This is a genomic window from Bradyrhizobium elkanii WSM2783, assembly GCF_000472865.1.
Classification (GTDB): domain Bacteria; phylum Pseudomonadota; class Alphaproteobacteria; order Rhizobiales; family Xanthobacteraceae; genus Bradyrhizobium; species Bradyrhizobium elkanii_A.
Window position 1 is genome coordinate 1 of the sequence record NZ_AXAP01000056.1, and the last position, 54176, is coordinate 54176.

44 protein-coding genes and 8 pseudogenes are annotated in these 54176 nt (G+C 60.9%); 34 read left to right on the forward strand and 18 right to left on the reverse strand.

Annotated elements, in window-relative coordinates:
- Nucleotides 1-278, forward strand: a pseudogene (locus YY7_RS53695) (IS630 family transposase); the annotation flags it as partial.
- A gap of 191 nt (nucleotides 279-469) precedes the next feature.
- Here YY7_RS53695 and YY7_RS0134150 read toward each other — a convergent pair.
- The 3 genes and pseudogenes from YY7_RS0134150 to YY7_RS64835 all read right to left on the reverse strand — a co-directional run.
- A complete protein-coding gene (locus YY7_RS0134150) occupies nucleotides 470-874 on the reverse strand; it encodes a host attachment protein (protein ID WP_028167118.1) in 405 nt (134 codons plus the stop codon).
- 41 nt (nucleotides 875-915) lie between these two features.
- Nucleotides 916-1278: a Na+/H+ antiporter NhaA gene (locus tag YY7_RS58805; RefSeq protein ID WP_155255430.1), complete on the reverse strand. Its 363-nt coding sequence runs from the start codon at nucleotides 1276-1278 to the stop codon at nucleotides 916-918.
- Nucleotides 1184-2059 (reverse strand): annotated as a pseudogene (locus YY7_RS64835) (thioredoxin domain-containing protein); the annotation flags it as partial. The gene YY7_RS58805 and the pseudogene YY7_RS64835, both read right to left, overlap by 95 nt.
- A 280-nt stretch (nucleotides 2060-2339) precedes the next feature.
- Between YY7_RS64835 and YY7_RS0134160 the strand changes: the two are divergent.
- The 12 genes and pseudogenes from YY7_RS0134160 (at nucleotide 2340) to YY7_RS0134210 (ending at nucleotide 11565) form a co-directional block, all read left to right on the forward strand.
- Nucleotides 2340-2753 (forward strand): cupin domain-containing protein, encoded by a 414-nt coding sequence (locus tag YY7_RS0134160; RefSeq protein WP_028167120.1) that lies wholly within the window; start codon nucleotides 2340-2342, stop codon nucleotides 2751-2753.
- Nucleotides 2754-3184: 431 nt separating this feature from the next.
- Entirely contained in the window at nucleotides 3185-3790 is a 606-nt protein-coding gene (locus YY7_RS0134165) for a sulfite oxidase-like oxidoreductase (protein WP_028167121.1), read from the forward strand.
- Nucleotides 3783-4529, forward strand: a complete 747-nt coding sequence (locus YY7_RS0134170; RefSeq protein ID WP_028167122.1) for a ferredoxin reductase — start codon at nucleotides 3783-3785, stop codon at nucleotides 4527-4529. Before YY7_RS0134165 ends, YY7_RS0134170 begins: the two co-directional genes overlap by 8 nt.
- A 208-nt stretch (nucleotides 4530-4737) precedes the next feature.
- Nucleotides 4738-5424 (forward strand): antibiotic biosynthesis monooxygenase family protein, encoded by a 687-nt coding sequence (locus YY7_RS0134175; RefSeq protein ID WP_028167123.1) that lies wholly within the window; start codon nucleotides 4738-4740, stop codon nucleotides 5422-5424.
- A gap of 415 nt (nucleotides 5425-5839) precedes the next feature.
- On the forward strand, nucleotides 5840-6775 hold the full coding sequence (locus YY7_RS0134180) for a LysR family transcriptional regulator (RefSeq protein ID WP_028167124.1): 936 nt from the start codon (nucleotides 5840-5842) through the stop codon (nucleotides 6773-6775).
- On the forward strand, nucleotides 6772-7509 hold the full coding sequence (locus YY7_RS0134185) for a peroxiredoxin-like family protein (RefSeq protein WP_028167125.1): 738 nt from the start codon (nucleotides 6772-6774) through the stop codon (nucleotides 7507-7509). Before YY7_RS0134180 ends, YY7_RS0134185 begins: the two co-directional genes overlap by 4 nt.
- Nucleotides 7510-7521: 12 nt before the next feature.
- The gene (locus tag YY7_RS53715) at nucleotides 7522-7833 is read left to right on the forward strand and encodes a GNAT family N-acetyltransferase (protein WP_245287504.1); all 312 of its coding nucleotides are present in this window, start codon (nucleotides 7522-7524) and stop codon (nucleotides 7831-7833) included.
- 181 nt (nucleotides 7834-8014) lie between these two features.
- Complete coding sequence (locus YY7_RS0134195; protein WP_028167126.1) at nucleotides 8015-8590, forward strand: cytochrome P460 family protein; 576 nt, start codon at nucleotides 8015-8017, stop codon at nucleotides 8588-8590.
- 156 nt (nucleotides 8591-8746) lie between these two features.
- Nucleotides 8747-9031 (forward strand): annotated as a pseudogene (locus tag YY7_RS65260) (DUF1993 family protein); the annotation flags it as partial.
- A gap of 28 nt (nucleotides 9032-9059) precedes the next feature.
- A pseudogene (locus YY7_RS64540) lies at nucleotides 9060-9299 on the forward strand (DUF1993 family protein); the annotation flags it as partial.
- A 70-nt stretch (nucleotides 9300-9369) separates the two neighbouring features.
- Nucleotides 9370-10173: a sensor histidine kinase gene (locus YY7_RS53725; RefSeq protein WP_155255427.1), complete on the forward strand. Its 804-nt coding sequence runs from the start codon at nucleotides 9370-9372 to the stop codon at nucleotides 10171-10173.
- Nucleotides 10174-10269: 96 nt separating this feature from the next.
- On the forward strand, nucleotides 10270-11565 hold the full coding sequence (locus YY7_RS0134210) for an MFS transporter (RefSeq protein ID WP_283807032.1): 1296 nt from the start codon (nucleotides 10270-10272) through the stop codon (nucleotides 11563-11565).
- A gap of 172 nt (nucleotides 11566-11737) precedes the next feature.
- Here YY7_RS0134210 and YY7_RS0134215 read toward each other — a convergent pair whose 3' ends face one another.
- Together YY7_RS0134215 and YY7_RS53730 are read right to left on the reverse strand one after the other, a co-directional pair.
- Nucleotides 11738-12439, reverse strand: a complete 702-nt coding sequence (locus YY7_RS0134215; RefSeq protein WP_028167129.1) for an alpha/beta fold hydrolase — start codon at nucleotides 12437-12439, stop codon at nucleotides 11738-11740.
- Nucleotide 12440: 1 nt separating this feature from the next.
- The gene (locus tag YY7_RS53730) at nucleotides 12441-13805 is read right to left on the reverse strand and encodes an MFS transporter (RefSeq protein ID WP_035691630.1); all 1365 of its coding nucleotides are present in this window, start codon (nucleotides 13803-13805) and stop codon (nucleotides 12441-12443) included.
- Between the two features lie 480 nt (nucleotides 13806-14285).
- Between YY7_RS53730 and YY7_RS63690 the strand changes: the two genes are divergently transcribed.
- The 3 genes and pseudogenes from YY7_RS63690 to YY7_RS62630 form a co-directional block, all read left to right on the forward strand.
- Nucleotides 14286-14474, forward strand: a complete 189-nt coding sequence (locus tag YY7_RS63690) for a hypothetical protein (RefSeq protein WP_245287507.1) — start codon at nucleotides 14286-14288, stop codon at nucleotides 14472-14474.
- Nucleotides 14475-14903 carry a cytochrome P460 family protein gene (locus YY7_RS53735; protein ID WP_245287508.1) on the forward strand — a complete coding sequence of 143 codons (429 nt, stop codon included), beginning with the start codon at nucleotides 14475-14477 and terminating at the stop codon, nucleotides 14901-14903.
- Between the two features lie 121 nt (nucleotides 14904-15024).
- Nucleotides 15025-15210: pseudogene (locus YY7_RS62630) on the forward strand (NADP-dependent oxidoreductase); the annotation flags it as partial.
- 2 nt (nucleotides 15211-15212) lie between these two features.
- Here the strand turns inward: YY7_RS62630 and YY7_RS53740 are convergent.
- Nucleotides 15213-15593 (reverse strand): annotated as a pseudogene (locus YY7_RS53740) (lipo-like protein); the annotation flags it as partial.
- A 711-nt stretch (nucleotides 15594-16304) separates the two neighbouring features.
- Between YY7_RS53740 and YY7_RS53745 the strand changes: the two are divergent.
- Nucleotides 16305-17716: pseudogene (locus tag YY7_RS53745) on the forward strand (DUF1254 domain-containing protein).
- A 581-nt stretch (nucleotides 17717-18297) separates the two neighbouring features.
- Entirely contained in the window at nucleotides 18298-20706 is a 2409-nt protein-coding gene (locus YY7_RS0134240; protein ID WP_155255429.1) for a hypothetical protein, read from the forward strand.
- Between the two features lie 127 nt (nucleotides 20707-20833).
- On the opposite strand, the gene YY7_RS63695 is transcribed toward YY7_RS0134240, so the two are convergent.
- The gene (locus YY7_RS63695) at nucleotides 20834-21250 is read right to left on the reverse strand and encodes a hypothetical protein (RefSeq protein ID WP_028167131.1); all 417 of its coding nucleotides are present in this window, start codon (nucleotides 21248-21250) and stop codon (nucleotides 20834-20836) included.
- The gene (locus YY7_RS63700; RefSeq protein ID WP_349642698.1) at nucleotides 21169-21567 is read right to left on the reverse strand and encodes an MFS transporter; all 399 of its coding nucleotides are present in this window, start codon (nucleotides 21565-21567) and stop codon (nucleotides 21169-21171) included. The genes YY7_RS63695 and YY7_RS63700 overlap by 82 nt, the downstream gene beginning before the upstream one ends.
- A 506-nt stretch (nucleotides 21568-22073) precedes the next feature.
- Here YY7_RS63700 and YY7_RS53755 point away from each other — a divergent pair.
- The 5 genes and pseudogenes from YY7_RS53755 (at nucleotide 22074) to YY7_RS65270 (ending at nucleotide 24981) form a co-directional block, all read left to right on the forward strand.
- The gene (locus YY7_RS53755; RefSeq protein ID WP_080663970.1) at nucleotides 22074-22478 is read left to right on the forward strand and encodes a YybH family protein; all 405 of its coding nucleotides are present in this window, start codon (nucleotides 22074-22076) and stop codon (nucleotides 22476-22478) included.
- A 274-nt stretch (nucleotides 22479-22752) separates the two neighbouring features.
- Nucleotides 22753-23670, forward strand: coding sequence for an NADP-dependent oxidoreductase (locus YY7_RS0134260; RefSeq protein ID WP_028167133.1), 918 nt, complete (start codon nucleotides 22753-22755; stop codon nucleotides 23668-23670).
- A gap of 206 nt (nucleotides 23671-23876) precedes the next feature.
- Nucleotides 23877-23963, forward strand: a pseudogene (locus tag YY7_RS65265) (class I SAM-dependent methyltransferase); the annotation flags it as partial.
- 34 nt (nucleotides 23964-23997) lie between these two features.
- Nucleotides 23998-24567, forward strand: coding sequence for a hypothetical protein (locus tag YY7_RS63705; RefSeq protein WP_051397080.1), 570 nt, complete (start codon nucleotides 23998-24000; stop codon nucleotides 24565-24567).
- Nucleotides 24568-24648: 81 nt separating this feature from the next.
- A complete protein-coding gene (locus YY7_RS65270) occupies nucleotides 24649-24981 on the forward strand; it encodes an MFS transporter (RefSeq protein ID WP_196237368.1) in 333 nt (110 codons plus the stop codon).
- Nucleotides 24982-25209: 228 nt separating this feature from the next.
- Here the strand turns inward: YY7_RS65270 and YY7_RS0134270 are convergent, their stop codons facing one another.
- The 4 genes from YY7_RS0134270 to YY7_RS58840 all read right to left on the reverse strand — a co-directional run bounded on the left by YY7_RS0134270 (nucleotide 25210) and on the right by YY7_RS58840 (nucleotide 28567).
- Complete coding sequence (locus YY7_RS0134270; RefSeq protein ID WP_028167134.1) at nucleotides 25210-25755, reverse strand: carboxymuconolactone decarboxylase family protein; 546 nt, start codon at nucleotides 25753-25755, stop codon at nucleotides 25210-25212.
- Nucleotides 25756-25788: 33 nt separating this feature from the next.
- Nucleotides 25789-26406, reverse strand: a complete 618-nt coding sequence (locus YY7_RS0134275) for a nitroreductase family protein (RefSeq protein ID WP_210164719.1) — start codon at nucleotides 26404-26406, stop codon at nucleotides 25789-25791.
- Nucleotides 26407-26604: 198 nt separating this feature from the next.
- Nucleotides 26605-27522: an NADP-dependent oxidoreductase gene (locus YY7_RS0134280; protein ID WP_028167136.1), complete on the reverse strand. Its 918-nt coding sequence runs from the start codon at nucleotides 27520-27522 to the stop codon at nucleotides 26605-26607.
- A 553-nt stretch (nucleotides 27523-28075) separates the two neighbouring features.
- Nucleotides 28076-28567: an OsmC family protein gene (locus YY7_RS58840; protein WP_080663974.1), complete on the reverse strand. Its 492-nt coding sequence runs from the start codon at nucleotides 28565-28567 to the stop codon at nucleotides 28076-28078.
- A gap of 977 nt (nucleotides 28568-29544) precedes the next feature.
- On the opposite strand from YY7_RS58840, the gene YY7_RS0134295 reads away from it, so the two are divergent.
- The 3 genes from YY7_RS0134295 (at nucleotide 29545) to YY7_RS0134310 (ending at nucleotide 40175) form a co-directional block, all read left to right on the forward strand.
- Nucleotides 29545-30720 (forward strand): efflux RND transporter periplasmic adaptor subunit, encoded by a 1176-nt coding sequence (locus YY7_RS0134295; RefSeq protein ID WP_245287511.1) that lies wholly within the window; start codon nucleotides 29545-29547, stop codon nucleotides 30718-30720.
- On the forward strand, nucleotides 30717-33890 hold the full coding sequence (locus YY7_RS0134300; protein ID WP_028167140.1) for an efflux RND transporter permease subunit: 3174 nt from the start codon (nucleotides 30717-30719) through the stop codon (nucleotides 33888-33890). Before YY7_RS0134295 ends, YY7_RS0134300 begins: the two co-directional genes overlap by 4 nt.
- A gap of 399 nt (nucleotides 33891-34289) precedes the next feature.
- The gene (locus YY7_RS0134310) at nucleotides 34290-40175 is read left to right on the forward strand and encodes an AAA family ATPase (protein WP_035691634.1); all 5886 of its coding nucleotides are present in this window, start codon (nucleotides 34290-34292) and stop codon (nucleotides 40173-40175) included.
- Here YY7_RS0134310 and YY7_RS0134315 read toward each other — a convergent pair.
- Nucleotides 40170-40562 carry a response regulator transcription factor gene (locus YY7_RS0134315; protein WP_028167143.1) on the reverse strand — a complete coding sequence of 131 codons (393 nt, stop codon included), beginning with the start codon at nucleotides 40560-40562 and terminating at the stop codon, nucleotides 40170-40172. The two genes, YY7_RS0134310 and YY7_RS0134315, sit on opposite strands and share 6 nt — an antisense overlap.
- A 226-nt stretch (nucleotides 40563-40788) precedes the next feature.
- Between YY7_RS0134315 and YY7_RS0134320 the strand changes: the two genes are divergently transcribed.
- From YY7_RS0134320 to YY7_RS53770, 8 genes are all read left to right on the forward strand, one after another.
- Entirely contained in the window at nucleotides 40789-41424 is a 636-nt protein-coding gene (locus YY7_RS0134320; RefSeq protein ID WP_028167144.1) for a response regulator transcription factor, read from the forward strand.
- A gap of 291 nt (nucleotides 41425-41715) precedes the next feature.
- On the forward strand, nucleotides 41716-42090 hold the full coding sequence (locus tag YY7_RS58850; RefSeq protein WP_196237369.1) for a winged helix-turn-helix domain-containing protein: 375 nt from the start codon (nucleotides 41716-41718) through the stop codon (nucleotides 42088-42090).
- A gap of 13 nt (nucleotides 42091-42103) precedes the next feature.
- Complete coding sequence (locus YY7_RS0134330; RefSeq protein WP_028167146.1) at nucleotides 42104-43033, forward strand: LysR family transcriptional regulator; 930 nt, start codon at nucleotides 42104-42106, stop codon at nucleotides 43031-43033.
- Nucleotides 43034-43245: 212 nt separating this feature from the next.
- Nucleotides 43246-43647 carry an SPW repeat domain-containing protein gene (locus YY7_RS0134335; RefSeq protein WP_028167147.1) on the forward strand — a complete coding sequence of 134 codons (402 nt, stop codon included), beginning with the start codon at nucleotides 43246-43248 and terminating at the stop codon, nucleotides 43645-43647.
- Nucleotides 43648-43994: 347 nt separating this feature from the next.
- Nucleotides 43995-44843: a hypothetical protein gene (locus YY7_RS0134340; RefSeq protein ID WP_245287509.1), complete on the forward strand. Its 849-nt coding sequence runs from the start codon at nucleotides 43995-43997 to the stop codon at nucleotides 44841-44843.
- A gap of 348 nt (nucleotides 44844-45191) precedes the next feature.
- Entirely contained in the window at nucleotides 45192-46829 is a 1638-nt protein-coding gene (locus YY7_RS53765) for a GMC family oxidoreductase (RefSeq protein WP_035691637.1), read from the forward strand.
- A gap of 13 nt (nucleotides 46830-46842) precedes the next feature.
- Complete coding sequence (locus tag YY7_RS0134350) at nucleotides 46843-47358, forward strand: Dps family protein (protein ID WP_028167149.1); 516 nt, start codon at nucleotides 46843-46845, stop codon at nucleotides 47356-47358.
- A gap of 168 nt (nucleotides 47359-47526) precedes the next feature.
- The gene (locus YY7_RS53770) at nucleotides 47527-48765 is read left to right on the forward strand and encodes a DUF3095 domain-containing protein (protein ID WP_051397081.1); all 1239 of its coding nucleotides are present in this window, start codon (nucleotides 47527-47529) and stop codon (nucleotides 48763-48765) included.
- 59 nt (nucleotides 48766-48824) lie between these two features.
- Here YY7_RS53770 and YY7_RS0134360 read toward each other — a convergent pair whose 3' ends face one another.
- From YY7_RS0134360 to YY7_RS0134380, 5 genes are all read right to left on the reverse strand, one after another.
- On the reverse strand, nucleotides 48825-49841 hold the full coding sequence (locus YY7_RS0134360; protein WP_028167150.1) for an AraC family transcriptional regulator: 1017 nt from the start codon (nucleotides 49839-49841) through the stop codon (nucleotides 48825-48827).
- Nucleotides 49842-50073: 232 nt separating this feature from the next.
- Nucleotides 50074-52281 (reverse strand): xanthine dehydrogenase family protein molybdopterin-binding subunit, encoded by a 2208-nt coding sequence (locus YY7_RS0134365; RefSeq protein WP_028167151.1) that lies wholly within the window; start codon nucleotides 52279-52281, stop codon nucleotides 50074-50076.
- Between the two features lie 3 nt (nucleotides 52282-52284).
- Entirely contained in the window at nucleotides 52285-52740 is a 456-nt protein-coding gene (locus tag YY7_RS0134370) for a (2Fe-2S)-binding protein (RefSeq protein ID WP_028167152.1), read from the reverse strand.
- A gap of 354 nt (nucleotides 52741-53094) precedes the next feature.
- Nucleotides 53095-53550, reverse strand: coding sequence for a DUF3788 domain-containing protein (locus YY7_RS0134375; protein WP_028167153.1), 456 nt, complete (start codon nucleotides 53548-53550; stop codon nucleotides 53095-53097).
- Between the two features lie 349 nt (nucleotides 53551-53899).
- Nucleotides 53900-54176: transposase (locus YY7_RS0134380; protein WP_028167154.1), on the reverse strand; the 277-nt coding region annotated here is incomplete at its 5' end.

Genomic DNA, 54176 nt, shown 5'->3' on the forward strand with positions numbered 1-54176 from the left:
GGCTCGCTCGCCGGCTGCACTATCATGTTCACTTCACGCCGACTTCTGCGTCATGGATCAATCAGATCGAGCGCTGGTTCGCTGAGCTCACCAGAAAGCAAATCCAGCGAGGTGTTCACACCTCCGTCAGACAGCTCGAGGCCGACATCCGTACCTTCATCGAACGGCACAACAACAACCCGAAGCCCTTCAAATGGACCAAGTCCGCAGACCAGATCTTGGCTTCTGTCAAACGCTTCTGTCACAAAGCTCAGCAGACTTTATGTGGCGAACTTTAGATTCACGTGACTAGATTCTTGTTTTGACGCGTTTTCTTCACGCGAACCGGTGTCCACTTCGCTCGAAAACGATAACGGTCGGTTTTTCCTGAACGCTCTAACGGGGCTGTCTTCAGTGTCGGTAGCAGCCGCTATTCGTGCAGGCTATGACTAGACAGGCTTGCCCCGGCAGCCGTTTCCAGAGGCGCGCGTCAGGCATTGGCGATCAGTGAAGCGATGTCCTCGAGTGGACGCCGGCTGAAGTCCTTCGCGAACTCGCCTATGATCTTGCCTCTCAGGTCGCGGTGGAAGTGCTTGCGCATCTCGCCCAGGGTCCTGGGATCGGAGACAACGACCAGGTGTTCTATGGTCCCGTCCAGGCTTAGCTTGTTCAGAAACGCGGCCGTCGCTGCCGCGAAGTCGTCTTCGACAAGCCGCCTGCCATCGGGGTTGGCAGAGCCGGTGTGATGGCGCGCACCCGAGCCTGAGCGGGCGGGCGCAGGCGGAGCCGCCGTGATCTCGACCAAGTGCATCCCAGGTTTCACGCCTGTATTGTGGAACAGGCGGATCGTCTCGCCGTCAGCGACTGCGACTGTCGTACCGATAGGTAGAATCATCGAAAGACCTCCCGTTCACGATCCCGCATAACGCCGGCCGGTTATGATACTTGCATGCCGGCGCTCTGCGGCGCCTTTTCGATAAGCTCCAGGCGCGAAGCTCCCCAGAGCGGGGCAGTCCCAACGACGGCCGAAAGAATCGACGCGGCGAACACGGCGATCTTGGCGGCTGAGAAGTCGGTGGCTCTTGGAAACGCCTGCCCGGTGATGAAGAGCGACATCGTGAAACCGATGCCAGCGAGGGCTCCTGCCCCGGCCAACTGCCGCCACGTGTACTCCGCCGGCTTGCGCGGACCAGAACGCCTCGGGCGTCTGGGCAAGCTTAGCGAACTCGGCGGCCCGAAACGCAAGGCTGTTGTCCGTGAGCGGCCTGTGGCGGAAGGCGTAGCAGACGCGGTCGCCAAGTTGGTCGCGCGCTTGCGCGATGGGCTCGTCGGCAGCCCTGCAGTGCGGGCAAGCGTAGCTGCTGTACTCGACGAGCGTGATCTCGGCATCGGTGGGGCCAAGCACGTGGTCCGTCTCGTGGTCGACCGGACGGTCGAGGCGGCCGGGCGGGATTATGAGCTCCATCGCTGAGTCTCGGCGCGTGGCCGTGCAGCGTCGAGGAACTGACGGCTGAGCAACGCTGCTTGCGTGATCGCGTGCTGCATCTTGCTGACTGGCCTTGCGGTATGCGGCGTCGCTCGGGCGCTCGAGCAGCCGCAGGCCGCTGCCGATCACAGCGGGAAGGTTGTTGACGTCGTGGACCACGAACTGCGCTACGTCCCCGATCGCCCCCGCCTCCTCCGGCCTGCGGGAGGAGAACACGCCGCGTGTGTCGGACCGCGGGGCGGTCCGGCACAGGACCCCGGAGATCTCGCCGCCACGCCCGACGAGCGGAATCTCCACGAACCTGGACGCGATGAGGCCGCTGCCGTCGTGGCGGACGCTCCGCACCCTCGCACCGAATGTGCGCTGTACTCCAAGCGCGACGCCGGCGCTGTCCGCGAGCACGATGACATCCTCCAGCGGAGGGCTCTCGACGCGGGGGAAGGCAACGTGAGGTGTCTCTTTGATCTGCATGTCGGACCTCCTGGCTTGCGATCGTTCAATGGAACGCCGACTTCGGCCCGCAAAACGAGGGCGGGCGACTACAGCCCGAAGATTGAGTCTATGACGGTCTAAAGGAAAATCATCTCTCGCCATGGAGTCGATAGCCGACAGTTATCGGGAATGGCTGAGAGACGCTTGGCGCCGCTGCGGAGGGAGTGCGGCGCTTCCGTCTGCGAGCACTCGCCCGAGCGGAACTGTGGCCGACCGCGAAGAGATGTTCACGTGCCTACGGCCATCATAACGCGCGGCTATCGACTTCATGGCGTGACGTCATTTCCCATTCGCCGCGCGCAATCCCATGCTTACGAGCGTGAGCGAACCTTTCGCCGCCACTCCGACACCCGAACAAGGGTCCACAATCAGGAGGCTACAAATGTCAGTGAAGAAGCCGGTTCTCACGCCGCCCCAGGGCGGCGAGACGGTGACCTCGAGCGGGGGCTCAAGCGTCGAGATGAAAGTGGAGAGCAGCCAGACCGGAAGCGAATATGGCGCTGTCCTGTGGACGGTGCGGGCCGGGGAGGAGCCGCCGCTGCACACCCACTCGCGCGAGGACGAACTGGTCTACGTGGTGCAGGGGCAGCTAATCGCGCGGGTCGGCGATGCGCGCGTCGAGGTCGGGCCGGGCGCCTACGCGGCTCTTCCCCGCGGTGTGCCGCATACGATCGAGGTCGTCGGCGACCAGGCGACCCTGCTGCTCAGCTTCGTGCCGGGTGGGCTGGAGCGCTTCTTGGTCCCCCGGAAAGGCGAGAAGCCCGATCCGGCTGCTTTCGGCCTGACGTTCCCCTAGGCGGGACCGCGGCGCGGCGTTCGCGACCGTGCGCCCGCTCGGGCCCGGGTGCCGGCCGCGCGCGACCGCGCCAAATGATTGATTCCACGCGCCGGCCTAGGCGAGCGACAATGGCTCGAAGATTGGGTCTATGACGGCCTAAAGGAAAATCATCTCTCGCCATGAAGTCGATAGCCGACCGTTATCGGAATGGCAGAAAGACGCTTGGCATGCTGTGGTGCGAGTGCGGCGCTTCCCATCGGCGACTGCGAAGCGGTGTTCACGTGCCTACGGGCATCATAACGCGCGGCTATCGACTTCATGGCGTGACGTCATTTCCCATTCCCCGAGCGGAATTCCATGCTTCGCCGGTACCTTGCTCATCTAGCGCACAGCAGCTTAGCTTGTTGTGCGGGACTAAGCTCCTTTCACCCGCCGAGAGGAAATCCGCTATGGTCACTCGTGGTTTCACAGGCCGCCAATCCGGATCAGAACCATCGGACCGGATTCCCCCGGGACAGCACCTCGTCGACAATTTCCCGGTGCTTACGGCCGGCCCCACGCCGCGAATCGAGCCCGCGGACTGGACTTTCACGCTCAAGGTCGGACCTCGTCCGGTCAAAGCGTGGAACTGGTCGGAGTTCAACGCGCTCCCACGAACCAAGATGACGCGGGACATCCACTGCGTGACCTCGTGGTCGAAGCTCAACACCGCCTGGGAAGGTGTGGCCGTCGACGACATCCTCGCTGACGCCGGCCTTAGCGCACCCACTCCGTTTGCACTCGCACATTGCTATGACGGATACTCGACCAACGTGCCGCTTGCCGACCTCGCAACGGGGAAGGCGATGGTCGCGCTCAAGTACGAAGGCCAGCCGCTGCCGCGCGACCATGGGGGGCCGGCGCGCCTGCTCGTGCCGCATCTCTACTTCTGGAAGTCGGCGAAGTGGGTGAACGGGCTTCAGTTCACGGAGCGCGACGAGGCCGGCTTCTGGGAGCTGCGCGGGTACCACATGTACGGCGATCCGTGGAATGAGCAGCGATACACGAATGACTGAGGCGATTGCCGCAACCGCGCGATGGCAGAGCTGTGCGATTGTCGAGGTCGCGACGAGAACGCCGGCTATCAAGAGCTTCTTTCTCCGCCTCTCCGAACCGTTCGACTATACGGCCGGACAGCACGTTGACGTGCGGCTGACTGCGCCCAACGGCTACAGTGCCATGCGCAGCTACTCGATCGCCTCGGCCCCGAGCGATTCCAAGGTGATCGAGCTGGCGATCGAGCGCCTCCCGGACGGTGAGGTCTCCCCGTTCTTCCACGAGGTCGCCCAAGTAGGCGACACGATCGAGCTTCGCGGGCCGCTTGGCGGCCACTTTCTCTGGCCGGGGCCTTCCAACAAGCCAGTGCTCTTGATCGGCGCCGGCTCCGGAGTCGTGCCGCTCATGGCGATGATCCGGTATCGGAAGGCCAGCGGAGAGCCAGTGCCTGTCGCGCTGTTGCTCTCCTCCAGGACGTGGGATGACGTGCTGTTCAGGGACGAACTCCTCGAGCTCGAGAGGTCGCTTCCCGATTTCGTGCTGGCCTTCGCTCTGACACGCGAGCCTGCGATGCGCCGCACCGACTTCAGCAGGCGGATCGACGGCAGGATGGTCACTGACGTCGCGGAGCGGCTGCCTGTGTCCCCCGGCTGCGCCTTCGTGTGCGGGGCGAACGCCTTCGTCGAGATCGCGGCGGACGCCGCGCTCACTTTGGGACTGGAACCCAGCGCGATCAAGACCGAACGCTACGGCGCTTGAGAGACGATCCCTCTCGCGCCGCGGGAGGATGATTTTCGCTGAATGGAAGGATACGCAACAGTGAACAAAACGGGGGCTATGCGGATCCTGTCCAAGACGATCGATCTCGACGGCTCAAAGGTCTTCTGCTGCGAAGTCGGCGCGCATGGCGCGGGTACTCCGACATCGAGATCGACTTCTCGCAGCACTCTAGAAGCGGAATAAGACCATGTTTTCAGTGATTTTCGAAGTCCTCCCCAACAAAGAGAACTGGGATGACTACCTCGACAACGCCAAGATGCTGCGCCCTGAGTTGGAGCAGGTCGAGGGCTTCGTCGACAACATCCGCTACAAGAGCCTGACCCGCGAGGGCTGGATCCTTTCGCTTTCGAACTGGCGCGACGAGAAGTCGCTCGTCCGCTGGCGCACCCGCATGAGCCATCACGAGGTTCAGCAGAAGGGCCGCGACAAAATCCTCGCAGACTACCACCTGCGTGTCGGCCAGATCACAGCTGACAATCAGATACCCGCGGGGTACGCCCTCAACGAGCAGCGGCTCGACGAGACCGAGGTCGGGGAGGGAACGACGGTCACGCTGATCAACGCGACGCGCCCCGCGGAGTGGAAGCAGACCAACAACCCATACGACTGCGCCGAGTGGCTCGGACTGAACCCTTGGGCCGCCGACTGCACGTCCTGGGACATCTTCGACGCCGTGCTCGCGCCCGGCGACCTGATTCTGCTCATATCCTGGAAGGACGCCGCTGCAGCGCAGGCCTATGAGGACGCTTTCGCGCCGAATGACAAGGCAAGAATCCGGAGGGTGAGGATCGTCCGCCACTACGGGAAATACGACCGTCGCGAGGCGCCTCAATACTACGCAGATGCCAAGGGCGGCGAGACCCTCCGCGCCTGACACGGCTCCGTCGGGAAAGGCCAGCCTGCCGCGAGTTCGAGTCTGCGTTCGCCCTGCCACCCAGTCCCGCACTTCGCCAAACTTCGTGGGAAACAGACGTATTGGCGGTTGACGAATTGTCGTTGAGGCTTGCTGCGGCTTGTTGCCGAACGATTGATCTCAGCGCTGACGATCATGCCATGGGATCGCGTACACTTGGCGTGGCGGCCCGTCCGACTCTCGCACACCTCGCAGCGCACTGGCCGGCTCTCAGAAGTTCCGGAAAGCGTGTCCGTGCGTCCAAATCAATGGACCGAGCCGTTCCAACGTGTGCATGCAAGTAGCATCTACGCCCCATGATTGCGACGTGCCCATCACGTCGTCGAGTGCAAAGGCTCGTCAGTATCGACAGCCGCACCTTGACGGAGAACAACCCATGGAGCTTCATCAGGTTCGCTACTTCCTCGCCGTCGCGTCCACACTCAACTTCACCCGCGCGGCCGAGCAGTGCAATGTCACGCAGCCCGCCCTGACCAAGGGGGTGCAGAAGCTCGAGCAGGAACTCGGCGGCCAGTTGATCTACCGCGAACGCCAGCTGACCCAACTCACCGATCTTGGAAAGGAAGTCCTTCCGATGCTGGAGCGCACACTGGCCTCGGCAGAGGCGGTGCGTCGGAGGGCACAGGAGTTCCAACGCAAGGACGTCGCGCCACTGAAGATCGGCCTCGCCCCATCCATCTCGGCGTCGCTCGTCCTCGATCCGATCGCGGAGATCGCAAAGTTCGTCCCTGGGCTTCACGTCGAGCTGCGCGAGGGCGCAGCGGAGAAGCTCGTCGATCTCTTGCTTGAGGGGGAGATCAACGCCGCAATGGTCGGCGACGTGCAGGACGTGCCCGCCCGCATCGACGACTGGTCGCTGTTCGAGGAGCGCTACGTCGCGGTTCTCGCGCCGACACACCGGCTCGCAAATCGTCGGTCGATCGGCATCGACGACCTCCGTGAGACCATCCTGCTGGAACGCGCCGACTGCGACGTCGCCGCGAAGATCCAGCAATCATATTTCCCCGAGGAACCGCCCCAACTCGGTCACTGCAGCGGTCACGACTTGCACCTGCAGCACATGGCCGCCGCTGGCTTCGGCGTGATACTCGCGCCCGAGCATATGCCGCGCCTTCCGACGCTCAAGACCATTCCGCTCGAAGGCGATCCGGTTTCGCGCGAGGTGCGGCTACTGGCCGTGCAGGGGCGTCGCTACTCTCCGGCGCTGGACGCTTTCGTCAAGGTCGCGCGGCTTCGCGACTGGTCGTTCGAAGGCTCCGACCGGCGTGTACCGCACGCAGCGGTCCCAGAGGTGGCGAGGGCGCCCGCATGACCACGACACGCGCTGCGGCGGCCGACCGCTTCCAGCCAATCGATCCTCAGTCTGATGACTCTTCACCGATGCTAAACCAGACCGACAAGACACTCGCCCGGATTCGCACCGAGCTGTTGACGACGTTCAGCGCCGCGGACTGGGAGTCATACAACCACCTCGTGGGCTGGCTCCGGGATACAGATGTGGCATCGCACGCGTTGAAGGTCGGAGACGACGCGCCGGACTTCCTCCTGCCGGACGTCGACGGCCGTCTCCACTCCTCCGAACAGCTGCGCCGCAACGGAGCCCTCGTCGTGAGTTTCTTCCGAGGCGGCTGGTGTCCGTTCTGCACGGCTGAGCTCTGCGCCCTCCAGGCCGCGAAGGATGAGTTCGAGAGCATCGGCGCGACCCTCGCAGTCGTGACACCCGAGACGAGGGACTTCCCGCGGCAGCTCAAGCGGAGTCTCGGCTTGGACCTGAAGGTACTCTCCGACGTCGACTACGGCGTTGCCATGTCGTACGGCGTGCTGTTCCGGGTGCCCGACGAGATCAAGGCGCACTATTCCGGGCTAGGGTTCGACTTCGGCGCCCGGCACGGGTCACCGGTGTGGATGTTGCCCATTCCCGCGACCTACGTGATCGACGCAGAAGGCCGGATCCGCAGCGCGTTCGTCGAGCCCGACTTCACGATACGGGAGGAGCCGGCGCAAATCTTGGCCTCGCTGCGCCAGGCCGCTTTCACGTTCAAGTGAGGGAGGCAGAAGGTGGAAAGCGACGTCCGGGACAATCCGGCAATGACCCGGTTTGAAATGTTCCTCGGCGACGGCGCGCTCGCAGTCGCCTACTACAAGATCGAAGACGGTCGCGTCGTCCTGCTCCACACGGAGGTGCCACAAGAGCTATCCGGCCTGGGGTACGGATCGAGGCTGGCGCATGGCGTTTTCGAAGCGTTGCGACGCGACGGGAAAAGAGTAATCGCGAAGTGCCCCTTGATGTCCTCCTACGCCGCCCGGCACCCTCCTCGACGGCTGATCGCGGACGGACGGGACGCCAGCGTGTACAGCGATTTTGGATGACGATACCTCGCGCCTATAAAATGCATGTCCAAAGGGAATTTCTAATTTCGTCGTCGGCGTCCGATTGTTGGGCCTGCTAGGCCGGCCGAGCAAACGCGGTCGCCTCCACAGCGATTGAAACAGTGATTGAAGCCGTTGCGCCGAGTCATCGTGCCGCGCGCGAGTAGCAAAGGAGATCCCCATGAAATTATCGAGGACCGTCGGCTTGGCCGTCGCCGTCTCGCTGGTCGTCGGCACCGTGGTAGCACTCGCGCAGATCAGCGGAACTGCTCCGGCCGGCCCGACCGCGAACGTGGTGGACGCCGCCGGGCACCTGCGCGTGCCGGCGGACTACCGAACCCTCTACCAAGCGCTCGGGAGCTGGGCGATTGCCGCCGACAACGTCCAGGGCTCGAAAGAAATCCACGCCGTCTACGCATCCCCGGGGGCGATCGACGCCTACCGGAAGACCGGGCACTTCCCGGATGGCGCTGTGCTGGTGAAAGAGGTCTTCGAGACTTCGACGAACGAGATGACCACCGGCACGGTAAGCCACGCCGACAAGCTCAAGGGTTGGTTCGTCATGGTGAGAGACAGCAAGGGAACGCACCCCGGCAACTCCTTGTGGGGCGACGGGTGGGGATGGTCGTGGTTCGACGCGGACAAGCCGCTCAAGACCACCTCGACGGACTACCGTTCCGATTGCCAGGGGTGCCACGTGCCGGCCCAGGCCACGGACTGGATTTATGTGAATGGATATCCCGTCCTGCGTCACTAGGCGACCGTATGCGTGGACGCTCTCCTCTTGCTGCGGTTTCGCGCGGGTCATGCCGACAAGCTGGTGCGGCAAGAAGATTGGAGAGCCTATTGTGACTATTCGTTTCAGTTATCGACCTTTCCGGTCCGACCCGACGTTCAGAGTACAAACGAGCGCATGGAGTTCGACGTGTCTTTCTCGGTCTATGACATCACGGTCCCTGTCATGGTGCACGGACTGAACGTGATGGACGACGACGACTATCTCGACTACGCCCAAGCGCTCGAGCGAACCAAGGGGATTGAGCCTGGAAGGATCCTTGGCGAGCGGCTTGCGTCCGACATGCTGACTTTCCGAGAAAAGTTTTCCGTAAGCTGCAATAAGGTCGATGCGCACATGGCGAAGCTGATGCAGCGCGACGCGCCAGGACCCCACAACACCGTCATGATGTACCCGGCATTGAGGGAGCGGCTCCTTCGAGACCCTAGGCTTCCTGCAAAACGTGCAGCCGGACGAGATTGCCGGCGCGCGGTCGCACACGTACGAGCTGACGCCGCCTATCGTGCGCGGGTGGTTCGGCGGCGACGACTACATCCGGCACTTGGTGCTACCCGACTTCTTCTTCCACATCTCGATTGCGCACGCGATCCTTCGGCACCTCGGAGCGAAGATCGGAAAACGCGACTACCTCGGCAACCACACTCAGCAGAGCGGCGGCGACTACTCGTGAGAGGCGCTTGAGGCGCCGGGCATGGCCCGAGGCCTTCAAGACAAGAAAGCAAGTTCAGGGGACGCCGATAGTGAGCGAGTTGCAAGAGGTCATTGGCGCGCTGCAAAGCGAAGCGGACTTCGGGGCTGGAGGCGCGAATTGCATGAGTTTCCATGAGACGTTTCGGCGAGACAACGCCATGCATATGATCGACCTGCTCGCAAGCGGGGTTGCTCACGACTTTAATAATAGATTGCAGAGCATGGCCAGCGCCCTCAGCATGATACGCGTGCGCGTTGCCGCCGGGTGCACGTCTGACCTCGGTTCTCTCATAGAAGTTGCAGAACGGTCACTCGTTAGCGCCAGCGACCTCGCGCATCGTCTTATGACTGTTGCGCGTAAAACGGTTCGTCAATCAGACAATCTATTTCACCTTAACGATGCCCTCCTTTCAATGAGTGATCTGCTGCGCTGCGTCATCGGAGAAGGAATCGTGCTACGCTTGGCTTTATCGGATTCAGCAACTCGGATCCGATGTGATTCTCACCTGCTCGAATGCGCGATTATAAACCTTGTGATAAACAGTCGAGACGCAATGCCCGAGGGAGGTATCATTACAATCGAGACCAGGAAGACTTACTCGCCCAAAGGCGACGATGGCCAAGAGTATGTTTCCCTATGCGTCACTGATTCTGGATGTGGCATTACCTCCGACGTCCTGGAAAAGGTATTTGAACCATTCTTTACGACGAAGCCACAAGGCGTCGGAACCGGGCTTGGACTTCCAATGATACGCCATTTTGTTGATCAGGCGCGCGGCCACATTGAAGTTCACAGCATGCCGCAACAGGGCACATGCATAAAGCTCTACTTACCGACTGCCGCCGAAAGCTGAGAGTATGCGCAAAGTCGGCGGCCGAAAGGCCGCGTCAGAGATTGCATTCTGATGGGCGGCGTCGAATGTTTAACGGCATCTCAGCGCCGCTGGGCAATGCTCTGCATCTTGCTTGGACTTGGCCTAAGTTCCCTCGGAAGCGCGATCGTGAATATCGCCTTACCCAATATCTCGCGTTCATTCGCTAGTAGTGACGCGGCGACCGTTTGGGTCGTGAATGCCTATCAGCTTTCGGCAACAGTCTGCTTGTTGCCCGTCGCAAGTCTGGTCGAGTCACTCGGTCTGAAGCGCGTTTATGCCGCGGGTCTAGCTATTTTTGTTCTCGCGTCGTTAGGTTGCGCTTTCGCTCCAACATTACCGATGCTGGTGAGTGCGCGCTTGATTCAGGGTATCGGAGCGGCCGGGGTTTCTGTGGCCGGCGTTGCATTTGTACGCGTGATCTATCCGCACCGCATGGTCAGTAAGGGCCTCGCGATGGTCGCATTAGCGGTGGCGATACCTGGAGCATTAGGGCCTACCATCGCGGCGACAATACTTGCCGTGGCAAAATGGCCCTGGTTGTTTCTGGTGAATGTGCCATTCGGCCTCGCGGTACCGCTATTTATTGCCGCTGCACCATCAGACGTTCGGGTTCGTCGCCCTCTCGATCTGATCGGGGCCGCTCTCAATGCGCTGGCGTTCGGGCTTTTCGTCGTCGGTGTCGGTACGCTGGGTATTGGCGATGGGCGCATTGCGATGGGAGAGATCGTCGCAGGTCTTTTCTGCTTCAGCCTCTTCGTTCGACAACAGCTCCAGCACCCTATGCCGATGCTGCCATTCGATCTTTTCCGTATACCTCTGTTTACACTATCGGCGTGGACATCTGTCTGCTCCTATGCCGCACAAATCCTGGCTTACGTCTCCTTGCCGTTTCTATTTCAGGCGGGGATGCATCTCTCGGCCGTGGAAACAGGCTTTCTCTTGACGCCCTGGCCGGTCATGACTGCCATCACGGCTCCAATCGCCGGCCGCTTGACAATCCGCTACCCCGCCTCGGTGATTTGCAGCATTGGCTTGGCATTGTTGGCGGCCGGTTTGCTTCTGACGGTCTTCTTGCCGACAACTCCGGCGAAGTGGGATGTCGTTTGGCGCCTCGCCCTTTGCGGTATCGGCTTTGGCCTTTTCCAGACCCCGAACAACACTGCGATGATGACGGCTGGACCCATAGGGCGCAGCGGGGCAGCGAGTGGGATGAATGCCGCGGCTCGCTACGTCGGATGGTCACTTGGTTCCGCCTTGGTCTCGCTGATCTTCGGCTTGGGCGGAGATCATGGCGCGGTCTTTTGTCTGGTCGCCGGAATGGCCTTCGCTCTGATGGGAGCCGCTACCAGCAGCGCCCGTCGGTTCAGATAGCGTCAAAATGCGGGACGCCAGCACCTCGTCGAAAGTTGCGTGGCCATGTCCGGACATGGGATTTCGGTACATAGAGCATACAACACCTATCCCTTAGCGGCCGAGATCACCAACACCCCGCCCCATGGCGAATGTTTCCCTCCGTTAGAATGGGATCGAATACGGCCTCTCCCTACCCCCGCTGCAGCACCAGGGCCGTCAGCTCGTTTGGCATGTCGAGCATCACATCATGCCCGCACGCAAACTCCTCTCGCCACCAGCGGCGTTCTCCTGCGAGGTCGTAAAAGCTGTCGAAATAAGGGCTGTCATAGCTCCGCGCCCGGATGTATCCGATGTTTGGAATCGCGTCACAAGCGCCGCTGATCTGCGCCGGCGCTTCGAAAGTGGACAATGGCTGCGCCGTGCACTGTCGGTCAACCCAATCGGCGTCTGCCGCGTTCACTGCCAATAACGATGCCGGAGGCGGCGGAACCTTCCAGCCATCGCCGTTCGCCGCGGCGAGTTCTCGGAAATTCTTGCCCTTATCGGGTACGTAGTCGAAAAGAGTTTTGCCGTTGTTTGGCACAAAGGCATCGAGGTAGATCAACGAGCGAATCCGGTCCGACATCCGGTCGGCGACGTGACGCACGACAAATCCAGCATAGGAATGTCCGACCAGGACGATGTCGCGCAGTTCTTCCCAAGCCATGAGGTTGGTGACATCCGCGATGTGTGTGCCGAGGCTGACCTCACGGCTCAGGAGATGCGACCGTTCTCCAAGACCGGTCAGCGTCGGCGTGAACACCCGGTGGCCTTTTGAGGCCAGGAGGCGGCGCACGCGAGTCCAGCACCAACTGCCGTGGAACGCGCCGTGGATCAGAACGTAATCTGTCATTCTAAGCTTCTCCCGAGCCGCCCGCTATGGCCACGGCTGGCGTCGGTGTTGTTGCAGCAATAATGGCACCGCAGATCGAAGTCGCAGCGGCTACGACGAGACCGACCTTGTAACCGGACTCGAAAGACGCGACACCGGCGGCCAGCGCCGCGCCGACAAGTTGCGCAATCCGGCTCGCGGCATTGTTGACGCCGGAGGCGAGCCCTTCGTCCGTCTGGTCAACACTCGACATGACGGACGCGGTAAGCGGCGCCACGAGCACGGCGAAGGACAGGCCAAGCAGCGCCATCGGTACGATCACGCCGAGCATCAAGGCTTCTTTCTGACCAAGCGCCATCCAGACGTAGGCCAGTGCGGCACCTGCCGGTCCCGCGATGAGCATGGTCCGCGCGCCAATCTTGTCCGCCAAGCCACCGAAGACATTCGACAAGAGCCCTACGCCGAGCGTGAAGGGCAGGAATGCCAGCCCGGCATCGGTCGACGACAGGGCGCGGCGATCGACGAGGTCAAAAGGCAGCAGGAAGAACATGATCGAAATCCCCGTATAGACCATCAGGGTCGCGACGTTCAGTCCGAGGAAAGCGCGGTTCTCTACCAGACGGGGCGGCGTCATCGGGTGTGCGCTTCCGCGCTCCCAGATCGCGTAGACGGCGAGCCCGACAATGCCGAGCCCGGCGACGATCGTGAGCGCCGTGGTCGTCCGGGCGGAAGCGCCCGCGGCCGCCCAAGCTTCACTGGGTCCGATTTGGCTGAGCGCCCAGGCAAGCGCGCCGAGTGCCGAAGCTAGGATCGCGGCACCAATCACGTCGAACTGGCGCTGGATGCGGCCATCTTTGGGCGCGAAGACCAGCAGTACTCCCACTGCTAAGAGCGCGAGCGGAGGGTTGATCCAGAACAGGGATGGCCAGCCAAAGGTCTCAGTCAGCCAGCCGCCCAAGACAGGACCTCCGGCGGTGGTGAGAGCCGATGCGGCGGCCCATACGCCGATCGCCCGGTTCCGCTCAGCGCGCGGATAGGTGGCGCCGATCAGGGCGAGGCTGGCGGGGGTGACAATCGCCGCGGCCGCTCCCTGCGCGACGCGGGCAGCGATCAGCCAGGCCGGCGAAGGGGCCAGTGCGCAAGCCGCGGAGGCCAGACCAAACAGGACGCAACCGAGCCCGAGCATGCGCGCCTTGCCATAAACATCCGCGAGCGCGCCGCCGATCAATGTCAGCGAGGCGAGCGCCAGCATGTAGCCGTTGAGAACCCATTGAACGGAGGCGAGGTCCGCTCCGAAGTCAGCGCGCAATCTCGGTAACGCAACGGGCAGCGCTGTCGCATCGATGAACGCCATCGAGGACGCGATTACACAGGCCGCGAGCACCATGCGCCGGCGCCGAGGCCGCGCTTCCCGCCCAAGCTCTCGCGGGCGGGGTTCTGCATCGATAACGCCGCGGCCGCACTGCTCTACAAACGGCGCCTCGTGGTGACAAGCTCGCGATCTCTGGTTTGCAGGAGTGGTCATTCGCAGTCTCGCTTTGGGTTGTAAGTACTTCTGACAGCGGCCTTACATCGTGGCGGTCGCCCCCCGGCGAGGGAAATCGCCTCTTGCCATGGAATCGATAGACGATCGTTATTGCCTCGCCGCGCGGCGTGAGGCCGCCGCGGCCTGCGCAACTTGCCTTGATTTGCGAATGGCAGAGAGGACCGCCGCAGCAGCATTCTCCGCTGCTATGGAAACTATACATGCCGGCTATTGGAAAATTTCGTGCCGCGCTGCGATCAATGCTTAGCACTGTCGCAGATTTCATCGAGTAACGCCCAGGGTAGTCTCGGACGGATATTACTCAATTGCGTGGGAAAAAGTATGGTCGTGGAGAAAAAAGGTAGGCGCCTTACCCTACTGGTCGCCGGAGCGGTTTCCAGCGCAGTTGCCATAACAGCTGTATTCGCGCAGTTCGAATCCAATCACGCCAACGCACCGACGAGCAAGCGCTATCTCCCGGAATATACCGCGTCCGGTGACTTGATCCTGCCGAAGGACTTCAATGAGTGAGTGTTCGTCGGCTCACCGCTCACTCCCAACGCGCTGAACGGCGGGAAGGCCAACTTTCCTGAATTTCACAACGTTTATATCGAGCCGGGCTCATACGAGATCTACAAGAAGACAGGTGAGTTTCCGGAGGGAACGATCTTCTTCAAGGAGCTGCAGCTGACGCTCCCAGCCGAGAACCCGGATGGATCGCGCACCGAAGCCTCCGGGCGAGGCTTCTTCCCCGGAAAACTGAACGGCGCAGACGTTACGGTCAAGGATAGCAAGCGCTACGCCGACACTGGAGGCTGGGGTTACTACAACTTCAATCACCACGAGCCGAAGGCGCCGACAGCCGAGCTGCAGCCAAAGTCCGAATGCGCGTTCTGCCACATGGCAAGCGCTAAGAAAGACGACGTCTGGACCCAATTCTATCCGCTGCTGGACAAATGAAATGGTCAACAAACGCTACCGGTTCACCAACGCAGGGATGCCGCTGGCATGAGATGTCGAACGGGCTCTTATCGCTGGAACATATCCAGCAAAGAGGCAAACAACCGAGGAGACAATTCACATGAAAGCGATTGTGGTAACGGACCAGGCTGCGGGAACGGCGGGGATGAAGCTGGTGGAGCAGCCCGAGCCGCAGGCAGCGATAAACGACGTCGTCGTTCAGGTTCATGCGTCGGGATTCACCTGGGATGAGCTGACGTGGCCCTCGACCTGGACCGATCGCCTCGGCCGTGACCGGGCNCGTTCAGAGGCGTAGCGGCAAACCTTTTCGCAGTCGGTTTCGCTCAGGCCAACCGGCCGGCAGATGCGGGTTCGACAATGCAGATATTTCGACAGGGGCGCCGACACGACACCTTCGTCGAGATTGGCTTCGATCAGGACGTGGGGCTCGCCCTCGGTTGCGGCGCCCGCTATCGGCCCGACGTACAACGCCGAATGCGACCAGGTCGATTGAGTCAGATATTTGATGCCGCCGGAAATACGACCTTTGCCTTCGACCAGCAAAACGTCACCGGGTCGAAGAGTGTCGCGTAAGGCGGTCGAATCCTTCGAGGTGAGCGGCTCACGGTGGTTGGCCGACTTCTGCAGCCAAGCAATCAAACGTCCCACGTTCTCGAACATCCAGCCCATCACTCGTCGCTCGAATTTTTGGTGTTTTCCCGTATGGCAGTTCCAAGTCAGCTTTGTCGTTCGGTTACCCAAGTCACGCTCCAAGCGTAATCATAGAGAGATGGACTGGACAATTGCACGAGAGGGTTGATCCGTGCGTACGTTTGTCTGAGACGGGTATACCGAGGTTTAGGATCGACCACCCTTGCGATTGATGGGAACGTCGCACCTCGCTCGGCGGCTACCGAGCGACATCGGTCCATCAGGCGGGTGACGCTGTTGTTCACCCAGTGCGTTCGCGAGGTCGGCGCCGCCAAGCGACAAATCGAATCGTCAGCGCCGCCCAGAAGACGCACGGCGCGTCTACCGGCTCGGCGTTGGGGCTGATTTCGGATTTTGGCCCGCAACCGACCTTCCGACCGTCGTGTCGAGTGCCGGTTATCGGGGATAAAGCGCAAGTCGCCGGATGATGTCGTGAAGTCGCAGTTTGATGGACAAGCGGAAGTATCGCGAGGAGTCAGAGTATTACCGCTTGTGACCCGGAGCGGACACCGGCAGTCCTGGTTTTGGACAGAGAAGTCCTTCTCGCTGGTTCAGGTTCATTCTCTGATAGCGCGTGTCAGAAGCACATCCTATGATGGCTACGCGGCGATGCCGCCGCAAAGCCAATATCTTACTTGCTATGCGGAAGCACAATCTTGCCGTACCCAACAACAGACGCACGAGGGCATCATGAAGCACGCATGTTTGGCCGGCTTGCTTGGCGCCAGCTTGTTGGCCGGTTTGGCAGCTCCTGCCGGAGCTCAGACCGCAGTCACAGAACAAGAGGCTCGGTCAATCGCGGTCGATGCTTATCTCTATTTCTATCCGCCCATCTCAATGGATGTCACGCGGAAGGTGTTCACCAACATCGAGCCCAGTAAAATTCCAGGCAGAGGGCCGATGAACACTTTTTAGAGTATGCATGCATATCCATCAGCCAGTGCTACAACTTCGACACCCTATACTCCGCTGCATGGCTCGACATGACGAAGGCGCCGATGGTCGTATCGGTACCTGACACGAATGGGCGCTACTACCTGCTTCCGATGTTGGACATGTGGAGCAACGTGTTTGCTTCGCCCGGATGGCGAACCACTGGCACCCAGGCAGGCAATTTCCTGCTGACGCAACCCGGCTGGAGCGGCACCATTCCGCAAGGCATGACGCGTATCGAAGCACCGACGCCTATCGTTTGGATCATCGGCCGCACCAAGACTGACGGCCCACCGGACTACGAGGCGGTCAATAAACTTCAGGCAGGGTATAAGGCCTCGCCGCTCTCGGAGTGGGGCAAGCCCCCTGTGCCGGCCAAAGTGACAATCGACCCCACGGTAGACATGAAGACGCCGCCCAAGGTTCAAGTGGACACGATGTCTGCGGAAAAATACTTTGCCCACGCCGCCGAGCTTCTCAAGACGATCCCGCCGCACATCACCGATCAGCCAATCATCGCCCAATTGAAGAAGGTCGGCTTCGAGCGCGGCAAAAGCTTTGATGTTCAGAAACTCGACCCCGCGATCCGGAAAGCTTTCGCGGGCGTTCCCGAGGAAGCGCAGAAACTGATGGCATGGAAGATACCGACGCTCGCTCGCGTCGTTAACGGTTGGTCGATGAACACCGACACGATGGGCGTCTACGGCAACTACTATTTGAAACGCGCCATTGTCACCCAAGTCGGTCTCGGCGCGAACCTCCCCGAGGATGCCATATACCCGATCAACCTTGCCGACGACACCGGAAGGCCGCTCGACGGAGCGAACAGGTACACGCTTAGCTTTGACAAGGGGAATATCCCGCCAGCGTATGCGTTCTGGTCCATTACGCTGTATGATGCCGAAGGGTTTCAGGTCGCGAACCCCCTCAATCGGTTCAACCTCAGCAGTTGGATGCCGCTGAAATACAACGCGGATGGATCGCTCGACCTGTATTTCCAGAACGAAAGTCCTGGGCCTGACAAGGACGCCAACTGGCTTCCCGCCCCGAAAGGCGCGTTCAACTTGCTGATGCGTTTATATGCCCCGAAGTCGGAGGCGCTGACTGGCAAGTGGAACCCGCCCCCGGTCACGCGGGTGCAGGCACTGCAGAGCTTGAGCGCTCAATAAAATAACACGACCCAAGAGCGCAGCGACGTGCAAATGCCGCTGCGCATACCCGAGATTGGACGCATGCCGGCTTCTGGCCTAATGCGAAATCCGCGCGGGGTTCTGAAATGGTCTGCTTGTCGGGTTAGACCGGAAGTGACCGGTCGCCCTTCCAAGCAGCACTCGTGACCCCAAGCGGAGGTCATGCGCAACAGTTTCGCAGATACGGCGCATCACTCTGGCGCGTGCCTTGATAGCATTCGCGCGTGCTGAATGGGGGACGCCGCCACCGCGACTTGGAGCCGCGTGTTTTGCGCGTTGAACCTGAACTGTTCAGGCGCACTTTTGCTCTAATTGCCGCGCTAAATGGCCTTCCGTTCTGTCTTGGGTAACATTCGTTGTGAAGTGACGGGCGACATTTATTGTGGGCCGCCGCAAGGCCGTACGGAAGATTACTAGCCCAGGTCACCCTGGAGCCCAGCTCGGCAGCCGCATATCGGCGGGGAGAGCGCGTGCATCTAACGAAAGCGAAATCGCGGGACGAAACCGGTCGAAGAGTCCGATTCTATCTGGCTCTTGGCTTGGTGACGGCGGCGACGCTGATGCTGCAGATCATCGAGACTAGAATCATTTCCGTTATCTCATGGTACCACCTGGCCTTCTTCGTCATCAGTATTGCCATGTTCGGCCTGACGGCTGGCGCGGTTTTTGTCTATTTGCGCAAGGAGAAGTTCAGACCGGAGCAACTGTCCTACGACCTGGCTGTGGCGGCGCTGGCCTTCGCCTTAACGGCCGATCTTGCCATGCTCGTGCAATTGACGTTGGTGACAGGTGCTTCGCCGTCACTCACCTCCCTGGTGGCTTGGGCAGAATTGGCACTCTGTCTCGCCGTTCCATTTTTCTTTTCGGGCATTGTTGTGAGTCTTGCCCTGACGCGCAGCCCCTATGCAATCGGAAATGTCTACGGAGCGGATCTGATCGGCGCGTCCGCTGGGTGCATCGGCGCCCTCGTGCTCCTGAATGTGATGAGCGGGCCATCAGCGGTGTTGTGGGTCGGTGCGCTCATCGGGCTCGCGGCACTTGGCTTCGCCAGCTCCGGACTCGGTACCCTGTCCGAACCCACCTCGCTCGGGTCCAAGCTCTTTCGCTTCCGCCGAAGCATTGTCATCGGCTGCCTACTCTTTGCGATTGCGAACATGCTCACGACCTATGGCGTTCGACCGACGATCATCAAAGATCACGTGGAAACGCAGGCCCACCTTGCGTACGATCGCTGGAATTCGTTTTCCCGCATCACCGTCAGTCGGAGCGAAACCGTCCCGCCGGCGATGTTCGGTGCCTCGCCACGTTTGCCGCATTCGACCATTGAGCAGCGAGCGCTGAATATCGACGGCGGCGCCGGCACCGCCCTGTACCGCTTCGGCGGAGACCTCGCGAGTCTAGGGTTCCTGCGCTATGACGTGACCAACCTTGCCTACGCCATTCCGGACCTAAAAACCGGTGCCGTGATCGGCGTGGGTGGTGGTCGGGACGTTCTGTCGCAACGCCTCTTCGGCCTGAGTGACGTGACGGGGGTCGAGATCAATCCGATCATCATCGACGTCCTGGAGCGCCAGTTTTCCGACTATACGGCGATCACGACGTTGGATGGGGTGAAGTTCGAGGTCGACGAGGCGCGCAGCTGGTTTGCCCGCACACCGCGCTCCTTCGATGTCATCCAGATGAGCCTGATCGATACCTGGGCGGCGACGGGCGCGGGCGCCTTCACGCTCACAGAGAACGGTCTTTACACCGTCGAGGCCTGGCAACGTTTTCTCGGTCGGCTTAATCCAAGTGGCCTGTTCACGGTGAGCCGCTGGTACGCGCCCGGCGAAGTGAACGAGACCGGGCGATTGGTCAGCCTCGGTGTCGCAACTCTTCTTGCAAGCGGCGCCGCCGAGCCCCGCCGCCACCTCTTCCTCGCCGCAGCCGGGAAGGTAGCGACCCTGATCGTGACGAAGTCGCCGCTCTCGCCGGCGGCGCTCAGGGCGCTCGAGGATGCCGCCAATGCCAATGAATTCACGGTGCTGTTAAGCCCGGACACGTCCGCGCCATCCGCCGTGCTTGGGCAGATCGTCAGTGCTACGGACCGTCGCATGCTCGACCGGGCGACCACCGGCTTCTATCTCGACCTCACGCCGCCGACCGATGCGCGCCCTTTCTTCTTCAACCAGTTGTGGTTCGCTACGCTGTTTGACGCGGACGTGTTCTCGCACTTCACCCACATCGGCGTGTTCGCGGGCAACCTGATCGCGACGCTGACCCTTGCCATGCTCGTTCTGATCTCGGTCGCGCTGGTCGCCGCTACGATCATTGTTCCGCTGCGGCCGACGGTCAGAGAAGCCGGCTGGCAGCTGGCCGTGGGCGGCTCCATTTATTTCGTTCTGATCGGAAGCGGGTTCATGATGGTCGAGATCGCTTTGCTGCAGCGAATGAGCGTCTTCCTCGGTCATCCCGTCTACGCGTTGAGTGTCGTCCTGTTCAGCCTGATCCTGTGGACAGGCTTCGGCAGCCTGGCATCCGAGCGCATCCGCCTTGTCGGAACAGGCAAGCTCTTGGCCTGGAGCGTGGCGAGTGCCGCTTACTTGTTCGCGTTGCCGTTCTGGCTGCCTCCGCTCTTGGTTGATCTTGATGGCGCGGGCCTGCTCATTCGCGCCGGCCTGTGTGTTCTTGTCCTGGCGCCGGCAGGGTTCCTGATGGGCTTTGGATTTCCCACCGGCATGCGACTGGTCTCAACAATCAGCACGGGCCCCACGCCATGGTTCTGGGGCATCAACGGTGCTGCGGGCGTGCTCGCCGCAAGTGTCGCCGTTGCCACCAGCATTGCCTTCAGTATCGATACGACGCTCAGGATCGGGGCCGCCTGCTATCTCCTGGTCGCCGCTCCTGCAGTGATGTTGATGTCCGCTGGCGCCCGATCCAGCCACGCCACTCTCCGATCCCTGCACCCGAGCGAGCGTACGAATGTATAGGATATCGGGTGGGCCGCGCCGACGAGGTCATCGAGTGCGAGAGCTTCCGGTGTTGGCCCAAATGCGAAGTTCGGCTTAACTTCGAAATGGTCCGATTTATCGGGGGAGAGCGGAAGTGATCGACCGATCAGCCAAATGGCGCTGTTGACCCACAACGGACCTCGTGCGGTGAACAGCGTTCGGCTCTCAACACTAAGAGAGCTTCCCCCAGCGCGTTCTGTGGCCCACCACATCGGCCCGTGCCACCGAGGGTGATCACGCCCAAACAAACCCATCCAAGTATGCCGATGGTGACGACCCCCGCACCGAGCACCATCACGGGTACGGTCATGGCGAGGTAGTAAGGTCCGTCGACGAGCTCAAAGGGTAGCAGAAAGAACATGATCGAAGCCGCCGCATAGACCAGCAGGGTGGCGACGTTCAGCCCGAGGAAGGCGCGGTTCTCCACGAGGCGAGGCGGCGTCATCGGGTGTTTGCTTCTGAGCTCCCAGAACGCATAGACGGCGAGCCCGACAATGCCAAGCCCGGCGACGATCGTGAGCACCGTGCCCGATCGGCTGGAGCGTCCGCGGCGGCCTGAGCTTCACCGGGGCCGATCTGGCTGAGCGCCCAGGCGACCGCCCCGATCGCTGAAGCGAGGATCGCGGTGCCAATCACGAATTTGCGCTGGATGCGGCCATCTTTCGGCGCGAAGACCAGCAGAACCCCCGCTGCAATGAGCGCGAGCGGCGGGTTGATCCAGAACACGGAGGGCCAACCAAAGGTCTCGGTCAGCCAGCCGCCCAGGACAGGACCTCCGGCGGTGGTGAGAGCCGATGCCGCGGCCCATATGCCGATCGCCGGGTTCCGCTCCGCGCGGATAGGTGGCCCCGATCAGGGCGAGGCTGGCGGGGGTGACGATCGCTGCGGCCGCTTCCTGCGCGACGCGGGCAGCGATCAGCCAGACGGGCGAAGGCGCCAGCGCGCAAGCCGCGGCCGCAAGGCTCTACAAACGGCTGCATCTCGTGGCGATGAACTCGCCGTCTCTGGTTTGTAGGAGTGGTCATTTGCAGTCTCGTTTCAGGTTGTAGGCGCTTCTGACAGCGATCTCACACTGTGACGGTCGAATCCCGGCGAGGGAAATTACCTCTCGCCTTGGAATCGATAGGCGATCGTCCTTGCCGCTCGCCGCGCGGCGTAATGCCGTCGCGGCCTGCGCAACTTGCCATGATTTACGAATGGCGATGAGGACCGTCGCGGCACAATTCCCGGCCGCTATGAAAACTATACGCGCCGGCTATTGGAAAAATTCGTCCGGCACTGCGATCAATAACTGCGACGTTCGCAAATTTGACCGAATAGCGCCCAGCAGAAAACGGAGCCCCCTGATGTCCGAGAGCTTTCCACTCCCAACTGAGCCCGAAGGCGTTATCCCGTCTCTGGTCAAGCGATTTAACTCCGGAAAGATCGAGGCAATGATGGCCTTGTACGCCCCGGAGGCGGTATTCGTCGCGAACGACGGGCGAACCATCACTGATCGCGCCGAGTTCACGGCCATACTCGAGCGCGATATCAAGCTCGGCCTGCCGCTGAAGGCAAATGTGCGCCATGTGTTCGTCGGCGGCGACACCGCCCAGATCGTGCTGGACTGGTCAATTGACGGAACAGGTCCTGACGGCAAGATCGTGCACATGCACGGCACAGCGAGCGACATCATGCGGCGCGGCGCGGATGGGTTCTGGCGGTACATTATCGACAATAATCAAGGCACCGCGGTGCGACATCCCGCCTGACGGATGTGCGCCACGGCAGCTCTCAGCGATGGAGCCGCTCTTCAGGTTGGCGTCGACGATCACCGTGGTACCGGCCTGGCGCAGCTGCTTGATACTGGTCAAGCGACTGCCCTGCACCGAGCGGCTCGGGAAGCGAGGTCACATCGCCACTCGCAAAAACAATCTTGCACCTTCGCTTTCGGAAGCTACCCATGCCGCGGGCATAGGACGTCGAACGGGCTTTTATCGCCGCAAATATCCAGCAAAGGGACAAGCAACCGAGGAGACAATTCAGATGAAGGCGATCGTCGTAACGGACCAGGCTGCGGGAACGGCCGGGATGAAGCTGGTGGAGCGGCCTGAGCCGCAGGCAGCGATTAACGACGTCGTCGTTCAGGTTCATGCGTCGGGATTCACCTGGGATGAGCTGACGTGGCCCTCGACCTGGACCGATCGCCTCGGCCGTGACCGGGCGCCGGTGATTCCCGGGCAAGAGCTGGCCGGAGTGGTCACCGCCCTTGGCTATGGCACGAGGGGGCTGTCCGTGGGACAGCGGGTGTTCGGCCTCGCGGACTCGTATCGCGGCGGCACGCTGGCCGAGTATGTGGCAGTCGAGGCACGCAACCTCGCGCCGCTGCCGAGCGATGTCGACTTCACAGTGGCCGCGAGCGTGGCGATGCCGGGCCTGACGGCGTGGCAGGGACTGTTCGAGCACGGCCACCTTCAGGCGGGGCAGAGCGTCCTCGTGCACGGCGCGGCCGGCGCAGTCGGTTCGATGGTGACCCAGCTCGCACGAGAGGCGGGCGCCTACGTCATCGGCACCGGACGCGCCGCCCACCGTCAGACGGCGCTCGACTTCGGCGCGCAGGAGTTCGTCGCTCTCGAGAACGACGCCCTCGAAGACGCCGGTCCAGTCGATCTGGTTTTCGATCTCATCGGCGGAGACATCGCGAAGCGGTCCGCAGGCTTGATTCGAGCTGGAGGAACGCTGGTGACCATCGCCGGCCCGACCGAGGCACGGCCCGCCGACGGCCTGACGATCGACTTTGTTCTCGTGTCCCATCGCGCCCAACTGGGTGAGATCGTTCAGCGGGTGCGGGACGGACGACTGTGGACGAACATCGGCAACATCGCGACCCTCGACGATGCCGTCGCCGCTTTCAATCCGACCAAGCGGATCAGCGGGAAAACGATCATCCGCGTTCGTCCGTGAGGACTCGGGCACGGCGAGCGGTTCTGCGCTCCTCGTGGATCATCGCCGCCTTTTGGATCGTGGCGTAGCAGCACAAGGAGACTGGTTTGATGCAAAATTATGTCTTGGGGCATTCGAACCGGGAACTTCGCAGGCTGATGCTGCAGGCGGACAACCTCCGCCCGATCACGACGCGCCTCCTGCGCGAGATCGGGCTCGCACGAGGCATGCGCGTCGTCGACCTCGGTTGTGGAGCGGGCGACGTGGCAATGCTCGCGGCGGAAATGGTCGGACCGACCGGGGCCGTCGTCGGGATCGACCGCAGCGCTGCCGCGATCGCCACGGCCCGTGAGCGCGCGCGCCGCTGGTCACGCCAATATCGAATTCGTGGAAGGCAAGGCCTCCGAAATGACCGGCTCCGGAAACTGCGATCTGGCTATTGGTCGCTATGTCTTGGTCCACCAGAGCGACACTGTTGCACTGATCCGCGCAGCGGCCACTCACGTCCAGACAGGCGGCGCAGTTGCCTTCCATGAGGTATTGCTCCTCGGAACATGGTGGTCCTTTCCGCTGGTCTCTCTTTGGGAGGATACCTCCGACCTCATCAATACGACGTTTCGCTCGGTCGTCACGTGCCCTGATGTCGGAGCGCGGATGGTGGAGCATTTCTACAACGCGGGGGTGGAGTTGCCTCGCCTGTTTTCGGAGACTCCGGTGGGCGGCGGCCCCGACTCGTCTCTTTACGCATGGGCCGCGGAAACCTTCCGGTCGCTGTTACCAAGAGCCGAGGAAATCGGCCTTGTGGCACGCGGCGAGATCGATATCGACAGGCTTGAGGAGCACCTGCGCCAAGCGGTGACGGCGGTCCATGCTCAGATCGGTTTTGCCCATCAGCACTGCGGCTGGGCGCGAGTCTGATGACGCTTTTTGAGAAGAGTACACGGGGAGGATCGGCGAAGTCCGTATGTCCTTCCCAAACTGAGGCGACTCGCCGAGCTCTTGCCGCTCGCGGCCCTGACTTTGGTCGCCGGCGCTCTGGGTGATCGGTTCGGACAGACGCGGATCTTCTTCGGGGGGATCGCTCTCTACGGCCTGGGCGCGATCGCGATTGGTTTCGCGCCGAGTTTCGTGCCGCTGATCGTCGGCCGCTTCCTGCAAGGCTTGGGCGAAGCCGTGATCCTGCCAATGGCCTTTCCGTCATTGGGCAGGTCTTTCCCGCCGACAAGAAAGCCCGTGCGGTCGGCATCTAATCGGAGATCTTGTTATACGTCTTCACCTTCCGTACCCCGCAGAGAAGCAACAGTAGGACGGCGAAACTCGATGGTCCAATGATCTTTGGCTATAATCGGTGCCATCGATGCAGCACCCACGGCAAGAAGCACTGGCTCTAGCGGGCAGTCGATCAGAATGATTTCGTGCTCGACGAGGTAAAAAACCTTGTCGGCACATACCAAAAGCCCCGGACGCGCTCCAAGGTGCATCCGGGGCCTAGCGCTAGGCTCGCATCACATAAGAGCCCCGAGCACCCCAGGAGAGATGGTCGACGCGACCGGATGAAGTTCAGATCGAGCCAACCGGCGCAACGGCGGGAAAGTCCTCCTCGGGATCGAACACATTGTTGAAAAAGTTCGTCAGGGAGTACATGGCCACCAGCGCGATGATCTCGATGAGGTTCGCATCCGTGTAGCCGGCATCGCGGACGGCTTTCAGATCGGCGTCACTGACCTTGCCGCGGGTCTCGATGATTTTGCGCGCAAACTGGATGGCGGCGTCCCGCTTGGGGGCGCTGGCATGGCCCTTCCGAGCGAGAATGATTTCATTGGCCGGCAGCTTGGCCATATGATCGGCCGTAAAGCTGTGAACGGTCAGGCAGTAGTTGCAGCCATTCACTTCGGAGACAGCGAGGCCGATGCTGTCACGCGTCTTCACGTCGAGCACCTTGCTCATGGAGCCGAGGAGGGTGGCCCATGCGTTGAACGCGATCGGACTTGCCGCGAAGGTCGCCATCATATTTGGAGTGAACCCGATGTTCTTGGTGAACATATCGAGCGTCGGTTTCGAATCGGCCGGCACCTGTTCCGGCTTTAGAGCCGCAATTCGTGGCATCACAATCTCCGTAAGAGGTCGGCTTCACTAATATCAAACGAGATTCAACACTTCGACCACCGGACGGCGCGGCTTCTGCGGCCAGTTTCCCGGACGCTCCGCCCCTATGGACAGCAGCATGACCGGTACTTCGTCTTTGGCCAGTCCGAACTCGCGATGCACCGCTTCGGCATCAAAACCGATCATCGGCGTCGAACCCAAGCCTAGCGAGCGGGCCGCATAAATCATCGCCGCCGCACCGAAGGTGCCGGTGCGTACTGCCTCGTCACGCTGGCGCTGCGGGTACTGCATGTACAGATCGCGTGCGGGGATTTCCCAATCCGGTATCAACTTTGCCGGCATGATGCCCGCTTCCACCACCGGTGCCAGGCGCTCAGGTACTACGCTGGAATCGGCCAACTGGCCGCAGACGATGAAAGTGACGGCTGCTTCGGTGATCGCTGGCTGATTCCAGGCGATCGGACTCAGCCGAGCCTTGGCTTCAGGCGTGCGCACGGCGATGAAACGCCAGTTCTGTAAGTGGAAGGAAGTCGGCGCAGTGGTGCCGATTCGCACCAGCTCGCGGATTTGTTCGTCGCTCAACGTGGCGGCAGGGTCATAGTACTTGGTGGCGCTACGGCTCAGGATACAATCGATGACGGCGTTGGTCATGGTAATTCCGTTAGTCATGGTGATTCCTATACGTTAAGGAATGAGCTGAGATGACGAATGCTTTCGCTCTCTTTGCTCGAAATGGCGCAGGGATGTCGCCCGTCTGACATCTCGTGCCAGGGGGCCATGGTAGTTTCCTGAGTTGCGCCGGCGCGTCTGACAGGACGTGGCCGGCCGCGTGCATCGAATGCGGGTCGTTCACGGACGAACGCGGATGATCGTCTTCCCGCTGATCCGCTTTGTCGGTTTGAAGGCGGCGATGGCATCGTCGAGTGTCGTGATGTTGCCGATGTTCGTGCGCAGTCGTCCGTCCCGCACCCGCTGGACGATCTCACTCAGTTGGGCACGATCGGACTCGACGACGAAGTCGACCGCGAGGCCCTTGGCGGGCCGTGCCTCGGCCGGCCCGACGATGGACACCAGCGTTCCTCCGGATCGAACTAGGCGCGCGGAGCGCTTCCCGATGTCGCCGCCGATGAGATCGAACACCAGATCGACTCCGCCGACGTCTTCGAGGGCATCGTTGTCGAGGTCGACGAACTCCTTCGCGCCGAATTCGAGCGCTTTCTGACGGTCGGCGGCGCGCCCGGTGCCGATGACGTAGGCGCCGACCTCTCGTGCGAGCTGCGCCACCATCGACCCGACTGCGCCGGCCGCGCCGTGCGCGAGGACGCTCTGCCCCGCCTGAAGGCGCCCGTGCACGAACAACCCCTGCCACGCAGTCAGACCCGAGATCGGCAGGCTCGCGCCCACTGTGAACTCAACGTCGCCCGGCAACGGCGCGAGGTTGCGTGCCTCGATCGCCACATACTCGGCCAGCGTGCCGTCGCGATACCAGTCCGCGAGGCCGAACACCCGCTGTCCCACCGACAGACCGGTCGTGCCATATCCGAGAGCAGTGACCACACCGGCCAGCTCGTGCCCAGGGATCGACGGCGTTCGGTCACGATCGAGGCGATCGGTCCAGGTCGAGGGCCACGACAGTTCGGTCCCGACGAATCCTGAGGCATGAACTTGAACGACGACGTCGTTGATCGCTGCCTGCGGCTGGGGCCGCCCCGCTTGCCTCATGCCGGCATTTCCCGCAGCCTGGTCCGTTACGACGATTGCCCTCATCCTCAACCTCCTCGTGTGTGGTATGTCGTCATCTTCCGATTGCCTTGCGGACGAACAAAAATACGATCGCGAAACTCGACGGTCCAATCACCTGTGGCTATGGAATCGATGCCAACGACGCGAAACATCAAAGCGCGTCAGCAGCGGCGGAACGAATGCCCCGCGTTGGGCGCTGAGTACGCAAAAGAGCCGGAATGCGCGGAAGAATGCCGCTGCTGTTGGGGCTAACATCAGGAGGCGGCCGGATTGTCGTGAACGAGGCGCCATCGTATGCCGCGGCCATGCTGCTCGAACAAGGAAGGGCGACGGAGAATGCGAGAACGTCGGGTTGAGATTCGCGTCGGATCAGACTTCGCGCGAAATGTTGCCCATCCGAGGTTGGGGATCTCGTCTTCCCTAAGACGACAAGGTCGGGTTCGGCGAGAGCCTGTACGACAGGAGCCGGTAGGCTTTAGCCCGTCGGCATCCCGCATCGCGGGTCCACCGAACTGGAGGCCCTGCGGGTATGATAGGCTGGGATGCCCCGGTGCAAGATCGACTGCGCGAGAGACGCTCAATCCGGAGTGATATTCGGGATCGGGAGTTGCGCCAGATCATCATCGTAGCTGGCCTGAGTGCTTGGGCTGTGGCCGGAAGTAGTAGCGTCCAGGCGTGTGTTAATATCCGCACCAATGCCGAGCATTTTGCCAACGGGACAGAGGTTTGCGGCTTCCAACAGGAAGGCGCGCTGCTGCCCGTCGAGTTTTCCTCCCAGCACTAGGGTGCGCACGAACGAATCTCTTTCGCCCTGAGCGCCATGGTGGAAGCTGACGCCAACTTCCAACCGCTCCAGCGGAAGTTTCTGGCGTCGAGCCTGAAAACGAACGCTCATAGCCGTGCATGCGGCAAGAGATGCGCTAAGAAGGTCGTAAGGATTGGGACCGGAAGAAATATGGCCGGCGCCATCCGGGCCGCCGACAGGAAATTGAGATTCGCCGACATGGCCTACCAGCGCGCCATGATTAGTGGGGTCGCTTGCGACAACAACTTCGCGGGTCTTGGTCATGATTAGGTCCCGATTGTTCGAATGATTGATCCACGAGCATCGACGAGTGTGTACGCCAGCGACAGCGCAGAACAAGTCTTAGAGTTCGTGCGAGATTTCAGCGCCGCGTCCGCTCCGGCCGTTGCGTTCAGCAGCTAAATCCGGCGACCATCCGCGTAAAGCTATCATATCCATAACCGGCAGGAATGCACCGTGAAGTCAGTCGAAGCTCCGCGACGAGGAAATCCGTGGACGCGCCTCCTGAATGTTCTCTGAGTTGTTTGGCGCGCAAAATGAACAATTCGGCGAAAAGGCGTTAGACATAAAAATGCGTTTGACTCATTCATGATGGTCGTGAGCGCCCCACAGTGTCCCGCGCGCATTTTTCCGCTCTCGTACGCCGCGTACGAGCTTCTCTCGGAGCTCACTGCGCGAATCTCGCGGCGCCAGTTGTGCATGCCGCGACGGCATTGGGTGCGATTTAGCCACTGAACGCGGCTTGGAAGTCTCCGCAGAATAAAAGTGTCGGCTTAAGTGCCATGCGGCTCGTGGGATTCCTCGCCACCGCATCACGCCGCAGGGCGAGCGGCAATAACGATCGTTTATCGACTCCATGGCGAGACGTGATTTTCTTCGCCGGCATTGCAAGGTCATTCTCGAAAGCACCGTCGTGCCGAGCTTGCGCTTGCCGCGATCGACACGCGGACCACGATGGAAAATTGAAAAGGCAGGGGCGATATGCAAAGCAATGACGCAATCGAAATTGTCGCGCCATGACCTGTCCAATTCAACGCGGCCAGGTGGGCTGCTCGATCGTGTTCCGCCGGCGCCCGCGTCGCCCCCCAGCGCAGCCAGGACTATTCCTCCTGGTAACCGCATGTCCCTGGCCTGAAGGGGGCGCGCCGTTTGCAACATTTCAGGTTTTCGGAGAAACCGGAGTGAGTACGACTGACGGAACCGAGCATCCGGCTCCGGTGCCCCGGCTCGATCGCGGTTCGTTGCGGCGCCTTGGACGATGTGGTGGCGCGTCGGTTGGTTTGCTGTTCGCGCTGGCGCTCGCTGGCTGCGGCGAGAGGGCGCAATCGCAGGCGGCGGCGCCTCCGCCGGTGACAGTTGCGCAACCGGTCAAGCGTACGGTCACCGACTGGGACGAGTTCACCGGCCGCTTCGAGGCGGTCGAGGAGGTCCAGGTTCGTGCCCGCGTCGGCGGCTTCGTCAACAGCGTCGAGTTCAAGGACGGTGCGATTGTTCATGCCGGCGATCTGCTCTACATCATCGATCCGCGCCCGTTCGAAGCGGTCGCGTCGCAAGCCCAGGGCCAACTCGACGACGCGCGAGCCAAGGCAGAGCTCGCCAAGCGTGAACTCGACCGTGGGCTGAACCTTGTCCAGACCAGCGCAGTCTCCGTACAGGTCGTCGATCAGCGCCGTCAGGCCTTGCAGGCGGCTTATGCGGCTGAGACGCAGGCCGAGGGGGCGCTGAAGGCCGCGCAGCTCAATGTCGAATTCACCCACGTGCTGGCCCCGATCACCGGCCGCGTCAGTCGCCATCTGGTGACGCCGGGCAATCTGGTGCAGGGCGCCGATAGTGGCGCGACGTTGCTCACTTCGATCGTGTCGCTTGATCCGATCTACATCTATTTCGACGTCGACGAAGCGACCTATCAGCGCAACAGCCGGCTCTGGTTCGAAGGCAAGCGGCCGAGTTCGCGCGATACGCCGAACCCGGTGCATGTGACTTTGACCGGCGAGACAAAGCCCACGCATGAAGGGAAGATGGACTTCCTCGACAATCGACTGGACATCTCGACCGCGACGCTGCGCAGCCGCGCGATCGTCCCGAACAAGGATATCTCGATCCTGCCGGGGCAATTTGGCCGCGTCAGGATCATCGGCTCGTCGCCCTACGAGGCGCTGCTGATCCCGGACGCCGCTATAGCCACCGACCAGTCGCGCAAGATCGTGTTCGTGGTCAAGCAGGACAACACGGTAGAGGCAAGGCCGGTGGTGCTCGGGCCGCTCGATGAAGGGCTGCGCGCGATTCGCGAGGGCCTCAAGCCGGAGGATCACGTCATCGTCGACGGGCTGCAGCGTGCCCGCGTCGGCGCAAAGGTGACACCGAAAATGGCGCAGGCGCCGGCAGGCGACAAGTCTACGGCAGGTGCCACGCCATGAATCTCGGAAAGCTTTCCATCAACCAGCCCATCTTGGCGATGGTGCTGTCGATCGTGCTTCTGATCGTCGGCACGATCGCCTACCAGACGCTGTCGGTCTCGGAATATCCGCAGGCGGTGCCGCCGACCGTTACCGTCACCACGCAATATCCGGGCGCCTCGGCGCAGACAGTAGCCGACACCGTCGCCGCCCCGATCGAGCAGGAGATCAACGGCGTCGAGGACATGTTATATCTCTACAGCCAGGCGACCTCGAACGGCCAGCTCACGATCACCGTCACCTTCAAGCTCGGCACCGACCTCGACAACGCGCAGGTGCTGGTTCAGAACCGCGTCGCGATTGCGCAGCCGCGGCTGCCCGAGGAGGTGCAGCGCAACGGCGTCGTAACCCGCAAGAACTCGCCTGACATCCTGATGGCCGTATTCGTGCTGTCGCCCGACGACTCGTTCGATCAGCTCTACATCTCCAACTACACGCTGCTGCAGGTCCGCGATCAGCTTTTGCGGCTCGACGGCGTCGGTGACATCCAGATGTTCGGCGCGCGCGACTACTCGATGCGGTTGTGGCTCGATCCCGACCGGATCGCTGATGTCGGTCTGACATCGACCGAGGTGTTGGCTGCGATCCGCGCCCAGAACCTGCAGATCACCGGCGGACAGATCGCGGAGCCGCCGATCGCCGATCGCGCACTCCAGCCAAACCTCGTCTTCACCGGCCGCCTCAAGGATATCGGGCAGTTCGAGGACATCGTGGTGAAGGCCGGTTCCGACGGCCGCACCGTACGTCTGCGCGACGTCGCCCGCGTCGAGCTCGGTGCGCTCTCCTACGCCACCAGCAGCCGCATATTGCGCAAGTCGGCCGTTGCAATGGTGGTGACGCAACGGCCCGGATCGAATGCGCTCGCCACAGCGAAGGCAATCTCCACCACCATGGCGAAGCTGAAGGAGAGTTTTCCGAAGGGGCTCGACTACAATATCGGCTACAACCCTACCGAATTCATCGCCCAATCGGTCCATGAGCTCATTAAGACGGTCTACGAGGCGATGGCGCTCGTTGTCATCGTTGTGCTGGTGTTTTTGCAGGGGTGGCGGCCTGCGGTCATCCCGATCATCGCGATCCCGGTGTCGCTGGTCGGCACCTTCGCGGTAATGGCCGCGCTCGGATTCTCGATCAATAATTTGACGCTTTTCGGCCTGGTCCTCGCGGTCGGCATCGTGGTCGACGACGCGATCGTGGTTGTCGAAAATGTCGAGCGACATCTCCGGCACGGTATGAGCCGGCGCGGGGCGGCGCTCAAGACCATGGAAGAGGTCGGTGGCGCGCTGGTCTCGATCGCGCTGGTGCTCTGCGCGGTGTTCGTGCCGACAGCCTTCCTGGGCGGCATTTCCGGACGCTTTTTCCAGCAATTCGCCGTCACCATCGCGGTCGCGACCGCGATCTCCTGCTTCTGCTCGCTGACGCTGTCGCCGGCACTTGCCTCGCAGATCCTTACTCCGCACGAGGAGAAACGTCCGCCGGCGCGCTGGAACATCATTGGGCGCGGCTGGGGCGGCTTCACCACGCTGTTCAACCGCATCTTCGATCGCCTGGCATACGGCTACGCGACCGCCGCCGACTTCGTGATCCGGCATACGGTAGTGATGCTTGTGATCTATCTCGCTCTGATCGGCGGCGCCGGCTGGCTACTGGCCACCACCTCGCAGGGTTTCATTCCCGCACAGGATCGCGGTTACCTCATCGTCTCGGTGCAATTGCCAGGCGCCGCATCGCTGGCGCGGACCGCTGAGGTGGTGCGCGAAATCGAGCGAATTGCGCTGGATACGCCAGGTATCGTGCGCGTCGGGGCGTTCAGCGGCTTCTCTGGCGCGACACGCACGCAGGCGGGTAATGCCGCGGCGCTGTTCCCGGTGTTCGACGAGGCGGAGGCACGGCAGAAGAAGGGATTGTCCGCCAACGCGATCACGGCCGATCTACGCAAGCGGCTGTCAGTGATCCAGGGCGCTTTCGTCATCGTCATTCCACCGCCTGCGGTGCCAGGTATTGGCACCGGCGGCGGCTTCGCCATCCGCATCCAGGATCGACAAGGACGAGGTCCCGAGCTGCTCGCAGCGGCGACCGACGAGCTCGTCGCCGCCGCGCGAAAGTCGCCAAACCTGACCTCGGTATTCTCGCCTTTCACGGCGAATACGCCGCAGCTGTTCGTCGATATCGATCGCGTCAAGGCGCAGAAGCTCGGCGTCCCCATCGCCAACGTCACCGACACGATCGAGACTTACTTCGGATCGGCATATGTCAACGACTTCAACCTGTTCGGACGCACCTATCACGTCACCGCGCAGGCCGATCTCCCATTCCGCAAGGAGACTTCCGATCTTGCGCGGCTGCGTACCCGCAACGCAGCCGGCGACATGGTGATGCTCGGCAGCATTGTGGAATTCAAGGACAGATCGGGACCCGATCGTGTCGCGCGCTACAATCTCTACGCGGCGTCCGAGCTGCAGGGTGAGCCGGCGCCGGGCGTGAGCTCGACGACGGCGCTCAACACCATCAAGCAACTGGCCGACGAAACATTGCCGAGCGGCTTTTCCCTCGAATGGACCGATCTGTCCTATCAACAGGTGACGGGTGGCAATGCCGGCCTCTACGTGTTCCCGATTTGTGTGCTGTTCGTCTATCTGGTGCTGGCGGCGCAATATGGCAGCTGGACGCTGCCGTTCGCGGTGATCCTGATCGTGCCGATGTGCCTGTTCGCGGCCACCATCGGCGTGCGCATCATGGGCCAGGACGTCAACATCCTGACCCAGATCGGCTTCGTGGTGCTGGTGGGACTTGCCGCCAAGAACGCGATCCTGATCGTCGAGTTCGCGCGCGACATCGAGCTCGAGGGCAGGGCGCGGCTGGAGGCTGTCATCGAGGCCTGCCGGCTCCGCCTGCGGCCGATCCTGATGACGTCGTTCGCCTTCATCTTCGGCGTGCTGCCGCTGGTCGTGTCGACCGGTTCCGGCTCGGAAATGCGCCAGGCGGTCGGTGTTGCCGTGTTCTTCGGCATGCTCGGCGTCACGCTGTTCGGCCTGATCTTCACGCCGATCTTCTACATGGTGGTGCGCAACCTCGCGGAAGGCGAGAACGACGGCAAGCCGACCCAGGCGATCGCGGCCGCGGCGGAGTGAGTCGCGGCGGCGCCGATGCGCGATGAAGCCGGAATACTATCTCCGTTACACTGAGGAGCGCGGAACGCGCCTGGGCTCGACGACGTACCGTCTCTGCCGAGGCCAGCATGCCCGCCAGCATCGGAAGGATTTCCGTTCCAAGGTGGGTGAGCTGCGTCAGCTGGCGCTCGCGATGGCTGAGTTCCAGCTCGAGCCTCTGCACCCTCAGGGCGGGCAAATCGTTCCAAATTGCTGCTGAACGAAGGAGGATCCGCATCCGCTGTACCCGGCAAGACGGAGGGCGGCTGGCATTTCTCGGGCGATGGAGTACGATTTCTCCAGGCTGGAGTGAGGCCGCGCGTGTGGCGAAGAGCTTGATCAGCCGGCTTCAAGCCGTAGCCCGACGCCGGAGTCTGACAGATGGTGCGGCAGTCGCTGAACGTCGCGTACTCGGACAGCAGCTCTCAGGTGTTGTGGGAGGACGGCGAGCGCGTGTTCAGCCGCGGCTGGCGACTGGACGACAATGGCAACCGGGTTGCCGTGCTGCTTGTTGCCCCCGCCGCCGACCACCCGTCGCGGACGAGACTCGATCGCCTGACGCACGAATACGAGCTGAAAGATGAGCTCGACGGGGCATGGGCGGCGCGGCCGTTGGCCCTCATGCGCGACGCCGGTCGGACCATACTGGTGCTCGATGATCCGGGCGGGGAGCCGCTCGATCGTTTGCTCGGTGAGCCCATGGAGGTAGGGCGCTTTCTGCGCCTGGCTATCGCTGTTACCTCGGCTCTGGGCAAGCTTCATCAGCACGGGCTCATCCATAAAGACATCAAGCCAGCTAATATTGTGGTGGACTGCGCGGATGGACATCTGCGGCTCACCGGGTTTGGTATCGCGTCGCGCCTGTCCCGCGAGCGGCAGGCGCCCGAGCCGGCCGAGACCATCGCCGGTACGCTCGCCTACATGGCACCCGAACAAACCGGGCGGATGAACCGCTCGGTCGACGCCCGCAGCGATCTCTACGCCCTCGGCGTCACGCTGTACCAGATGCTCACGGGCGTTCTGCCCTTCACGGCGGCCGATCCGATGGAATGGGTACACTGCCATATTGCAAGACCACCGGCGCCGCCCGGCGAGCGGCTAAAAGACCTCCCGGGCTCCGTCTCCGCGATCATTATGAAGCTGCTCGCCAAGACTGCTGAGGAGCGTTACCAGACGGCTGCAGGCGCCGAGAGCGATCTACGGCGTTGCCTTGCTGAATGGGAAACCCGAGGCGATATCGACGAATTCCCGCTCGGGGAACACGACACTCCGGACCGGCTGTTGATCCCCGAGAAATTGTATGGTCGGACAGCCGAGATCGATACCCTGCTTGCCTCCTTCGACCGTATCGTCGCCGGCGGCAGGCCGGAGTTGGTGCTGGTTTCCGGATACTCCGGCATCGGCAAGTCCGCGGTCGTCAACGAGCTTCATAAGCCACTTGTTCTGCCCCGCGGTTTTTTTGCATCGGGCAAGTTTGATCAGTTCAAGCGCGACATCCCCTACGCCACCCTTGCGCAGGCCTTTCAGAGCCTGATCCGCCCGCTTTTGAGCAAGACCGAAGCGGAGCTGCGGCAATGGCGGGAGGCGCTGCTCGAGGCGCTCGAACCGAACGGTCGGCTCATTGTTGATCTCATCCCGGAATTGAAGCACATCATCGGAGAACAGCCGCCGGTCCCCGAGCTGCCGCCACAGGATGCGCAGGGCCGCTTTCAGCTGGTGTTCCGGCGATTTATGAGCGTATTCGCGCGGCCGGAACATCCGCTCGCCCTGTTCCTCGACGATCTCCAATGGCTTGATGCAGCAACGCTCGATTTGCTCGAGGATCTGTTGACCCGGCCGGATGTGCAGAACCTGTTGTTGATTGGCGCTTACCGCTACAACGAAGTCGATCCCATCCACCCGCTGATGCGCAAGCTCGAAGCGATGCGCCAAGCTGGCGCGATATTGCAAGACATCGTATTGGCACCCCTGACCTGTGAAGACTTGGGACAACTAATCGCGGATTCTGTTCACAGCGAACCAGAGAGAATCACGCCGCTGGCGCAGCTGATCCACGAGAAGACAACCGGCAATCCGTTTTTCGCCATTCAGTTCATTTCTGCGCTCGCCGACGAAGCATTGCTCACTTTCGATTATGGCGAGGCGCGATGGTGCTGGGACCTGAATCGCATTCACGCCAAAGGTTACACCGACAATGTGGTGGACCTTATGGTAGGGAAGCTGAACCGCCTGTCCGGCGAAACTCGAAACGCATTGCAGAAGCTCGCCTGCCTGGGCAACGACGCAGGGTTCACCATGTTGCGGATCGTTTACCAGGACTCCGCCGAGGAGATGCATGGCCAGCTTTGGGAAGCGGTGCGAGCAGGGCTGATCTTTCGTTCGGAAGATTCCTACAAGTTTCTCCACGACCGTGTCCAGGAAGCCGCCTACTCCTTGATCCCGGAGGAATCGCGTGCCGAAGCCCATCTCCGAATAGGGATGCTGCTCGCAGCGCAGACCCCTCCAGAGAAGCTGGAGGAGGCGATCTTCGAAATCGTCAATCAGCTCAACCGCGGCTCGCATCTCATCACGTCAATTGAAGAGCTTGAGCGGGTCGCGGAGTTGAATTTCATTGCAGGTAGACGCGCCAAAACCTCGACAGCGTATGCCGCGGCGCTGAACTATTTGCTCTCCGGCGCGGCACTGCTGCCCCGGGACTCTTGGGAGCGCCAGCACGACCTGATCTTTGAACTGGAGCTGCACCGGGCCGAATGTGAGTTCCTCACTGGTGCACTGGCGGAAGCCGAGCAGCGCCTGGCGGTGCTGTCGGCCCGTACCGCGACGACGATCGAACGAGCCCGCGTCACGTGCCTGCAGGTGGATCTTTACACGACCCTGGATCAGGGCAGCCGCGCGATCGCAGTCGGTCTCGACTATCTCCACCACCTGGGCATCGACTGGTCGCCGCACCCGACGGAAGACGAGGCTCGGCGCGAATATAAGCGGATCTGGTCCCAACTCGGCTCCCGCACGATAGAAAGCCTCGTTGATCTACCTTTGATGAGCAATGCCGCATCGCTCGCGACGCTCGACGTCCTGACGAAGCTCGGGCCGCCTGCCCACTACACGGATGCGAAATTACGTTCGATGGTCATCTGTCGAGCAGTCAATCTCAGCCTCGAGGGCGGCAATTGTGACGGCTCGTGCTACGCCTATGCAGTGCTTGGCAGGCTTGCTGGACCGGAATTCGGGGACTACCAGGCGGGACTTCGATTCGGCCGTCTCGGCTATGAACTGGTCGAACAGCGCGGGCTAAAGCGCTTCCAGGCCAGGACCTATTTGAACTTTGGATATTTACTCATGTTCTGGACGAGACATGTCCGGGAAGGTCGCGATCTGCTGCGGCGTGCGTTTGAGACGGCGAACCAGATCGGTGACCTCACTTTTGCGGCGTATTACTACACCCACCTGAACACGTATCTTCTCGCGGCGGGCGATCCGCTCGATAACGTGCAAGTCGAGGTCGAGCATGGTCTCGCGTTCGCGCGAAACATGAGGTTCGGTTTTGCGATTGACTCCATCGCCGGCCAGCTTGGGCTGATTCGGACACTCCGCGGCTTGACGCCGATTTTTGGTCGCTTTGACGATGGGCAGTTTGACGAACGCCTACTGGAGTCCCGTTTCTGCAGGAACCCGGATCTGGCGTTGGCCGAGGGCTCTTATTGGACCCGCAAGCTGCAGGCACGCTTCTTTGCCGGCGACTATGCGGGTGCCCTCGAGGCCTCATTGAGGGCGCAACAGCTGCAGCCGACATCGGCGTCTTTTTTCGAATGCGCGGAGTATCACTTTTACAGCGCGCTCTCCAGAGCAGCATGCTGCGAGTTCGCGGCGGCCGGCCAATGGCAGGAGCATGTCAGGGCACTAGCCGCGCACCACCGACAGCTCGAGGTCTGGGCGACGGCTTGCCCGGACAACTTCGAGAACCGCGCCGCACTCGTCGGGGCGGAGATCGCCCGGATCGAAGGCCGCGCGCTCGATGCCGAACATCTTTACGAGCACGCTATCCACTCGGCACACACGCATGGCTTTGTCCATAACGAGGCGCTCGCCAACGAAGTCGCCGCACGCTTTTATGCCGCACGCGGGTTCAAGAAGATCGCTCATGCCTATCTGCAGGACGCGCGGCACGCATACATCCATTGGGCAGCCGACGGCAAGGTACGCCAACTCGACGAGTTGTATCCGCACCTCAGGGAGCAAAAGCCGGGTGCCAGCCCCACAAGCACGATCGGGACGTCCGTCGAGCAACTGGACCTAGCTACTGTCATCAAAGTCTCGCAAGCCGTGTCGCGCGAGATCGTCCTGGAAAAGCTGATCGACACGCTGATGCGCACAGCGATTGAGCACGCGGGGGCCGGGCGAGGTCTGTTGATCCTAGCGGTAGGTGTTGGGTATCGGATTGAGGCGGAAGTCACGACCAGCAATAATAATACGACCGTCGGTCAACGACGAGCAAGTGTAACCGCTGCAGATCTGCCGGAGTCCATCCTCCACTACGTGCTCCGGACAAAAGAGAGCGTTCTTCTCCACGATGCCGCGGCCGCGAACCCGTTTTCTGCCGATAAGTACATTCATCAGCATCACGCCCGTTCAATTCTCTGCCTGCCGTTGCTCAAACAGGGCAGGTTGGCCGGTGTGCTCTACCTCGAAAACAACCTGACGGCCTACGTTTTCACACCTGACCGCGTCACAGTGTTGAAGGTGCTTGCGTCGCAGGCGGCAATCTCGCTCGAAAACTCTCGGCTTTATGACGACCTCGCGGATCGGGAAGGGAAGATTAGGCGTTTGGTCGACGCCAACATCATTGGGATCCTCATTGCCGACCGCGAAGGTCGAATTCTTGAAGCCAATGACGCGTTTCTACGTATCACAGGATATGACCGTGAAGACTTGGTTTCGGGCCGCGTGCGCTGGACCGAGCTGTCCCCGCCCGAATGGCGTGAGCGCGACATACTGACTCGGGCCGAACTGAACTCAACCGGCAGAGTTCAGCCCTTCGAGAAGGAGTATGTTCGGAAAGACGGCAGTCGCGTTCCTGTGCTTATTGGCGCCGCTCTGTTCAAAGAAGGAGGCGACGAGGGCCTCGCCTTCGTGCTCGATTTGACAGAGCGCAAGCGCGTCGAGGAAGCGCTTAGCCAAGCACAGAGACTGAGCCGCACCGGCAATTGGGTCTACAACGCGACAACGAAGCGTTACCTCTATTGGTCGAACGAGAGTTACAGGATCTGGGGGTTTGATCCGCTGCAGGGCCTTCCAAGTCGACAAAGTATGTGGAAACGCATTCACCCTGGGGACCGCGACAGAGTGTGGGGAGCGATTCAGGAGGCCGTGCACCAGAAAAGAGATTTCATGGCCGAGTTCAGAATCCTTCTACCTGATGGAACATTAAAATGGGTCGAAGGAACCAGCCATCATGTATTTTCCCCCCAAGGTGCGCTGGCTGAGGTTATCACCACAACCGTCGATGTGACGGAACGAAGGCGGGCACAGGACGAACGTGAAAAGCTGCGCCAGCTCGAGTTGGATTTCGCCCACATGAACCGCGTGAGCATGATGGGAGAATTGGCCGCCTCGCTGTCTCACGAAATTCTGCATCCGATTGCGACCGCTCGTAACAACGCCCGTGCAGGGATGCGCTTTTTGGAAATGAACCCGGCAAGTCTGGATGAGACCAGGGAAGCGCTCGCTTGCGTTGTCAGGGATACGGACCGAGCCAAGGATATCGTCGGACGGATGCGCGATCACATCAAGAAAGCGCCTCTGCGAAAGGAACGCTTTGATCTTAATACGGCGATCAACGAAGTGCTTGTGTTGGCACAAAGCGTGACTCACAGGAATGGCATTTCGGTCCAAACTCGGCTTGCAGATGGACTGCTTCCGGTTATGGGGGATTGCGTTCAGCTGCAACAGGTCATGCTGAACTTGATTCTGAACGCGGCTGAAGCAATGGGCTCGGTTGAGGAAGGGGCAAGAGAGCTATTGATCAGTATCGGGCAGGATCAGGCAGGCGTCCACGTAGCCGTACGCGATTCTGGGCCCGGCATTGATGCGCAGCATCTCGATCGAGTCTTCGACGCCTTTTACACCACGAAGTCCAGTGGAACAGGGATGGGGTTGTCGATATGCCGCTCCATTGTCCATGCTCATGGGGGCAAGTTGTGGACGGAAGCGAACGAACCTCGCGGCGCCGTCTTTCAGTTCACCCTGCCGGCGGACAACGACTCATGAACTGTCCTCAATCGGCGTACCCGGCTGCAGAGCCGAACGCAGGCATCGCTCGAGATAGTCGTCGTCGACTGGCTTGCCGAGGTAGCAAACAATCCCATCCTTTAGAGCCCGATCCCTGACGACCTCATCGGGGTAGGCGGTAACGAGGATCGTCGGGATTGCGTACCCTGCATCGACCAAATGCCTGTGTAGCTCGACCCCAGTCATTCCGGGCATGTGAACGTCGGCGATCAAGCAGGTGGTTTCCGGCAAAAAGCGTGACGCCAGGAAATCGGCTGCTGACGGAAACGCCTCGACAGTGTAGCCCATTAACATTACGAGCTTTCGCATTGACTCACGATAGAGCTGATCATCGTCGACGATGGCTATCAGTGTTCGGTTCAACATTGCCGGTTCCAGGCACCTTCCTCGCTCCACTGGCGGCATACCTCGCGCCCGCATGCAATTTCTAGTGTCCGGGACATTCCCCAATAATGCAATGACCGCGCCCGTAAGCGATGGCTTAGGCATCCGGCTATACGCTTAGGCAAAAGATACCTGTTCATTTCGACTGATTGTGCGTAGAGTAACGTCGAATAGCGGAAAATGCGCTTCCCCACGCAGGATACCGAGAATGGGTGAGGCAAATCCCTGTGTCTTGGTTATCGATGACGATCCCGAGTTTCGCGACTCGGTCGTGCGGCTGTTGCGGACAGTCGGCTTACCTGCCCGACAATTTTCGTCTGTTCCCGAATTTCTCAAGGCCGATCCGCCGGACGGTCCCACTTGCCTGGTGCTCGACGTGAGAATGCCGGGACGAAGTGGTCTTGAGCTGCAGCGCGACCTTGTCGCCGCAAAGAGGCAAGTGCCGATTATCTTCATCACAGCGCACGCCGACGTGCCGATGACCGTGCAGGCGATGAAGGGCGGTGCGATAGAGTTCCTTACAAAGCCATTCCGTGATCAGGATCTGCTTGACGCCATCGAGGCCGGCCTCGCTCGCGACCGTGCCCGTCGAGAGAGTGATAGCGCATGGGCTGCGCTCAAGGAGCGTTTCGACATGCTCAGCTCCCGTGAGCGTGAAGTTATGCTCGGCGTCGTGGCCGGGCGCCTAAACAAACAGATTGCCAACGATATCGGCATCGCCGAATCCACGGTGAAGGTGCATCGCGTGAACCTGATGCGGAAGATGAAGGCACGTTCGCTTCCCGAACTCAGCCGGATGGCGGACCGCCTCAATATAAGACTACTGCAGCCGCAGAATTTCTGAGCCGAAAGGCATATCCTGAGTCGTTTTCGCGCGAGGGCGCCATCTACTCGCAAATTGCGTCAACCGCATTTTGTCGCATCGCTGAGTCCCTCCCTTAGGCGCCGCCCATCCGGTTGACGGATTCGAGGCGCGAAGTCTTTGCCCTCAGTTCTAAGCGATCGCTTAGCACAGACAGCGACAAGCGAACCTTACAGTACCCCCGCGCAATCGACCGCAGCGCTCCAAGCCATCAAAATGTGCCCAACGAGGCTGTCCTCGGAAAACCGCCGTTCCAAGGCACGCGAGGTTATAATGCGCGCATTTATTGGTCGCTTGACGCATCCCGAACCGGGATTTGACGTAAATCGCGCTTCTCAAACTCCGGATACGGACCACGGATTCTTTGTTCCACCAATTAAAGTGTCATTCGGACCGTTTCGCCTGCTTCCAATGCAGCTCCTTTTTCTGGAAGGCGAGAAGCCCCTACCATTCGGAATTCGAGCCCTGGAGATCCTGCCTGCTTTGCTTGAACATCGCGGTGAATTGATCAGCGAGCAGGACTTGATGGCTCGATTGTGGCCCAAAGTCCTTGTTGAGCCCGCGAACCTCACGGTTCATATGTCCGCGCTGCGTGATGGCTGCGCCAGGCATCGGTTGATCGTCGACCCCGGGCTCGCAGCAACTTGATGGAGAACAACCCATGGAGCTTCATCAGGTTCGCTACTTCCTCGCCGTCGCGTCCACACTCAACTTCACCCGCGCCGCCGAACAATGCAATGTCACGCAGCCCGCGCTGACCAAAGGGGTGCAGAAGCTCGAGCAGGAACTCGGCGGCCAGTTGATCTACCGCGAGCGCCAGCTGACCCAACTCACCGACCTCGGAAAGGAGGTCCTTCCGATGCTGGAGCGCACAGTGGCCTCGGCGGAGGCGGTGCGTCGCAGGGCCCAGGAGTTCCAACGAAAGGAGGTTGCGCCACTGAAGATTGGCCTAGCCCCTTCCATCTCAGCGTCGCTCGTCCTCGATCCGATCGCGGAGATCGCAAACTGCATCCCTGGACTTCACGTCGAACTGCGCGAGGGCGTGGCGGAGGAGCTCGTCGATCTCTTGCTTGAAGGGGAGATCAACGCCGCAATGGTCGGAGACGTGCGGGACGTGCCCGCCCGTATCGACGACTGGTCTCTGTTCGAGGAACGCTATGTCGTGGTTCTCGCGCCGACACACCGGCTCGCAAATCGTCCCTCGATCAGCATCGATGACCTCCGTGAGACTGTCTTGCTGGAGCGCGTCGAATGCGACGTCGCTCCTAAGATCCAGCAGTCGTATTTCCCCGAAGAACCACCCAACCGCGGCCACTGCAGCGGTCACGACTTGCACCTGCAGCACATGGCCGCCGCTGGCTTCGGCGTGATACTCGCGCCTGAGCACATGCCGCGCCTTCCGACGCTCAAGACCATTCCGCTCGAAGGCGACCCAATTTCGCGCGAGGTGCGGCTACTGGCTGTGCAGGGGCGCCGCTACTCGCCGGCGCTGGACGCTTTCGTCAAGGTCACGCGGCTTCGCGACTGGTCGGTCGTCGTTCGGACGGTGAAGCACCGCCCTCGGACACTCGCGGTCGACGCGCCAAACTAACCCGCTTCCATGACGCCGGGCGAGTGGAATGGAAACGATAACGACCGGGCATTTCTAATGGTAGGCGTGCCGGCGTACCCTTACTGCTCGTCTAATCGGGCTGGCCCGTGACGGAGTGCTTGCCATCACAGGATCGCGAAATCGCCCTCTTGGGTGGATGCACTTTCCACGTCGCAAGCACGCGCTCGAGTAACCAAGCAAAGGAGTCTCCGATGTCGTTTCGCTTCATCACCAAGTCTATCCACGCCTACCTGATCGACTATCCTGTCGCGATCGTCTTGATCGCAGCTCCGTTCGTGCTGAAGCTCGGCCAAAGCGGACCGCTTGCAGTGGAGCTTTCGGTTGTCGTCGGTGTGGCCGCGCTGCTCTTGGCCGCCCTGACGGATCATCCCACCGGTCTCGTCCACATCATTCCCTACTGGCTGCACCTTTGGGTCGATCGCGCCGTCGGGGTGGTCTTTGTCATCGCACCGTTTGCCTTCAAATTCGCTGGGCTCGACGCCTGGTACTACTGGGTCCTCGCTGCGGCTGTCCTGCTCACGACGTCGGTCCTGAACGCGCCTGAGGAGCCGGTCGCGATGCGTCCGGAATTGGGCAGGCGCGCAGCTGGCTGAAGGCTGCGAAGGCGTCGTCGAGACGTCGCCGATGCTCGCCTGCAGCGGTCGGTCACGAACCCGACGCGCTTGGGGCTGGGGCCTCGATCATTCTTGATAGCGCCGATGGTGGAGGGCTAATACGGCGCGAGCACTCGCCGGATCGGGCGGCTGATATTTAAGGGGCTTAGATGAACGTATTCGCTCAGCCGCGGGACCAAAGAGCCGTGATTGGGCCACGCTTCGACTATTCGGCGCTGGCTCCCGCGGCGGCGGCCATCTGCTACCCTTTTCTACTCCGCGCCTTCCATGCCGTTGTTGGCACGCAGGCCGCAATGCCTTCGCCTCTCGCAATTGTCGCCGCGACCTTGATCCTGGCCGTGGCGTTCGTTGTGCCGTTTCTCGCGCTCGCGCTCGCTTGGCGGCCCGGCGCCAATCCAGGAGCGCGGCGGCTGGCCTATGCCGGCGTGACGACCCCAACGCTCTTTGTCTTTCTTGGCGTCGTTCAGGCCCTGATTCATAGCCCCATCCCAGACGAACTCGTGTGGTGCGTGCTTTGGCTCGCAATCGCGATTTGGTCACAGACCGCCGGCAATCCGGTCGCTGCAACGCCGCCGGCCGTGGGGCGCTTGCGCATCGTCCACGGCACGACGGCGGCGGTCCTGTCCCTATACGTGGCGTTCCATCTAGCCAATCACTTGTTTGGGTTGATCGGCCCCGATGCACATGCGGACCTCATGAAGGTCGGCCGCGTTCTCTACCGCTCTGAGGTGGGTGAACCGCTGTTGGTCGCGGCCATGGTTTTCCAGATCGGCACCGGCCTGTTTCTGGCATGGCGTTGGAGTGCCGCCCCGCAGGACTTCCATCGGACATTTCAGGTGGGCTCGGGGGCCTACCTCTCGCTCTACATCCTCGGGCATATGAACTCCGTTTTCATCTACGCTCGTAGCTTTCTCGGTATACCGACGGACTGGAATTTCGCGATCGGAGCGCCGACCGGGCTCATTCATGACGCATGGAATATCCGGCTGCTGCCTCATTACGCGCTCGGCGTCTTCTTTGTCCTAAGCCATCTTACGTCGGGATTGCGAATGGTGCTGATAGCGCATGGCGTCAATCGACGCACCGCAAATCGTATTTGGGGCGGCGGCGTCGCAATAAGCGCGGCTATCTCGGCCGCGATCATTGCGGGTATGTGCGGGGTTCGGATCGGATAGGCGACGTCGGCAGTGTCGGTCCCGAGTCATCCGACGTGGCAGGAGCCGGTGTAACACGCGCACCGTTTATTCGCTTCGTTGAGCGCGAGAGCACGTCTCGCGAAACGCTGCGACGCTGCTCTGCTAAGTCGCCGATGCCGGCGAGGCGAAGGTCGCCAGGGTGACCTCGGGCAACGACAATAACGATCGTCTATCGACTCTATGGCGAGAGGTCATTTCCCTCGCCGGCGTCGCAACGTCACTCTCCAAAAGAGTGGTCCGATCAATCTCAGGGTCAGGAGCCGCGATGGCGCTGCGTCAGCGACGGGGCGTTGATTGAAGGATAACTATGAAAGAAAAACGACACTGATGTCCCGGGAAGCCTACGATATCGTCATTGTTGGTGCGGGCGCGGCCGGTTGCGTTGTCGCGAGTTATCTCGCCGAATACACCGATGCGTCGATCGCGCTGATCGAAGCGGGCGACATGGACCGCGATCCGTTTATCCACATTCCGGCCGGCTTCGCCAAACTGCTGGCCCACGACCGGCATGTCTGGAAATACGAGACGGTTCCCCAGCACGCTAGAAAGCGCGCATATCGCTCAGGCAAGGTACTCGGCGGCGGATCCTCGATCAATGCGATGTGCTACGTCCGTGGTCAGATACGCGACTTCTCTGCGTGGCAGGACGCGGTCGGCGACACCGGCAAATGGTCGTATCAAGATCTGCTTCCCGTCTTCATGGCGCAGGAAGACAACGACACCTTCCACGACGAGTATCACGGCATAAATGGTGGTCTGGCGGTCCAGTTGCCCAAGGGCATCAACAAGCTGAACCAATATTGCCTCAAGGCATTCCAGGAATATGGGGTTCCCTATAATCCCGACTATAACGGTAAGAGCCAGATCGGCGTCTCGCCGGTGCAGTCGACGGTCGGAGATCAGCGCCGATGCAGCGCGGTCGACGCTTATCTGCGTCCGCACCTCACCTCGGGCCGCGTAACACTTCTCACCGGCAAGACCGTCCTTCGCATCCTGATCGAGAACAATCGGGCTGTCGGCGTTGAGTTCATGGACACGAGCCTGAAGAGGATCACGGCCGGCGAAGTTGTGCTGTCGGCCGGCGCCGTCCATAGCCCGACGATCCTCATGCACTCTGGCATCGGGCCGGCCGAGCAGCTGCGACAGCATGGTATCGCGGTGGTCGTCGATTCTCCGGAGGTGGGCGAAAATCTCCAGGACCACCCGATGGTGCCGGTCCGTGTCTATGTAAAGGGCGATCTCGGCTATCAGGCTGCCGCGCAGGGCCTCGGCAGCGTGAAGGCGGGCTTGCGTTATCTCGTCACCAAGGATGGCCCGGCGTCGGGCAATGGCATCGAGACGGTGACACACTGGAATCCGTCCGATTTCACCGCCGAGCCTACGATCCAATGTTATCACGCTCCTATCGTCTTGTCCGAGCAACTCGGCCCGGCGGGCGACCGCTCGGGCATCACCTTCGAACTCGTGGTGCTTCAGCCCAAGAGCCGCGGCTGGGTGCGGTTGGCCGACAGCGACCCAACATCGATGCCCCTCATCAACCCGAACTTCATCGGCGAAGAGGAAGACTTAAGGGCTGCGGTGGAGGCAGTGCACGCGATCCGCAGGGTCATGGCTCAGGAGTCGTTGGCGCCGGTGATCGAGGAAGAGATGGATCCCGGCCCACACATCCAGTCGGATGCGGAGATCGGCGAATGGGTGAAGCGTGTCGTGACGACGATGTGGCACCCGGTCGGCACCTGCCGGATGGGCCAGGACGCGCGAGCGGTGGTCGACGCAAGGCTCAGGGTTCACGGGGTCGACGGCCTCCGGGTAATCGATGCCTCGATCATGCCCAACATCACCAGCGGCAACACCAATGCCCCGACCCAGGCGCTTGCGCGCCATGCCGTGGCGATGCTGGTCGCGGACCTGAAGCGGAGCTCAGGCGCCCCGGCGCGGGCCAACGTGGCCCAGGTAGAGCCCTGAAGGAGGGATCAAAATGGATATAGAAGACGCGAGGAAGCGCCGCGAGGCGCCACTCGGCACGCCGAGCCATCTCGGCTCGAATGCCACCAGGGATATTTCGGCGGCGCTCACTGTGCTTCTGGCAGACGTGTTCGCGCTCTACGTCAAGACCAGGAACTTCCATTGGCACATATCAGGCCCGCATTTCCGGGATTATCACCTACTCCTTGATGTGCAGGCCGCGCAGATTTTTGCGATGACGGACGACATCGCGGAAAGAATTCGCAAGATTGGCGGCACAACGATTCGTTCGATCGGCCACATCGCCAGAGTGAAGCATATCGAGGACAATGATGCTGGCTTCGTCACGCCCGAAGACATGCTGGCCGAGCTGAAGGAAGATAATCTGGCGCTAAGCCAGCGCATGCGGCAGACCCACAACGTCTGCGACGAGCATGGCGATGTCTCCACGGCCAGCCTGATCGAAAACTGGATCGACGAGGCGGAAAGTCGCTCATGGTTCCTGTTCGAGGCGACCAGGAGAGCTTAGCCCCGAGCGTATGGCCACCCGTGAAGCTCGGGTGACTGCCTACGCTCCCGCAAAATCCCGTCGTGGGCTTTGACGTTAGGCTCGTTCGCGTGGTTTGGCCATTTTGGCGATCGCTGACTCTCAATGCGGCCCCACTCTGAACCCCGACGACGATCGAAGGGAGTGCAAATGATGGTGGATAGATCAGAGCCAGCCTTCGAAGCGGGTCTTTTCCAGATCAAGGTTGACCGAGAGGCCGAAGACGAGCGCTTCTATCAGGCGCTTGTGCCCTTCGGCTCTTTCGATGACGTCGTGCGGCGAGATCGGTATCGCCCTCTACCTGATGACTGGATCGTCGCTGTTACGGACGTCAGCCATTCGACCGAAGCTATTGAACAAGGACGGTACCGTGAGGTGAATGCGGCCGGTGCGGCGGTTCTTGCTGCCGTCAGCAATGCACTACCCGACCTACAGTTTCCGTCCACGTTCGGAGGAGATGGCGCGAGCTTCGCCGCGCCCGGCGCCTATTCGTCCATCATCAGGGATACGTTGGCAAAAACCGCCGCCTGGGCTGAAGACGCATTGGGTCTCACGTTGCGCATTGCGGTCATTCCTGTCGCGGACATTCGCGCTCAGCACTTGGACGTCCTGGTAGCTCGCTTCGCGCCATCCTCGAACGTCACCTACGCGATGTTCGACGGTGGCGGACTTGCCTGGGCAGAGCGTAAACTCAAGCAAGGCGGCTACACCTTTCCGCGCGCGCCCATGGGAGTAACAGCCGACCTCACAGGTCTCTCGTGCCGATTTGCGCCGATCAGCGCCAAGAACGGCGTCATCTTTTCTCTTATCGTCGTTCCGCGCGATGATCCTACTTCGTTTGTAGAGTTCATACAGGAGCTCCTGCGGACGCTCCGTTCGAATGACTCCGGCCTACATCCATTGCCTGCCGAAGGCCCGATTCCCGCATGGGCCGGCGACGATCTTGATCATGCCATCCAGAAAGGCAGTCGAAAGAGTCCCTTTGCGGCTCGGGCTGCGAAGCGCTTGCACGCCATTCTTGCGTGGGTGGGCACCCCGCTAGGAGTTCCTGTTGGTAACTTTGATGAAACCGGGTTCCGACGAGAGCTTGTGGAGAACACAGATTACCGAAAATTCGATGACGGCCTGCGTATGACAGTGGACTGCTCATCTGAACTCGCTGACGTCGTAGACGCGCGCTTGGAAGAGGCTCAGCGACGAGGTGCATGCTTTTTTGGAACGCATCGACAGTTGGCCGCAAATCTTACGTGCTTTGTGCCATCACCCATGCGAGCTAATCACGTGCACTTCGTTGACGGCGCGTCCGGGGGGTACGCCTTCGCCGCAGCCAACTTGAAGCGAAATGTTGCGAGCGGAGAAGCACCTGATTCTGAGCGCCGCTCTGCGTGAGGCAAAGCAGAGGGCGACGTCGCGGGCGGCAGCCCCTTCTTGCTTTGGGATCGCCGTTCTCAGTTATCCTTCTGGGCTTTACCCTCCTTGGCTATCCGCCGATAGTCGCTCGGATCCCGATTGTACGCCTTTCGAAAAGCTCGCACAAAACTTGAACGGCTCTCGTACCCCGCATTAAGAGCAACGACGTCGATCGACATCGTAGTCGTCGTCAAATCGATCGCAGCCTGGCGCATTCTCAAGTCTCGCAAGATGGCCATCGGGGATTGTCCAAAGATGTCAGAGAAACGCGCCATGAACGCCGAACGACTCAATCCTGCACTGTGTGCCAAGCTTTGAACTGAATGGGCGGCTCCCGGCCGCGCCACCATATCCGCAAAAGCACGAGTGACCTGTCTGTCGGCAAGTATCGAGAATCGTTCAGTCCACCGCTGGGATGACTTGAGGGACCGTCGCACCAACGAGACAACGATCTGCTTGAGCAGAGACGCTGTCATGGCCCCAACGCCGACCTCTTGCTGTAGCAACTCGTCCATAGCCTCGCGAAGCTTCAGATCGATCCTGTCCGCCGGCTCGAATTGCTCGATGACCGGTTCGCGGAGTTCTCCGAACAGCCTCACAGACCGACCAAAGGATGCGTTAAAAAAGCCGCATATCTGGACTATTTCGGGCTTCTCGTTCGGCACTGCGACGCGGAGGATGCCGTCTTGACGAGTCCAGCAGTCTCTCGAAATGAGCTTCGGTGGGCCACTTCCACCGTCAACCTCGATCATGAACGGAGTGTTTGGCGGCACGATGATGAGCAAATGAGGCCTCAAGGGTATCATCGGTCCGCGGTTGATAGATATGCGGCCCACGCCACTTAAGTTGTAGTGGATCCCGGGTACGTCAATCGTCCCAAATTCAACTCGATGGCCGCGCGGCACCAAAATCTCAGTCAGCGCGATGACATCGATGTCGAGCGCCTGCATCAAGTTGTTGAGGTCTGTTTTAGACAATTTGACAGTGGCGGCCGCGGGCGGCGAAACGTTCTGCCCGACGAGAGCCTGCTTTGGAACCGCTTTCGAAGTGTGCATGACTGGTGGCCCTTTACTGCCGGCTACCGCTACTGATAGTGCTCCGAAACCTGTTCTCCAAGGATTAGCGGGGCGTTGCCATGCTGTTCGTACCACTGAACCTCGTTTCGTGCCATTAGACGAAATTTGGACCTGCGGAGAACGCGAATGTTCCAATAGTCTTTATGCTCCGGGGCTTAGTTCCCGACTCTCATCCCGTACGCTACAACGCGCGCGGGATGACGGGCATGGACTAAGGCGACGACTTCAGGGAATTTGTATCGATCGGCAGGCTACGCACACGCTTGCCGGTCGCGGCGAAGATCGCGTTGGTTACTGCAGCACTGACAATGGCTGTCGGAGCTTCACCAACGCCACCCGGAGCCTCAGCGTTCTTGATCAAGTGTGTCTCCACCACCGGTACCTGGTCGATACGCATTGGCAGATAGCTGTCGAAATTGCTCTGCTCGACCCGTCCATCCTTGAAGGTGATTGACCCATGGAGCGCGGCGGTCAGGCCGAAAAGCGTTCCACCTTGAACCTGTGCTTCGATCGTATCTGGATTGACGTACATGCCGCAGTCAATCGCACAGACGATCCGCTTGACTTTGACAGAGCCATCGGCCGCCACTTCGACCTCGGCGACCTGCGACGTGTAACTTCCGTATGCGAATTGTACCGAAATTCCGCGGCCATGCCGCGCGGGAAGGGGGGATCCCCACCCTGCTTTTTCCGCCGCGAGCGACAGAACAGCGAGCGCTCGCGGATTGTGGCCAAGCAATCCCTTGCGGTAAGCGAGGGGATCCTGCTTCGCGGCATGAGCGAGCTCATCCATGAAGCTTTCGACCACAAAAACATTGTGAGTCGGCCCGACGCCGCGCCACCAAGACGTCCGGACACCGGGGGCCTCGACTCGGACAAAGTCGACGTGGATATTGGGCAGCGCATAGGGCGGCTCGGCCGCCGCTTCGACGGCGTCGGGGTCCAATCCGTCCTTGACGTAAGGGGGATAGTAGCGAGCCATGACTGAGGAGCCGGCGATCCGATGCGTCCAGGCAACCGGCTTGCCGGCCGCATCAAGTCCGGCCGACAGCCGATTGAGATAGTACGGCCGATACATGTCGTGCTGGATGTCTTCCTCGCGGCTCCAGATCACCTTCACCGGGGCATCGACGTGCTTGGCGATCTTGACGGCCAGCACCGTGCCATCGGCCTCCAGCCTTCGGCCGAAGCCGCCGCCAATCAGATGATTATGAATTTTGATCGCATCCTTTGGCAGGCCGGTGAGTTCGACCACCCGAGACTGCGTGATCGTAGGCGCCTGTGTACCGACCCAAATGTCGCAACGATCCTTCTGCAGATGAACGGTACAGTTCATCGGCTCCATCGCCGCATGGGCCAGGAAAGGCACCTGATAAATGGCGTCAACCCGTTGCGCTGCCTCCGCAAGTGCCTTCCCCGCATCGCCTTCGTTGCGGGCAACAACGCCCGGCGTTTTGGATTCCTCCTCCAATTGCTTGACGATATCGGCGTTGTTGACCTTGCCGTTCGGCCCGTCATCCCATGTGATGGCGGCAGCCTCGAGCCCCTTCTTCGCCGCACCCATGTGATCCGCAATCACGGCAACAGCTTCATCGATATTGACCACCTGCCGCACGCCCTTCACTGCCAGCGCGGCGTTCTCGTTCACCGTTTTCGCTTTGCCACCGAGCACGGGCGAAATGGCAACCGTTGCAATCTTCATACCCGGTAATCGCGTATCGATACCGTAGAGCGCGCGCCCATCGACTTTTATCGATGAATCCACGCGCTTGGCGCGCGTTCCGATCAGGGTGAAATCCTTCGGATCCTTCAATCTGACGTTTGCCGCAGACGGCACAGGCAATTTCGCCGCGGCGGTCGCAAGTTCACCGTAGCTCAGATGCTTCGAGCCTGATGCATCGAACACGACGCCATCGCTGGCGCGGCAAGTCGCCGGATCGACATTCCAGCGCTTTGCGGCTGCCGCAATCAGCAGATTACGACCCACTGCCCCTGCCTGACGGAGCGGCGTCCAGAAGGCGCGGACAGAGGCGGAACCACCTGTATTTTGAATACCTATGATCGAGTTGACGTAGAGCGCATGATTTGGCGGCGCATGCTGAACCTGAATCTGGTCAAGCTTCACTTCAAGTTCTTCAGCGAGAAGCATCGAGAGCGAGGTGTAAACGCCCTGTCCCATCTCGATCATCGGAATGACCAGGGTTACGGCGCCGGTCGGATTGATCCGTATAAATCCATTCGGCGCGAAAGTACCCGTGACCTCGTTTTCGACCACCTGCGAAGCAGGCGCCGCGAACACGGGCTCCGTGCGTGCACCGGTCAGAGCAAAACCGAGCAGCAAGCCTGTGCCCTGAAGGAAGGTGCGCCGCGACATCGCCGTTTCATCTTCGATCCGGTTCGTTAGAATCAGCCTATCCATGGCTCAAACTCCCGCTGCTCGCTTGATCGCGGCCCGGATACGCTGGTAGGTACCGCAACGGCAGACATTTCCCGACATCGCTGAGTCGATATCCGCATCGCTCGGCTTCGGAGTATCTTTCAGCAAAGCCGCCGCCGACATGATCTGGCCGGATTGGCAGTAGCCGCACTGCACTACTTCCAGATCCAACCACGCCATCCGCAAGGCCGCGCCTTGCGGCGTGCGGCCGATCGCCTCGATCGTGGTGACCGCGCCGTCGCCGATGCTATCGACCGACGTCTGGCAGGAGCGGACAGGTTGGCCGTCGATATGAACGGTGCAGGCGCCGCACAGTGCTTGGCCGCACCCGAACTTGGTCCCGGTCATGCCGAGCACATCGCGCAGCACCCACAGCAACGGGATGTCGCCGTCGACATCGACCTCACGAGGGGTGCCGTTGATATTTAACGTGAAAGCCATGAATGCCTCTTGAGCGCGCAGGGAGTGAGCCATGAGCCAATCGACGTCACTCATGAAATCCGCGAAAGCTCTACGCATTGTTTGCAACACGCGGCGAAGCTTTCCAATAGCCGGCATGTATAGTTTCCATAGCTACGGGGAATGCTCGCAAGCCGGATAGCTAAGAAGGAAATTGACGACACTCCTGCCAGAGCATGTTGATCGGTAGTTGGTGGGAAGCGAACTCTTCAAACGATAACGCATCGTGCAACGACGTTGCGAGATTTGACGGCCGGATGGCCGCTCGGCACCATCCGACAGAGTTTTTGCTGAATAACCAGCGTCGCGACTTGCCGCGAAACTTTCGGGCGACATTCAAGCGCGCGACGGTGGAGGGCGCTTCATGGTCAAAAGCTCCGTCACATCATGCCGATCATCTGCGGATGAGATCGCAACGGTCAGGAATTTCCCGTCCGGGTATATTTGGGCTTCATCGTAAAGCTTGACCAACGGCGAGCGCCAGACATAACGGCGCTCCTCAAACTTGTCTCGTTCTGCTCTCCCCAAGACCACCACGGCCGAAAACCTCCTGTATTCCGGCACTAAGGTGCAAAACGCCTTTGTTTTCTTGTAGCGTAGGGACCAGCCGCGCTTCTTGCCGCCATAAAGCCATTCCGGCGCGAAGACACCGGGGTAGAAGTCCTCGATCCAGTTCTGCAGAGAGGCCCAATGCTTGAACGCGCCCGGTCCGATCCAGTCGCGGACAGTGCTATCATCGGGCGATGCTGACTTGTCAGTGATCCTGTCACCGATCTGGGGGGACTGTTCCATGCCGCTTTCCTTCAATCACAATTTTTCACGACCGGTTCGGAAGACTAGGCGGCCGACCTTGATCTTGCGCGAAAGGTGTGTCGCCACGTTCCCAAGGTTCGAATCTGTGTTGCGCAAGTCCTGTCACGGACCTCTCTCCACCATTGGGGCATAGGCGAGTTGCCCGTCAAAGCTGAAATCCGGCGCGCGGATTTGCGGACACCGAATCTGGACGTCCGGTCCGTTCTTCGAGGACAGGACTGTGCTCGTTGGCTGACATTTGAGGCTAGCAATGCCCCGGCGTTTGAGTTAACGCTCAGCGCTTGCGAAGGCGTCGGCATTTCCAGCGTAGTTCGCTTCCGGCTAGGTCTTAGTTGGCGAGCCCTGCGCTAGAAGACGCGGCCCTGTTGAGGACCGCCCAGGCGATCCGGGCGAGCTTGTTGGCGAGCGCAATCGCCAGCACGTTGTGGTGCAATCGCTTCTTGGCGGCTTCGATCCAAGATTTGAGGCCATAGCGCTCCCAGCACTTCACCCTGACCAGCACCACCCATGCGGCTTGGACGAACAGCGCGCGTAGGTAGCGATTGCCGCGCCTTGATATCTTGCCCAGGATCGTGCGGTCGCCGGTCGAGATCTGCTTCGGCACC

Coding starts and splice junctions, on each gene's coding strand:
- YY7_RS0134280 (WP_028167136.1), bottom strand. CDS start 27,522: ATGAGGGCAATCGTCGTAACGGACCAGGCTGCGGGAAATGCCGGCATG.
- YY7_RS0134195 (WP_028167126.1), top strand. CDS start 8,015: ATGAAATTATCGAGGACCGTCGGCTTGGCCGTCGCCGTCTCGCTGGTC.
- YY7_RS0134375 (WP_028167153.1), bottom strand. CDS start 53,550: ATGGAACAGTCCCCCCAGATCGGTGACAGGATCACTGACAAGTCAGCA.
- YY7_RS0134300 (WP_028167140.1), top strand. CDS start 30,717: ATGAATCTCGGAAAGCTTTCCATCAACCAGCCCATCTTGGCGATGGTG.
- YY7_RS0134360 (WP_028167150.1), bottom strand. CDS start 49,841: ATGCACACTTCGAAAGCGGTTCCAAAGCAGGCTCTCGTCGGGCAGAAC.
- YY7_RS0134310 (WP_035691634.1), top strand. CDS start 34,290: ATGGTGCGGCAGTCGCTGAACGTCGCGTACTCGGACAGCAGCTCTCAG.
- YY7_RS0134320 (WP_028167144.1), top strand. CDS start 40,789: ATGGGTGAGGCAAATCCCTGTGTCTTGGTTATCGATGACGATCCCGAG.
- YY7_RS0134350 (WP_028167149.1), top strand. CDS start 46,843: ATGGATATAGAAGACGCGAGGAAGCGCCGCGAGGCGCCACTCGGCACG.
- YY7_RS0134150 (WP_028167118.1), bottom strand. CDS start 874: ATGATTCTACCTATCGGTACGACAGTCGCAGTCGCTGACGGCGAGACG.
- YY7_RS0134315 (WP_028167143.1), bottom strand. CDS start 40,562: ATGTTGAACCGAACACTGATAGCCATCGTCGACGATGATCAGCTCTAT.
- YY7_RS0134185 (WP_028167125.1), top strand. CDS start 6,772: ATGACCACGACACGCGCTGCGGCGGCCGACCGCTTCCAGCCAATCGAT.
- YY7_RS53770 (WP_051397081.1), top strand. CDS start 47,527: ATGATGGTGGATAGATCAGAGCCAGCCTTCGAAGCGGGTCTTTTCCAG.
- YY7_RS0134335 (WP_028167147.1), top strand. CDS start 43,246: ATGTCGTTTCGCTTCATCACCAAGTCTATCCACGCCTACCTGATCGAC.
- YY7_RS63690 (WP_245287507.1), top strand. CDS start 14,286: ATGGTCGTGGAGAAAAAAGGTAGGCGCCTTACCCTACTGGTCGCCGGA.
- YY7_RS0134330 (WP_028167146.1), top strand. CDS start 42,104: ATGGAGCTTCATCAGGTTCGCTACTTCCTCGCCGTCGCGTCCACACTC.
- YY7_RS53730 (WP_035691630.1), bottom strand. CDS start 13,805: ATGGTGCTCGCGGCCTGTGTAATCGCGTCCTCGATGGCGTTCATCGAT.
- YY7_RS0134160 (WP_028167120.1), top strand. CDS start 2,340: ATGTCAGTGAAGAAGCCGGTTCTCACGCCGCCCCAGGGCGGCGAGACG.
- YY7_RS0134240 (WP_155255429.1), top strand. CDS start 18,298: ATGCTGCAGATCATCGAGACTAGAATCATTTCCGTTATCTCATGGTAC.
- YY7_RS0134215 (WP_028167129.1), bottom strand. CDS start 12,439: ATGACAGATTACGTTCTGATCCACGGCGCGTTCCACGGCAGTTGGTGC.
- YY7_RS0134165 (WP_028167121.1), top strand. CDS start 3,185: ATGGTCACTCGTGGTTTCACAGGCCGCCAATCCGGATCAGAACCATCG.
- YY7_RS58840 (WP_080663974.1), bottom strand. CDS start 28,567: ATGACCAAGACCCGCGAAGTTGTTGTCGCAAGCGACCCCACTAATCAT.
- YY7_RS0134180 (WP_028167124.1), top strand. CDS start 5,840: ATGGAGCTTCATCAGGTTCGCTACTTCCTCGCCGTCGCGTCCACACTC.
- YY7_RS0134270 (WP_028167134.1), bottom strand. CDS start 25,755: ATGCCACGAATTGCGGCTCTAAAGCCGGAACAGGTGCCGGCCGATTCG.
- YY7_RS53765 (WP_035691637.1), top strand. CDS start 45,192: ATGTCCCGGGAAGCCTACGATATCGTCATTGTTGGTGCGGGCGCGGCC.
- YY7_RS0134275 (WP_210164719.1), bottom strand. CDS start 26,406: ATGACCAACGCCGTCATCGATTGTATCCTGAGCCGTAGCGCCACCAAG.
- YY7_RS53755 (WP_080663970.1), top strand. CDS start 22,074: ATGTCCGAGAGCTTTCCACTCCCAACTGAGCCCGAAGGCGTTATCCCG.
- YY7_RS0134365 (WP_028167151.1), bottom strand. CDS start 52,281: ATGGATAGGCTGATTCTAACGAACCGGATCGAAGATGAAACGGCGATG.
- YY7_RS0134370 (WP_028167152.1), bottom strand. CDS start 52,740: ATGGCTTTCACGTTAAATATCAACGGCACCCCTCGTGAGGTCGATGTC.
- YY7_RS0134170 (WP_028167122.1), top strand. CDS start 3,783: ATGACTGAGGCGATTGCCGCAACCGCGCGATGGCAGAGCTGTGCGATT.
- YY7_RS58850 (WP_196237369.1), top strand. CDS start 41,716: ATGCGCGCATTTATTGGTCGCTTGACGCATCCCGAACCGGGATTTGAC.
- YY7_RS0134210 (WP_283807032.1), top strand. CDS start 10,270: ATGCTCTGCATCTTGCTTGGACTTGGCCTAAGTTCCCTCGGAAGCGCG.
- YY7_RS0134175 (WP_028167123.1), top strand. CDS start 4,738: ATGTTTTCAGTGATTTTCGAAGTCCTCCCCAACAAAGAGAACTGGGAT.
- YY7_RS0134260 (WP_028167133.1), top strand. CDS start 22,753: ATGAAGGCGATCGTCGTAACGGACCAGGCTGCGGGAACGGCCGGGATG.